Annotated in this window: 57 protein-coding genes (1 of these 57 cut by a window edge); 35 read left to right on the top strand and 22 right to left on the bottom strand. The window is 67.3% G+C overall.

Annotation, left to right across the window (positions count from 1 at the left end; genetic code table 11):
* Nucleotides 1-129 carry the 3' portion of a M81 family metallopeptidase gene (locus tag JNJ68_RS13490; protein WP_294982901.1) on the top strand. The gene continues 1,371 nt to the left of window position 1, outside the view, so 129 of the gene's 1,500 nt are visible here — the last part of the coding sequence; the start codon falls outside the window, past its left edge; it ends in the stop codon at nt 127-129.
* Nucleotides 130-132: 3 nt separating this feature from the next.
* On the opposite strand, the gene JNJ68_RS13485 is transcribed toward JNJ68_RS13490, so the two are convergent.
* From JNJ68_RS13485 to JNJ68_RS13470, 4 genes are read right to left on the bottom strand one after another with little or no spacing between them, the layout of a single operon-like run.
* A complete protein-coding gene (locus JNJ68_RS13485) occupies nt 133-1,281 on the bottom strand; it encodes an ABC transporter permease (RefSeq protein WP_294982900.1) in 1,149 nt (382 codons plus the stop codon).
* Nucleotides 1,278-2,198: an ABC transporter ATP-binding protein gene (locus tag JNJ68_RS13480; RefSeq protein WP_294982899.1), complete on the bottom strand. Its 921-nt coding sequence runs from the start codon at nt 2,196-2,198 to the stop codon at nt 1,278-1,280. The genes JNJ68_RS13485 and JNJ68_RS13480 overlap by 4 nt, the downstream gene beginning before the upstream one ends.
* Nucleotides 2,195-3,085: an HlyD family efflux transporter periplasmic adaptor subunit gene (locus JNJ68_RS13475; RefSeq protein ID WP_294982898.1), complete on the bottom strand. Its 891-nt coding sequence runs from the start codon at nt 3,083-3,085 to the stop codon at nt 2,195-2,197. The genes JNJ68_RS13480 and JNJ68_RS13475 overlap by 4 nt, the downstream gene beginning before the upstream one ends.
* Nucleotides 3,086-3,138: 53 nt before the next feature.
* Nucleotides 3,139-3,786: a CerR family C-terminal domain-containing protein gene (locus JNJ68_RS13470; protein WP_294982897.1), complete on the bottom strand. Its 648-nt coding sequence runs from the start codon at nt 3,784-3,786 to the stop codon at nt 3,139-3,141.
* Between the two features lie 136 nt (nt 3,787-3,922).
* On the opposite strand from JNJ68_RS13470, the gene JNJ68_RS13465 reads away from it, so the two are divergent.
* The 9 genes from JNJ68_RS13465 to JNJ68_RS13425 all read left to right on the top strand — a co-directional run bounded on the left by JNJ68_RS13465 (nt 3,923) and on the right by JNJ68_RS13425 (nt 14,628).
* Complete coding sequence (locus tag JNJ68_RS13465) at nt 3,923-6,358, top strand: heavy metal translocating P-type ATPase (RefSeq protein WP_294982896.1); 2,436 nt, start codon at nt 3,923-3,925, stop codon at nt 6,356-6,358.
* Nucleotides 6,358-6,801, top strand: a complete 444-nt coding sequence (gene cueR, locus JNJ68_RS13460) for a Cu(I)-responsive transcriptional regulator (protein WP_294982958.1) — start codon at nt 6,358-6,360, stop codon at nt 6,799-6,801. The genes JNJ68_RS13465 and cueR overlap by 1 nt, the downstream gene beginning before the upstream one ends.
* Nucleotides 6,802-6,890: 89 nt before the next feature.
* On the top strand, nt 6,891-7,940 hold the full coding sequence (locus JNJ68_RS13455) for a peptidase M29 (RefSeq protein WP_294982895.1): 1,050 nt from the start codon (nt 6,891-6,893) through the stop codon (nt 7,938-7,940).
* Complete coding sequence (locus tag JNJ68_RS13450; RefSeq protein ID WP_294982894.1) at nt 7,940-9,283, top strand: acyl-CoA dehydrogenase family protein; 1,344 nt, start codon at nt 7,940-7,942, stop codon at nt 9,281-9,283. Before JNJ68_RS13455 ends, JNJ68_RS13450 begins: the two co-directional genes overlap by 1 nt.
* A complete protein-coding gene (locus JNJ68_RS13445) occupies nt 9,283-10,566 on the top strand; it encodes an alpha/beta fold hydrolase (protein WP_294982893.1) in 1,284 nt (427 codons plus the stop codon). The genes JNJ68_RS13450 and JNJ68_RS13445 overlap by 1 nt, the downstream gene beginning before the upstream one ends.
* Nucleotides 10,563-11,234, top strand: a complete 672-nt coding sequence (locus JNJ68_RS13440; RefSeq protein ID WP_294982892.1) for a TetR/AcrR family transcriptional regulator — start codon at nt 10,563-10,565, stop codon at nt 11,232-11,234. Before JNJ68_RS13445 ends, JNJ68_RS13440 begins: the two co-directional genes overlap by 4 nt.
* The gene (locus tag JNJ68_RS13435) at nt 11,231-12,574 is read left to right on the top strand and encodes a glutamine synthetase family protein (protein WP_294982891.1); all 1,344 of its coding nucleotides are present in this window, start codon (nt 11,231-11,233) and stop codon (nt 12,572-12,574) included. Before JNJ68_RS13440 ends, JNJ68_RS13435 begins: the two co-directional genes overlap by 4 nt.
* Before the next feature lie 4 nt (nt 12,575-12,578).
* Nucleotides 12,579-13,097 (top strand): flavin reductase family protein, encoded by a 519-nt coding sequence (locus JNJ68_RS13430; RefSeq protein WP_294982890.1) that lies wholly within the window; start codon nt 12,579-12,581, stop codon nt 13,095-13,097.
* Nucleotides 13,098-13,179: 82 nt separating this feature from the next.
* A complete protein-coding gene (locus JNJ68_RS13425) occupies nt 13,180-14,628 on the top strand; it encodes an APC family permease (protein WP_294982889.1) in 1,449 nt (482 codons plus the stop codon).
* Between the two features lie 53 nt (nt 14,629-14,681).
* Here the strand turns inward: JNJ68_RS13425 and JNJ68_RS13420 are convergent, their stop codons facing one another.
* From JNJ68_RS13420 to carB, 5 genes are all read right to left on the bottom strand, one after another.
* A complete protein-coding gene (locus tag JNJ68_RS13420; RefSeq protein ID WP_294982888.1) occupies nt 14,682-15,278 on the bottom strand; it encodes a GNAT family N-acetyltransferase in 597 nt (198 codons plus the stop codon).
* A complete protein-coding gene (locus tag JNJ68_RS13415) occupies nt 15,275-15,685 on the bottom strand; it encodes a ketosteroid isomerase-related protein (protein WP_294982887.1) in 411 nt (136 codons plus the stop codon). The genes JNJ68_RS13420 and JNJ68_RS13415 overlap by 4 nt, the downstream gene beginning before the upstream one ends.
* A gap of 518 nt (nt 15,686-16,203) precedes the next feature.
* Nucleotides 16,204-16,539: a hypothetical protein gene (locus JNJ68_RS13410; RefSeq protein ID WP_294982886.1), complete on the bottom strand. Its 336-nt coding sequence runs from the start codon at nt 16,537-16,539 to the stop codon at nt 16,204-16,206.
* A gap of 2 nt (nt 16,540-16,541) precedes the next feature.
* Nucleotides 16,542-17,495 (bottom strand): DnaJ C-terminal domain-containing protein, encoded by a 954-nt coding sequence (locus JNJ68_RS13405; RefSeq protein WP_294982885.1) that lies wholly within the window; start codon nt 17,493-17,495, stop codon nt 16,542-16,544.
* Nucleotides 17,496-17,595: 100 nt separating this feature from the next.
* The gene (gene carB / locus JNJ68_RS13400) at nt 17,596-20,922 is read right to left on the bottom strand and encodes a carbamoyl-phosphate synthase large subunit (RefSeq protein ID WP_294982884.1); all 3,327 of its coding nucleotides are present in this window, start codon (nt 20,920-20,922) and stop codon (nt 17,596-17,598) included.
* A 218-nt stretch (nt 20,923-21,140) separates the two neighbouring features.
* Between carB and JNJ68_RS13395 the strand changes: the two genes are divergently transcribed.
* The 4 genes from JNJ68_RS13395 (at nt 21,141) to JNJ68_RS13380 (ending at nt 25,273) form a co-directional block, all read left to right on the top strand.
* The gene (locus JNJ68_RS13395; protein ID WP_294982883.1) at nt 21,141-22,274 is read left to right on the top strand and encodes an aminodeoxychorismate synthase component I; all 1,134 of its coding nucleotides are present in this window, start codon (nt 21,141-21,143) and stop codon (nt 22,272-22,274) included.
* On the top strand, nt 22,217-22,861 hold the full coding sequence (locus JNJ68_RS13390) for an aminotransferase class IV family protein (protein WP_294982882.1): 645 nt from the start codon (nt 22,217-22,219) through the stop codon (nt 22,859-22,861). The genes JNJ68_RS13395 and JNJ68_RS13390 overlap by 58 nt, the downstream gene beginning before the upstream one ends.
* Nucleotides 22,862-23,009: 148 nt before the next feature.
* Nucleotides 23,010-24,806 (top strand): aspartate--tRNA ligase, encoded by a 1,797-nt coding sequence (gene aspS, locus JNJ68_RS13385; protein ID WP_294982957.1) that lies wholly within the window; start codon nt 23,010-23,012, stop codon nt 24,804-24,806.
* Nucleotides 24,806-25,273, top strand: a complete 468-nt coding sequence (locus JNJ68_RS13380) for a DUF1993 family protein (protein ID WP_294982881.1) — start codon at nt 24,806-24,808, stop codon at nt 25,271-25,273. Before aspS ends, JNJ68_RS13380 begins: the two co-directional genes overlap by 1 nt.
* On the opposite strand, the gene JNJ68_RS13375 is transcribed toward JNJ68_RS13380, so the two are convergent.
* Entirely contained in the window at nt 25,274-25,951 is a 678-nt protein-coding gene (locus JNJ68_RS13375; protein ID WP_294982880.1) for a response regulator, read from the bottom strand. It abuts the gene before it with no gap.
* 134 nt (nt 25,952-26,085) lie between these two features.
* Between JNJ68_RS13375 and mce the strand changes: the two genes are divergently transcribed.
* A complete protein-coding gene (mce, locus tag JNJ68_RS13370) occupies nt 26,086-26,490 on the top strand; it encodes a methylmalonyl-CoA epimerase (RefSeq protein WP_294982879.1) in 405 nt (134 codons plus the stop codon).
* 7 nt (nt 26,491-26,497) lie between these two features.
* The gene (locus tag JNJ68_RS13365) at nt 26,498-26,767 is read left to right on the top strand and encodes a DUF1467 family protein (RefSeq protein WP_294982878.1); all 270 of its coding nucleotides are present in this window, start codon (nt 26,498-26,500) and stop codon (nt 26,765-26,767) included.
* A gap of 11 nt (nt 26,768-26,778) precedes the next feature.
* Here JNJ68_RS13365 and JNJ68_RS13360 read toward each other — a convergent pair whose 3' ends face one another.
* The gene (locus tag JNJ68_RS13360; RefSeq protein WP_294982956.1) at nt 26,779-27,471 is read right to left on the bottom strand and encodes an EI24 domain-containing protein; all 693 of its coding nucleotides are present in this window, start codon (nt 27,469-27,471) and stop codon (nt 26,779-26,781) included.
* Nucleotides 27,471-28,049 carry a nitroreductase family protein gene (locus tag JNJ68_RS13355; RefSeq protein WP_294982877.1) on the bottom strand — a complete coding sequence of 193 codons (579 nt, stop codon included), beginning with the start codon at nt 28,047-28,049 and terminating at the stop codon, nt 27,471-27,473. Before JNJ68_RS13355 ends, JNJ68_RS13360 begins: the two co-directional genes overlap by 1 nt.
* A 143-nt stretch (nt 28,050-28,192) precedes the next feature.
* On the opposite strand from JNJ68_RS13355, the gene JNJ68_RS13350 reads away from it, so the two are divergent.
* Nucleotides 28,193-29,038 (top strand): DNA/RNA non-specific endonuclease, encoded by an 846-nt coding sequence (locus JNJ68_RS13350; protein WP_294982876.1) that lies wholly within the window; start codon nt 28,193-28,195, stop codon nt 29,036-29,038.
* On the opposite strand, the gene JNJ68_RS13345 is transcribed toward JNJ68_RS13350, so the two are convergent.
* A complete protein-coding gene (locus tag JNJ68_RS13345; RefSeq protein WP_294982875.1) occupies nt 29,035-30,138 on the bottom strand; it encodes a class II histone deacetylase in 1,104 nt (367 codons plus the stop codon). The genes JNJ68_RS13350 and JNJ68_RS13345 overlap by 4 nt on opposite strands.
* A gap of 156 nt (nt 30,139-30,294) precedes the next feature.
* On the opposite strand from JNJ68_RS13345, the gene JNJ68_RS13340 reads away from it, so the two are divergent.
* Nucleotides 30,295-30,543: a DUF167 domain-containing protein gene (locus tag JNJ68_RS13340; protein ID WP_294982874.1), complete on the top strand. Its 249-nt coding sequence runs from the start codon at nt 30,295-30,297 to the stop codon at nt 30,541-30,543.
* On the opposite strand, the gene JNJ68_RS13335 is transcribed toward JNJ68_RS13340, so the two are convergent.
* On the bottom strand, nt 30,540-30,779 hold the full coding sequence (locus tag JNJ68_RS13335) for a hypothetical protein (RefSeq protein WP_294982873.1): 240 nt from the start codon (nt 30,777-30,779) through the stop codon (nt 30,540-30,542). The genes JNJ68_RS13340 and JNJ68_RS13335 overlap by 4 nt on opposite strands.
* A 123-nt stretch (nt 30,780-30,902) precedes the next feature.
* Here JNJ68_RS13335 and JNJ68_RS13330 point away from each other — a divergent pair, with 123 nt between their 5' ends.
* The 6 genes from JNJ68_RS13330 to JNJ68_RS13305 all read left to right on the top strand — a co-directional run bounded on the left by JNJ68_RS13330 (nt 30,903) and on the right by JNJ68_RS13305 (nt 33,722).
* Nucleotides 30,903-31,613 (top strand): M48 family metallopeptidase, encoded by a 711-nt coding sequence (locus tag JNJ68_RS13330; protein WP_294982872.1) that lies wholly within the window; start codon nt 30,903-30,905, stop codon nt 31,611-31,613.
* A gap of 79 nt (nt 31,614-31,692) precedes the next feature.
* Nucleotides 31,693-31,941, top strand: coding sequence for a DUF6455 family protein (locus JNJ68_RS13325; RefSeq protein ID WP_294982871.1), 249 nt, complete (start codon nt 31,693-31,695; stop codon nt 31,939-31,941).
* 40 nt (nt 31,942-31,981) lie between these two features.
* Nucleotides 31,982-32,344, top strand: coding sequence for a YigZ family protein (locus tag JNJ68_RS13320; RefSeq protein WP_294982870.1), 363 nt, complete (start codon nt 31,982-31,984; stop codon nt 32,342-32,344).
* Nucleotides 32,345-32,446: 102 nt separating this feature from the next.
* On the top strand, nt 32,447-32,821 hold the full coding sequence (locus tag JNJ68_RS13315; protein ID WP_294982869.1) for a hypothetical protein: 375 nt from the start codon (nt 32,447-32,449) through the stop codon (nt 32,819-32,821).
* Nucleotides 32,822-32,896: 75 nt separating this feature from the next.
* A complete protein-coding gene (locus JNJ68_RS13310; RefSeq protein ID WP_294982868.1) occupies nt 32,897-33,259 on the top strand; it encodes a diacylglycerol kinase in 363 nt (120 codons plus the stop codon).
* 133 nt (nt 33,260-33,392) lie between these two features.
* Nucleotides 33,393-33,722 carry a PRC-barrel domain-containing protein gene (locus JNJ68_RS13305; protein ID WP_294982955.1) on the top strand — a complete coding sequence of 110 codons (330 nt, stop codon included), beginning with the start codon at nt 33,393-33,395 and terminating at the stop codon, nt 33,720-33,722.
* A 17-nt stretch (nt 33,723-33,739) separates the two neighbouring features.
* Here JNJ68_RS13305 and rimO read toward each other — a convergent pair whose 3' ends face one another.
* Nucleotides 33,740-35,119: a 30S ribosomal protein S12 methylthiotransferase RimO gene (gene rimO, locus JNJ68_RS13300; protein WP_294982867.1), complete on the bottom strand. Its 1,380-nt coding sequence runs from the start codon at nt 35,117-35,119 to the stop codon at nt 33,740-33,742.
* 154 nt (nt 35,120-35,273) lie between these two features.
* Here rimO and JNJ68_RS13295 point away from each other — a divergent pair, with 154 nt between their 5' ends.
* Nucleotides 35,274-37,259 (top strand): AsmA family protein, encoded by a 1,986-nt coding sequence (locus JNJ68_RS13295; protein ID WP_294982866.1) that lies wholly within the window; start codon nt 35,274-35,276, stop codon nt 37,257-37,259.
* A 140-nt stretch (nt 37,260-37,399) separates the two neighbouring features.
* Here JNJ68_RS13295 and JNJ68_RS13290 read toward each other — a convergent pair whose 3' ends face one another.
* Both JNJ68_RS13290 and JNJ68_RS13285 read right to left on the bottom strand, forming a co-directional pair.
* A complete protein-coding gene (locus tag JNJ68_RS13290; RefSeq protein WP_294982865.1) occupies nt 37,400-37,999 on the bottom strand; it encodes a GcrA family cell cycle regulator in 600 nt (199 codons plus the stop codon).
* An 80-nt stretch (nt 38,000-38,079) separates the two neighbouring features.
* On the bottom strand, nt 38,080-39,012 hold the full coding sequence (locus tag JNJ68_RS13285; protein WP_294982864.1) for a Hint domain-containing protein: 933 nt from the start codon (nt 39,010-39,012) through the stop codon (nt 38,080-38,082).
* Between the two features lie 290 nt (nt 39,013-39,302).
* On the opposite strand from JNJ68_RS13285, the gene JNJ68_RS13280 reads away from it, so the two are divergent.
* From JNJ68_RS13280 to JNJ68_RS13260, 5 genes are all read left to right on the top strand, one after another.
* Nucleotides 39,303-40,493: an aspartate aminotransferase family protein gene (locus tag JNJ68_RS13280; RefSeq protein ID WP_294982863.1), complete on the top strand. Its 1,191-nt coding sequence runs from the start codon at nt 39,303-39,305 to the stop codon at nt 40,491-40,493.
* Between the two features lie 80 nt (nt 40,494-40,573).
* Nucleotides 40,574-41,500 (top strand): ornithine carbamoyltransferase, encoded by a 927-nt coding sequence (argF, locus tag JNJ68_RS13275; protein WP_294982862.1) that lies wholly within the window; start codon nt 40,574-40,576, stop codon nt 41,498-41,500.
* Nucleotides 41,501-41,602: 102 nt separating this feature from the next.
* On the top strand, nt 41,603-41,959 hold the full coding sequence (locus JNJ68_RS13270) for a metalloregulator ArsR/SmtB family transcription factor (protein ID WP_294982861.1): 357 nt from the start codon (nt 41,603-41,605) through the stop codon (nt 41,957-41,959).
* Nucleotides 41,952-42,383 (top strand): SRPBCC domain-containing protein, encoded by a 432-nt coding sequence (locus tag JNJ68_RS13265; RefSeq protein ID WP_294982860.1) that lies wholly within the window; start codon nt 41,952-41,954, stop codon nt 42,381-42,383. The genes JNJ68_RS13270 and JNJ68_RS13265 overlap by 8 nt, the downstream gene beginning before the upstream one ends.
* Nucleotides 42,384-42,469: 86 nt before the next feature.
* Nucleotides 42,470-42,964, top strand: a complete 495-nt coding sequence (locus tag JNJ68_RS13260) for a DUF1993 domain-containing protein (RefSeq protein WP_294982859.1) — start codon at nt 42,470-42,472, stop codon at nt 42,962-42,964.
* An 88-nt stretch (nt 42,965-43,052) separates the two neighbouring features.
* Here JNJ68_RS13260 and JNJ68_RS13255 read toward each other — a convergent pair whose 3' ends face one another.
* Nucleotides 43,053-44,252: an MFS transporter gene (locus JNJ68_RS13255; RefSeq protein WP_294982858.1), complete on the bottom strand. Its 1,200-nt coding sequence runs from the start codon at nt 44,250-44,252 to the stop codon at nt 43,053-43,055.
* A 157-nt stretch (nt 44,253-44,409) separates the two neighbouring features.
* Nucleotides 44,410-46,845, bottom strand: coding sequence for an ATP-dependent helicase HrpB (gene hrpB / locus JNJ68_RS13250; protein ID WP_294982857.1), 2,436 nt, complete (start codon nt 46,843-46,845; stop codon nt 44,410-44,412).
* Between the two features lie 189 nt (nt 46,846-47,034).
* Here hrpB and meaB point away from each other — a divergent pair, with 189 nt between their 5' ends.
* Complete coding sequence (gene meaB / locus JNJ68_RS13245; RefSeq protein ID WP_294982856.1) at nt 47,035-48,012, top strand: methylmalonyl Co-A mutase-associated GTPase MeaB; 978 nt, start codon at nt 47,035-47,037, stop codon at nt 48,010-48,012.
* A 4-nt stretch (nt 48,013-48,016) separates the two neighbouring features.
* Here meaB and JNJ68_RS13240 read toward each other — a convergent pair whose 3' ends face one another.
* Nucleotides 48,017-48,910: a DMT family transporter gene (locus JNJ68_RS13240; protein WP_294982855.1), complete on the bottom strand. Its 894-nt coding sequence runs from the start codon at nt 48,908-48,910 to the stop codon at nt 48,017-48,019.
* Nucleotides 48,911-49,052: 142 nt separating this feature from the next.
* Here JNJ68_RS13240 and JNJ68_RS13235 point away from each other — a divergent pair, with 142 nt between their 5' ends.
* On the top strand, nt 49,053-49,736 hold the full coding sequence (locus JNJ68_RS13235) for a helix-turn-helix transcriptional regulator (protein ID WP_294982854.1): 684 nt from the start codon (nt 49,053-49,055) through the stop codon (nt 49,734-49,736).
* 117 nt (nt 49,737-49,853) lie between these two features.
* On the top strand, nt 49,854-50,141 hold the full coding sequence (gene rpmB / locus JNJ68_RS13230) for a 50S ribosomal protein L28 (protein ID WP_294982853.1): 288 nt from the start codon (nt 49,854-49,856) through the stop codon (nt 50,139-50,141).
* A gap of 140 nt (nt 50,142-50,281) precedes the next feature.
* Here the strand turns inward: rpmB and JNJ68_RS13225 are convergent, their stop codons facing one another.
* Nucleotides 50,282-50,590, bottom strand: coding sequence for a hypothetical protein (locus JNJ68_RS13225; RefSeq protein ID WP_294982852.1), 309 nt, complete (start codon nt 50,588-50,590; stop codon nt 50,282-50,284).
* Between the two features lie 209 nt (nt 50,591-50,799).
* Here JNJ68_RS13225 and JNJ68_RS13220 point away from each other — a divergent pair, with 209 nt between their 5' ends.
* A complete protein-coding gene (locus JNJ68_RS13220; protein WP_294982851.1) occupies nt 50,800-51,414 on the top strand; it encodes a hypothetical protein in 615 nt (204 codons plus the stop codon).
* A 16-nt stretch (nt 51,415-51,430) separates the two neighbouring features.
* Nucleotides 51,431-53,230 carry a translation elongation factor 4 gene (gene lepA / locus JNJ68_RS13215; RefSeq protein ID WP_294982850.1) on the top strand — a complete coding sequence of 600 codons (1,800 nt, stop codon included), beginning with the start codon at nt 51,431-51,433 and terminating at the stop codon, nt 53,228-53,230.
* Between the two features lie 129 nt (nt 53,231-53,359).
* Here lepA and JNJ68_RS13210 read toward each other — a convergent pair.
* The coding region (locus JNJ68_RS13210; protein WP_294982849.1) for a hypothetical protein at nt 53,360-54,046 on the bottom strand (687 nt) is incomplete at its 5' end.

The raw sequence follows: 54,046 nt of genomic DNA, 5'->3' as shown, positions 1-54,046 counted from the left end.
GAGCCCATCGCGGGCAGGGTCATCGTCTGCGACACGGGCGCGCTGGCGACGCCGCAGGCGCATCTGCGGCCCTATACCCGTGTCCGTCGCCCGGTCTGGCCGCTGGACCGCGAGACGGTCTGGCCATGACGCTCAGTCGAGGGTGCGCCGGAACCGGCTGAGCGCAAGCACCGCGAAGACCAGCACGAAAAGCGCCAGCACAGCGAGATGCTGGCTGACGGCGGGCAGGTCCGCGCCCTTCAGCATGATGGCCCGGATGAAGCGGAGGAAATGCGTGAGCGGCAGGATCTCGCCCAGTGCCTGCGCCCAGCCGGGCATGCCCCGGAAGGGGAACATGAAGCCCGAGAGCAGGATCGAGGGCAGGAAGTAGAAGAAGGTCAGCTGCATCGCCTGCATCTGGGTGCGCGCGACAGTCGAGATCAGGTAGCCCAGGATCACCAGCGCCATGACGAAGAGCCCGACCCCCGCCAGAAGCAGGGGCAGGCTGCCGAGGAAGGGCACCCGGAACAGCAGACGGGCGACGCCGAGCACGACCAGCACCTGCACCGCGCCGACGGCGAAATAGGGCAGGACCTTGCCCAGCATGACCTCGGCGGGGGTGACGGGCATGGCGAGCAGGTTCTCCATCGTGCCGCGTTCGATTTCGCGGGTCAGCGCCATCGCCGTCATCATCACCATCGTCATTTGCAGGATGACGCCCAGGAGGCCGGGAACAATGTTGTACTGGGTGATGCCTTCCGGATTGTAGCGGCGGTGAACCACGACCGAGAGTTGGGTGGCGGCGCGGGCCCGGGCCTCGGCCTCGCCCCCGGTTTCCCGCAGGAGCGCGTCGGCGGCGACGGTGCCCAGCGTCGAGATCGCGCCGGAGGCCACGGCCGGGTCGGTCGCATCGGCCTCGATCAGGATCTGCGGATGGTCGCCGCGCTGGACACGATGGCCGAAGTCGGAGGGCACGGTGACGACGAAGCTGACATCCCCGCGCGAGATCAGGAATTCGGCCTCGGCGGCGGTCAGCCCGACATGGGTGAAGCGGTAGTAGCCGGTGGTTTCCAGCGCGCTGACCATGGCGCGGGTGAAGCGATCCTGGGTCGGCGCGACCAGCGCGGCGGGCAGGCCCTTCGGATCGTTGTTGATCGCGAAGCCGAAGAGCATCAGCTGCATCAGCGGCACGCCGATCATCATGGCGAAGGTGATCCGGTCGCGACGCATCTGGATCACCTCCTTGGTGATCAGCGTGCGCAGCCGACGCAGCGAGAAGAGACGGTCGAGCGCGGCTTTCATGCCGCGTTGTCCTGTGCCGCGCCCATCAGTTGTATGAACACATCTTCCAGGCTGGGTGCCGCTTCGGTCAGCGCGGTGGCGGTCTGGCGGGCGACAGCACCTGCCGAACGGCGCAGCGCCGCGCCGTCGCGACCGATGACGTGCAGCGAAGTGCCATAGGCCGCGACCTGGTCGACCCCCGGCATCCCGCGCAGAAGCCGCGCGGCCTCGGCCACATCGGTGCCTTCCAGAACAACCGTGGTGAGACCCGCATTCCGCACCATCTCGGCCACCGTGCCCTGCGCGACAAGCCTGCCATAGGCGATGTAGTTGATCCGGTGGCAGCGCTCTGCCTCGTCCATGTAATGCGTCGAGACGAGGACGGTCAGCCCCCCGGCGGCAAGCTGGTGGATTTCGTCCCAGAACTCGCGCCGGGCCTTGGGGTCGACCCCGGCGGTCGGCTCGTCCAGCATCAGCAGGCGCGGACGGTGCATGATGCAGGCGGCCAGCGCCAGCCGCTGCTTCCAGCCGCCCGAGAGCGAGCCGGCCAGCTGTCGTTTGCGCGACGTGAGGCCAAGGTCGGCCAGTGTGTCGGCCACCACCTTCCGCGCAGGGTCAAGCGCGTAAAGCCCGGCGACGAAGTTCAGGTTCTCCTCGATCGTGAGGTCCTCGTAGAACGAGAAGCGCTGGGTCATGTAGCCGACCTCGCGCTTGATCGCGGCCCCGTCGCGGCGGATGTCATGGCCCAGCACCTGCCCCTCGCCCGCATCGGGGGTAAGAAGGCCGCACATCATCCGGATCGTCGTGGTCTTGCCCGAGCCGTTCGGGCCAAGGAAGCCCGCGATCTCGCCGGTCTGGACCGTCATCGAGACATTGTCGACCACCGTCCGGCCGCCGAAGCGCTTGACCAGCCCGCGGACCTCGATGGCCGGGGTCATGGCGCGCCCTCCGGCAGGTCGACGTCGACGATCTGGCCGGGCTTGAGGCTGGAGCCGTCGGCGGGGGTCGCCTCGACGAGGTAGACGAGCTTCTGGCGGCTGTCGACCGAGTAGATCACCGGCGGGGTGAATTCGGGGCCGTCGGCGATGTAGCTGATCGTTGCGGACAGATTAGGCGGGCAGCTGTCACAGCTCAAGGCAAGCCGGTCGCCGGGCGCGATGCGGGCGATGTCGGCTTCGGGGACATAGAGCCGCAGGCGGATGGCGCCGTCGGGTAGCAGCGCCAGCACGGGCTGGCCCGCCACCGCGATCTCGCCGGGGCGGCGGATGATGTCGGTCACCATGCCATCAGAGGGGGCGGTCAGGGCGCGCTTGTCCAGTTGCCAGCGCGCATGGTCGCGGGCGGCGGTGGCCTCGCGCAGCGCGGCCTCCGAGGCGGCGATCTCGTCCGGTCGCGCGGGCAGGCGGGCCACGGCGAGATTGGCCTCGATCTCGGTCACGCGGGCTTCGGCCACGGCGGCGGCGGTCGCGGCATCGTCGCGCTGGGTTTCGGTCGCGACCCCGCGCCCGGCGAGACCGAGCAGCCTGTCGGCGGTGCGGCGCGCCTCTTCGGCCTGGGCACGGGCCGAGGCGAGCGAGGCCTCGATCACCCGGATTTCCTCGGGCCGCTTGCCCTGGCGCAGGTCGGCGAGCTGGCTTTCCGCCCGCGACAGCGCAGCCTCGGCCTGCGCCAGCGCGATTTCCGCATCGCGCCTTTCCAACTCGACAAGCGTCTGCCCGCTGGCCACCCGGTCGCCGGAGGCCACCGGCAGCGCAAGGATCTGCGCGGTCGCCACCGGGGCGATCTCGACATAATTGCCTTCGACATAGCCCGTCGCGAAGGGCATCGGCGGCTCGCAGGCGGCGAACAGCCACGACACGAGCGGAATGGCGCATTGAATCACGGCACGGTCCCCCTGTCGGCGTCGAGCATGGCGTCGAGGTTGCGGATGATGCGGTCGGCGATCTGCCCGGTCTCGGCGGCGCCGATGCTGGCCCAGCCCATGCGCCGGGCGACGACGGGCTGGCCGATGCGGAAATACATGAGCTGCCCGACCAGTGTGAAGACGGCCAGGCGGGTGGCTTCGTCTTCCGGATCGGTGCCGGCGGCAAGGCCCCAGAGCGCGCAGAGTCTGCGGTGGGTCGGCTCGGCGAAGCCGGTGTAGACCGCCTCGATCCCCGGCCCGCTGTCGGCCAGTTCGCGCAGCATGAAGGGGACGACTTCGCTGGCGCCCCCGTCGCCGAGCAGGAAGCCCGCCATGCCGCGGACCAGCCGGTGCAGTTCCGCCCGCGCCTCCGCTGCCGTGGCGGTGGTGGTGCCCGAGGCTGCGGTCATCGCCGCGCCCAGACGCCGCCCGAATTCCCCGGCGCATGCCAGACGCAACCCGTCCTTGCTGCCGAAGTGATAGGCGATGGCAGCGATGTTCGCCCCGGCTTCGGTTGCGAGCTGGCGGACCGAGGTGGCGGCGAAGCCCTGCTGGCCGAAAAGCCGCAGCCCTGCCTCGATCAGCGCGCGCCGGGTGCCTTCGGGGGGAGGGATGTCATTCATGCGAGCACCGTAATCAAACGTTTGATTGAAAGCAAGATCAAAGACCGGGAGGCCGGAAAAGTGATTGCGGGGGCCTTGACCTTCCCATCATGGGAAGCCTCATATGGGGGTGGTCCCCGCAAAGGAAGGATCAACCATGACCGCGCCCCTCGCCGAAGCCACCCTGTCGCTGCCGATCACAGGCATGAGCTGCGCATCCTGCGCGGGCCGTGTCGAACGCGCCTTGAAGGCGGTTCCCGGGGTCTCGGCGGCCAGCGTGAACCTGGCGATCGAGCGTGCCGAGGTGCGGGGGATCGCCTCGCCGGAAACCTTGGTCGAGACGGTTCGGAAGGCCGGATACGATGTGCAGGTCGCAGCACAGGAACTGGTGATCGAGGGGATGACCTGCGCCTCCTGTGTCGCGCGGGTGGAGCGGGCGTTGCAGGCGGTGCCGGGGGTGGTGCTGGCGCATGTGAACCTCGCCACGGAAAGCGCGCGGGTCGAGGGGCTGGCCGAGACTGGCGCCCTGATCGGCGCGGTCAAGGCGGCGGGCTATGTGGCGCGCGTGGCCTCGGCTGCGGTCGAGACCCCGACCGTGCGCCGCGAACGCGAGGCGAAGGGGCTGACCCGCGACCTGATCCTTGCGGCGGCGCTGACGCTGCCGGTCTTCGTGCTGGAGATGGGCGGGCACATGATCCCGTCCTTTCACCACTGGGTGATGATGACCATCGGGCAGGGGACGAGCTGGCTGATCCAGTTCGCGCTGACCACGCTGGTGCTGGCCGGGCCGGGCCGGCGGTTCTTCGTCAAGGGCATCCCGGCGCTTTTGAAGGGCGCGCCGGATATGTCGTCGCTGGTGGCGGTGGGGTCGGGCGCGGCCTGGGCCTACTCCACGCTGGCGACCTTCGTGCCGCGGCTGCTCCCCCCCGGCTCGGTCGCGGTTTATTTCGAGGCAGCGGCGATGATCGTGACGCTGATCCTTCTCGGGCGGCTTCTGGAGGCGCGAGCCAAGGGGCGGTCGTCGCGGGCCATCGAGCGGCTGGTCGGATTGCAGCCCGCCGTGGCGCATGTCCGGCGCGATGGAGCTGTGAGGGATGTTGCGGTGGCCGAGCTGCGACCGGGCGACCTTCTGGAACTGCGGCCGGGTGAGAGGGTGCCGGTGGACGGGGTGGTGACAGAGGGGGCCAGCTGGATCGACGAGAGCATGGTCACGGGCGAGCCCTTGCCGGTCGAGAAACGCGCGGGCGACCGGGTGATCGGCGGCACGGTCAACCAGACCGGCGCGCTGGTGCTGGAGGCGGTGGCGGTCGGCGCGGATACCATGCTCGCGCGGATCATCCGCATGGTCGAGGCGGCGCAGGGCGGGAAGCTGCCGATCCAGGCGCTGGTTGACAAGGTGACGCTCTGGTTCGTGCCCGCGGTGATGGCGGTGGCGGCGCTGACCTTCCTGGTCTGGCTGGCCTTCGGCCCTGCACCTTCGTTGCCGATGGCGCTGGTGAACGGCGTGGCGGTGCTGATCATCGCCTGCCCCTGCGCGATGGGCCTGGCGACCCCGGTGTCGATCCTGGTCGGCACCGGGCGGGGGGCCGAACTGGGGGTCCTCTTCCGAAAGGGCGAGGCCTTGCAGGCGCTGCAAGGAATTGAGGTGGTGGCCTTCGACAAGACCGGCACGCTGACGGAAGGCAAGCCCGTGCTGACCAGCTTCCAGCCTGCCGAGGGCGAGACGAAAGAGGCGCTGCTGCCGGTGCTGGCTGCGGTCGAGGCGCAGTCGGAGCATCCCGTGGCCCGCGCCATCGTGGCGGCGGCGGAGGGTCTGACGCTTCCATTGGCGGAGGGCTTCCTCGCCAAGCCCGGCCACGGCGTTTCCGCGCGGGTCGGGGGCGCGGAGATTGCACTCGGCTCGGCGCGCGAGATGGGCAAGCGGCGCGTGGACATCGCGGGCTTCGCGGCCGAGGCCGAGCGGCTGGCTGACCGGGGCGAGAGCCCGATCTATGCCGCGCGCGACGGCAGGGCGGTGGCGCTTTTGGCGGTGGCCGACCGGGTGAAGCCCACGACCCCCGCAGCGATTGCGGCGCTCAAGGCGCTGGGGCTGAAGCTGGCAATGATCTCGGGCGACAATGCCCGGACGGCGCGGGCCATCGCGCGGGATCTCGGCATCGACGAAGTGGTGGCCGAGGTCACGCCCGAGGGCAAGGTCGAGGCGTTGCACAAGCTGAAGGCGCAGGGCGCGCTGGCCTTCGCCGGCGACGGGATCAACGACGCCCCGGCGCTGGCCGAGGCGGATGTGGGGATCGCGATGGGCACCGGCACCGACATCGCCATCGAGGCGGCGGATGTGGTGCTGGTTTCGGGCCGCCTGCCCGCTCTGGCCGACGCCATCGGGCTGAGCCGCGCGACGATGCGGAATATCAAGCAGAACCTGTTCTGGGCCTTCGCCTACAATGCCGCGCTGATCCCTGTGGCGGCGGGGGTACTGTATCCGGCCTTCGGCATCCTGTTGTCGCCCGTGCTGGCGGCGGGGGCGATGGCGATGTCATCGGTCTTCGTCCTGACCAACGCCCTGCGGCTGAAACGCTATGGAGCCCGCGCATGATGAACATCGGGGAAGCCGCCCGCGAAAGCGGCGTGTCGGCGAAGATGATCCGCTATTACGAGGAGACGGGGCTGATCCCGCCCGCCGGGCGCACCGGGTCGGGCTATCGCACCTATGGACCGAAGGAGGTGCAGGTCCTGCGCTTCGTCCGCCGGGCGCGCGACCTGGGCTTTCCGATGGAAAAGGTCGCCGATCTTCTGGCGCTCTGGCGGGATCGCAGCCGGGCAAGCGCGGACGTCCGGCAACTGGCCGAGGCCCAGGTCGAGGCGCTCGAATCGCGCATCCGCGAGATGCGGGAAATGAAGGCGACGCTGGAGAATTTGGTCCACGCCTGCGCCGGTGACGACCGGCCGGACTGCCCGATTCTGGATGATCTGGGGGGACAGCGTTCGGCAACCCATTGTGCCACAAAGACAAACGAACCTGCCAACGAAAATCGTTGACAGATCACACATCCGCAGAAAACTATACTGACCAGTAAAGCATTTTGCAGGTGGACGAATCGTCGCACCTGGGGTCGGGGAGGACGCGGATGCTGCAGGAACGGGTCGAGGGGAAGTGGCTTGCCGCCTTCCGCCGCGTCTTTGCGCTGAACGGGATCGGCAAGGGTACGAAGATCGCGATCATCAGCGAAACCCAGTCGCGGCCGGTTCTGGTGCATCTGTGCGAGCTTGCGGCCTATGACCTCGGCGCAGAGAGTTTCCACATCCAGATGCCGACGCCCGCGCAGACGGCCCCGGTTCCGGTCAAGTCCACCGGGACGAGTTGGGCGATTGCGGGCAACCGCGCGGTGGTCGAGGCGCTGAAGCTGGTCGAGGTGATCGTGGACTGCACGGTCGAGGGGCTGATCCACGCGCCGGAATGGCCGGAGATCGAGGACGCCGGGCGTACCCGGCTTCTGGTCATTACCAACGAGCACCCGGAAATCCTGGAGCGGACCGAGCCGAAGGCTGAAGACGACATCAAGCTCCAGATCGGCATCCAGATGCTGCGCGAGGCGTCGGAGATGCGGGTCACCTCGGCCATCGGCACCGACCTCACGGTCGACCTGCGCGGCGCGCCCTGTGGCGGCACGGCGGGGTTCGGGACGAAACCGGGCGCGGTGGCGCATTGGCCCGCCGGGCTGTGCCTGGCCTTCCCCGGCAAGGATGCGGTGAACGGCCGCGTGGTGATGGACGTGGGTGACATGAACCTGACGTTCAAGACCTTCCTGACCAGCCGCATCGACTTTACCATCGAGAACGACTTCGTCACCGCCATCAAGGGCGACGGCATCGACGCGCTGCACCTGCGCGAATACATGGCGGCGTGGGGCGACCGCAACGCCTTCGGCCTCAGCCATGTCGGCTGGGGCATGAACCACGGCGCGAAATGGGTCAGTGCCGCCATGTACGACAAGCGCGACATGCAGGCGGTGGAGTTCCGGGCGATTGCCGGGAGCTTCCTCTGGTCCACCGGGGCCAACCAGTATGCCGGGCGCTACACGCTTGGCCATTTCGACCTTCCGATGCGCAACTGCACCATCGCCCTCGACGGGCGCGTCGTCGTCAAGGACGGCGTTCTGCAAGGAGAGCTTGCCTGATGACCGACCAGTCCCCGATCCCCGCCGTGATGCCGATGAGCGCCCCTGCGGACTATTACGACATGACTCGCGTCCGCCCCGAGGTGGCCGAGGCGATGCGCAAGATCAACGAGCTGGGCCCGGTCTTTGCCGCGCGCGCCAAGGCTGTGGACGACGATGCCTCGTTTCCGACCGAAAACTACAAGGACCTCGCTGACGCGGGCTTCCTGGGTCTTTCGATCCCGCAGGAATTCGGCGGCTGGGGCTTCTCGATGGGCGAATATGCCATGGTCGGGGCCGAGATCGCCAAGTACTGCGGCGCGACGGCGCTGACCTTCAACATGCACAACTCCTCGATGGCCTGGTCGCGGTTCATGTATGACATGCCGAACCTGTCCGAGGCCGAAAAGGCGGCCTTTGCGCCGTTGCGGGCGAAGCAGTTCACCCGGGCGATGAAGGAACGCGCGATCTTCTCGCAGCCGATTTCGGAAGGCGGGCAGAACTGGACCTCGAAGCCGAACCAGACCCAGGCGCGGCCTGTGGAGGGCGGCTGGAAGATCAGCGGGTTCAAGAAATTCGCCTCGCTGGCCGGCTATTGCGACTACTACACCATCGTCTGCACGGAAGTGTTCGAGGGTCAGGAGCCGCGGCATGAGGACACGATGCTGTTCGTCGTCCACAAGGACGCGCCGGGCCTGACCGTCAAGGGCGACTGGGACCCGCTGGGGATGCGGGGGACGAACAGCCGCGACCTGATCCTGAAAGACGTTTTCGTCACGGAAGACGACCTCCTCATGCCGAAGGGCATCTTCGGCAAGACGCTGCCGAACTGGCCGCACATGATGGCCACCCTCAGCCCCACCTACATGGGGGTGGCGCAGGGGGCCTTTGACTTCACGCTTGCCTATCTGCAAGGCCGCGTCCCCGGCCAGCCGCCGATCGACCGGCGGATGTATGCGACCAAGCGGGTGGCGGTATCGAAGATGTATGCCCGCCTCGCGAACATGCGGGCGCTCTGGTGGCAGGCCTTTTCGGAAGCCAAGGGGATGCCGTCGAAAGCCGAAGTGCTGCGGATGTATGCCGCGCAGTACAACGTGATGGAAGGCGTGCAGGAGATCACGGCGCTGGCGATCCGCACCTGTGGTGGGCAGTCGATGCTGAAGTCGCTGCCGCTGGAGCGCATGTACCGCGACAGCCGCTGCGGGGCGCTGATGCTCCCCTATACCAGCGAGATCATGGAGGACTACATCGGGGTCCTTGCGCTTTACGAGATGGACGAGCTGGATAAGGCGCCAGGTGACGAGGGCGGCGCGCGGAACTCGCTCTGGCGTGGGGATTCGGGCGCCTTGCGGATGCTGCGCTGATGGGGCGCGAGGTGGTGCAGGTCAGGGGCCTCGTGCCGCTTGCACCAGAGGCGGTCTGGTCGGTCGTCCGCGATTTCTGCGGGGCGTGGCATCCGTGGGTCGAGACGATCCGGGAGGAGCAGGGAGAGCAGGGGGCCTTGGTCCGGGCCTTCACGGTGCAGGGCGAGGATACGCGTTACCGCGAGCAGCTGACCTACCTCTCCGACAGCGACCGGGTGCTGGGCTACACCCATCTGGAGGGGATCAAGGACTGCGAGGCCTATGACGCCCGGATCACCGTGACCCCAGCCGAGGCGGGCGGGTCGGTGGTCGGCTGGACCGCCACCGTCCGGGCCCCGGCCTCGCGGCTGACGGCGATCTGCGAAGGCACGAAGGCCGTGTTCGAGGCGGGGATCGCGGCGCTGGCGGCGGCCACCGAGCAGGCCTCGGCGACACCGCGGCCGTCCCCTCCTGTCTCTTTCGAGACCCTGATCTTCGACGACCTGCCGCGCCTGGCACTTTCGGTGACACCCGGGATCGGCGATGACCGGCTCTGCCTCTTCCTGCATGGGATCGGCGGGGGACGCACGAACTGGACGCCTCAGGTGCAAGCGGTTGGCGCCACCATGCGCGCGGCTGCGCTGGACCTGCGCGGCTATGGCGACAGCACGCTCGGGCCGCGCCAGTCCACCGTGGACGATTACTGCGCCGACATCCTGCGGGTCGCGGAGAAGCTTGGTGCAAGGCGGCTGGTGCTGGTCGGCCTCTCCTACGGCTCCTGGATCGCCACCTCCTTCGCCATGCGCCATCCGGAGATGCTGGATGGTCTCGTCCTCTCCGGCGGCTGCACCGGCATGTCCGAGGCCGGCCCGGATGAGCGCGAGGCCTTCCGCGTCTCCCGCGAGGTGCCGATGGATGCGGGCCAGGTGCCAGCCGACTTCGCCCCCGCGGTGGTGAAGGTGCTGGCCGGGCCCGACGCCAGCGAGGACACCCGGCAGCGCCTCTTCGACAGCATGGCCGCGATCCCGGCAGCGACCTACCGCGATGCGCTGAACTGCTTCACCAACCCCCTGGAGCGCTTCGACTTCGCCAAGCTCACCATGCCCGTCCTGCTGATGACCGGCGAACATGACCGCCTGGCCCCGCCCGCCGAAATCCGCGGCATCGCGGGCCGCATCTGGGACGCCGCCCCCCGCCCCGACGTGCGCTTCGAGGTGATCGCCGGTGCGGGCCATGTCTGCAACGTGGAACAGCCCGATCTCTACAACCGCCATCTTTCGACCTTCCTGAACCGGCTGACATGACCGCTCTCCCGCGCCGCCAGCAGAACCGCCTGACCCGCGAGCGCCAGATTCTCGACGCCGCGCTGACCGTCTTTGCGGCCAGCGGCTATTCCGGCACCACGATGGATGCGGTGGCGGCCGAGGCCGGGGTGACGAAACCAACGCTCTATTCCTACTTCCCGTCGAAGGAATCGCTCTTCCAGGCGATGATGCTGGGCAAGCGCGACCTGATGCTGGATGTCTTCGACCACCCCTCGCACAACGGCATGGTCGCGGACCTCATCACCTTCGCCTGGGCCTATGCCGACACCGTGATGCGGCCCGACCTGTTGTCGCTGGCGCGCCTGATCATCGGCGAGGTCAGCCGTTTCCCCGAGATCGGTCGCGCCTACCAGGCCTCTGGTCCGGACCACCTTCTGCGCGGGATCATGCGCTATCTCGAGAACCAGCGCGAGGCAGGGCGGCTGGTGTTCGACGACGCCGAACTTGCGGCGCAGGACCTCTGGGGCCTGATCCTGTCGGCCCCCCGGACCCAGGCGCTCTACATGCCTGACGCGGTGCCGGACCGGGCGACGCTCGACCGCTACATCACCAACGGCCTTCGCGTCTTCCTCAAGGCCTATTCCACCACCCCCGCGCAGGACCAGGAGACACTGGCCGCGCTTACCAGCCCGACAGGTGACAGATGACGATGCTTGACGACTTCCTCGCCGATCCTGCCAGCCGCTTCGCGACGGTGGCGATGGCCGATACCAACGGCCTCCTGCGCGGGCAGATGGTCTCGGCCCAGAGCATGAAGGGCATCGCGAAGAACGGCATGGGCATGGCCCCGGCACAGCTCGCGCTCGACCCCACGGATGTCCATCTGAACCTGCCCGGCGTGAACGACGATTCCGGCGACTTCCACGATGACCCGCTGCGGATCGACCCTGCCAGCGCGCGCCGCCTGCCCTGGTCGAAGCCCGGCCATGACCTGCTGGTCCTGTCGAACTTTACCGGCGCCTCCGCCGAACTCTGCCCGCGCTCGATCCTGACCCGGGTGCTGGCCCGCGCCGCCGAGGCCGACCTTTTCCCGAAATACGGCATGGAACTGGAATACACGCTCTTCGACGAAACCCCCGACAGCGCGCGCGCCAAGGGCTACCGCAATCTCCAGACCGCCACCCCCCATGCCAGCCATGACCTGATCATCTACCAGGCGTTGCAGACCGAATGGTACGAGGCGCTCGCCGGCATCTGCGAGCCGCTGAAGATCGACCTCGCGAAGATGCACGAGGAGATCGGCGGCGGTTTCATGGAATGTTGCATCGCCGCCGGGCAGGGGCTTGATCCCGCCGACCAGCTGGTGCTTCTGAAGAATTTCCTGCGCGCCCTTGCGTTGCGCCAGGGCCGGTCCGTCACCTTCATGCCGCGGTGGAACGAGGCCGCCGACAGCCAGTCGATCCACCTGCACATCAGCCTGAAGGACAAGGCGGGAAAGCCGCTCTTCTGGGACGAGAGCCAGAAGAACGGCGTCAGCCAGACCTTCCGGCACTTCCTCGGCGGGTTGCAGGCTTACATCGGCGACATGACCCTGATCTTCCAGCCGACGGTGAACAGCTACCGCCGCTTCGCCCCCGGCACCTTCGCGCCCCCCGGCCTGACCTGGGGCTACGAGAACCGCACCACCTGCTTCCGGCTGGTCGGCCACGACCCGGGGTCATTGCGCGTGGAAAACCGCCTGCCCGGCGCCGACACCAATCCCTATCTTACCGCGGCCGCGACGATCGCCGCCGGGGTTGCTGGCATCCTGAACCAGGTCGAGCCCGAGCCCGAGGTCATCGGCTCCGGCTATGCGCAGGAGCCCGCCCGCGACTTCGCGCGGTCGATGCCCGAGGCGATCCAGCGCCTGCGCGCCTCGGACTTTGCGCGCGACTGGCTCGGCACACGTTTCGTTGACGGATTCACCGCCACGCGCGAAGCTCAGCACAACGAATTCCGCCGCAAGGTGCCGGACGTAGAGCTGCAACGCTTCTTTGATCTTGGGTGAGCTGATGACCAACGCCGCCGATCCGCGCGCCGCCTTTCTAGAGGGCATGAGCCGCGCCGCCACATTTGTCGCCGTTGCCACCACCGATGGCGAGGGCGGGCGGGCCGGGGTCACCGTGTCGTCGCTGACCTCGGTCTCGGCGGATGGTGAGCATCCGTCGCTTCTCCTCTGCATCCACCACCAGTCGCCTGCGGCAAGCGCGATCATGAAAAACCGTGCCTTCTGCGCCAATCTGCTGGCCGAGGACCAGCAAGAGGTATCGAACCTCTTTGCCGGGCGCAGCGCGTCCGAACGGGCTGAACGATTCGACCGCGTCGCCTGGGAGAAGGGCGCTATCGGCCAGCCCTTCCTGTCCGGCGCGACCGCTGCCTTCGAATGCCGCCTGGCCACCGCACTCTTGTGGGAAACGCACCACATCATCGTCGGTCGCGTCGCTTCGGTGCGGCTGTCCGACAATCCGTCGGCGCTGCTCTACGGCCAGAGGGCCTACAGAAGGGCTATACATCTCACCGGAGATAGTTAAACTGTTAAGTAATCTTCGGGAATCCGCAGTATCCGCTGACCCAGGCGCTCAAGACCCGGGCGGCGCACAACAAGGAGGGAACATGTCTGAATTCACCGAAATCGGGCCAAACCGGCTGCGACGCAATTCGCTGGGGCTGGTCGCCGTCACCTTCATGGTGATCTCGGCCGCCGCCCCGCTGACCGGGGTGGCCGGGGCCATGCCTCTGGCTTTCCTTCTTGGCAATGGCACCGGCATCCCGCTGACCTTCATCCTGCTCACGCTGGTCATGCTGGCTTTCGCGGCCGGCTATGTCGCGATGAGCCGCCATGTCATCAACGCCGGCGCCTTCTACGCCTATGCCGCGCGGGGGTTGGGCGGCAGCTGGGGTGGCGCAGTGTCGATCATGGCGCTGGTCGCCTACAACACCATGCAATTCGGCCTGATCGGTCTGTTGGGCGGCGTCTCGGCCGGGGTGTTCGGCGGTTTCGGCATCAACCTGCCCTGGTGGGTCTACAGCCTGATCGCCATCGCGCTGGTTGGCATCCTGGGCTACCGGCAGGTTGACCTGTCGGCCAAGGTGATGGTTGTCCTCGTGGGCCTTGAATACCTGATCGTCCTGATCGTCGACTTCGCCATCCTGGGCGCGGGCGGGGCGGAAGGGACCGGGCTTTCGGTCAACATCCTCGACTTCTCCGCCCTGACCTCGGGCTCGCTCACCGCTGCGATCCTGTTCTGCCTCGGCTCGTTCATCGGGATCGAGGCCACCACGATCTACGGCGAGGAAGCCAAGGACCCGGAGAAGACCATCCCGCGCGCGACCTATCTGTCGATCCTGATGATCGGCATCTTCTTCGTTTTCACCACCTGGCTGATGATTGCCGGAACGGGGGCCGACAAGCTTCTGGAAACCATCGGCGGGTTGCCCGATCCGACGGCGCATTTCTTCATCCTGGCCGAAACCTACACCAACCCGACGATCTCGATGATTGCCGGACTCCTGCTGGTCTCCAGCCTTTTCGCGGCGCTTTCAGCCTTCCACAACTACATCGCCCGCTATTCCTATGTCGCGGGCCGTGACGGGCTGCTGCCGGAGGCTTTCGGCCGCACCCATGACGCTCACCAGAGCCCGCATATCGGCTCGGTCGTGCAGACTATCGGCGCGCTGATCGTGCTGGCGATCTTCGCGGGGCTGGGGCTGGACCCGATCCTGAACATGTTCACCTGGATCAGCCAGATCGGCACCCTGGGGGTGATCGGGATGATGGCCATCACCTCGCTGTCGGTGATCGCCTTCTTCGGCAAGCAGGGCGGCGGCTCGCCCCTGTCGACCAAGATCCTGCCGGCCATCGCCGGCCTGATCATGGCGGCGCTGTTCGTCTACGTCTTCGTCAACTACGGCGATCTGACCGGGACCACTGGCGGCAGCCTCAGTTGGCTTCTGCCCGCGCTGATCCCGGCAGGGGGTGTTATCGGCTTCCTCTTGGCGCAGCGGCTGAAGTCGTCGGACCCGGCGCGCTTTGCCCGGATGGGGACGAACCTGGCCGACTGACCGAGGCTGTTGGAAAAGGGCCGGTCCGGGGCAGCCGGGCCGGCCTTTCTCATTCACAACTCACGCATCCAGAACTGCAGCGGCTTTTCGGTTTCCACCGTATCGCCCAGATCCTTCCAGCTGAACCGGGCCACCACGCCCGGCAAGGTCCGATAGCCCCGGCCGCGCCAGAAGGCGTCATTGGTCCGGTGGACGGCGGGCCGGGCAGGGTGGTCTTCGGGCCGGATCACCGAGCAGAAGGCGACATGCGTCCGCCCCAGGGCGCGGGCATGGGCCTCGCGCAGGTCGATGAAGCGGTGGCCGAGGCCGAGGCCGCGATAGGGGCGGAGGAGGACCGACTCCGCCCCGTAGAGGATCTTCTCCGGCGCGATGCCGAGGTCGCGGAAGGGGGCGGCAAATTCGGGCGCGTGGTCCTCCATCGGCGTGGAGGTCGAGGCGCCGATCAGCTGTCCGTCGTGGAACGCCCCCACCAAGAGCGCGCCGGGATTGTCGCGGTAGGTGGCGAGGTATTCCCGTTCGTATTTCAGCGAGCCGTCGTAAAGGTAGGGCCAGTCCCGGAACACGGTGATCCGCAACTGGGCGACGCCGTCGAGCGAGGCCTCCAGGTCGGGGCCTTTCAGGGCCCGGACGTCGATGTCCTCGATGTTCATCGGGAAACCTGCGCGACCCAGTCGTTCAAGTTGTAGAAGGTGGTGATGCGGGAGATGAGGCCGTCCCTGACCTCGAAGAACCCCCCGGCGGGGAGGATGTAGGTCTGGCCCTTCGCCTCCGGCAGGCCGGGGTCGGTCTTCAGGTACTCCCCGTGGACCACGAACTCCGCCGCCCCCCGGCTGCCGTCGTCGGTCGCGAAGATCGTGAGGTCCTTCAGTTGCTCCCGGTAGCTGACCCCCATGTGGCCGCAGAACTCCCGGAACTTCGCCTTGCCGATCCGGTGGCCGCCCTCGTTCACCCGGTGCTCGATGTCCTCGGTCAGGCAGGCGAGCATCCCCTCGGGGTCGCCCGCGTTGAAGGCGTCGTAGTAGCGGCGGATCAGGGCAAGGGTCTCGGCGCGGGGCATGGGGGTCTCCTTTTCGGACGGGAGAGTAGCGGGCCGGGGAACGGTTTCCAAGTCGGAGGGGACGGGTTGGCGGCGGAAAGCGACCTTGGCGGCAGAGGTGTCCACGGTGGACAAATCGGGGAATGTGAGGAATTTCAGAGGGTTGGTCGCGGGCGTTAGGGGTTTGTTAAGGGGATGGTTAATGAAGCGTGTCGGGGCTGGCCCCGACCTGCGATGCAGCATTCGGCGCCTCGTCCCGCTGTCGTCTCCGCTTGCGCGGAGTGGCAGACAAAAGTGGGGGACCAGAGGGACAGAAAGGCAGGTCTCCAGTGGATGCCCGCCCGGCCCGATTGCCTGGAGGTGCGAGCCGGAAGGCAAGGGGTGCTCCACATGCCCAGACCGCTTTGCCGCGGGACAGATCGCGTGATGTTACTGAATGCGGGCACCCACGCTCAACCTTGGTGCTCCGCGATGGCGATCGCAACGCGCCCAGAACGGTCAAGGCGTATTGCTTGTCCTGTCCTCTTCGCCGCCCCCGCCTACCCCCGCAGCACACGGATGCTGCTGTGGATGCGGCTGCGAACCTCGTCGGGTTCGGAGGCCACGGCGCGCATCAGGGCGCGCATGTCGCCGCGCATTGCATTCAGCTGGTCGATCAAGCCCATCACCATCTTCAAGGACTCTTCCGGCAGCGTGTAGTTTTCGTCGAGATCGCAGAGGAGTTGCAGCCGCGCGACGTCAGTTTCGCGGAAGCCGGGGCCGTCGGGGGTTGCCACCGGCTCGACGATGCTGGCGCGGAGGTAGGCGGTCAGGCGGGGTTCGGTCAGGTCGTCGATCAGCGCAACGACTTCGGTCGAACTGTAGTAACGGGTCATCATCAACTCCCGTATTTCATGCCGATGCGCGGGTCGTAGTCATGCGACTTGCGCCAGCTTTCCATGAAGGCCTCAAGCTCGGGGTCCACCTTCGGTGGCATCACGATCTTCAACTCGACCTGCTGGTCGCCGCCATTCACCCCGCGGCCACGCAGGCGCAGTTTCTGGCCGGTGGTCGCGCCCTTCGGGATGGTCAGGTTGACCGGGCCGTCGATGGTGGGGGTGGCGACCTTGCCGCCAAGAACCGCCTCGGCAAGCGTGATCGGCAGCGTCAGGAAGATGTCGTCGCCCTCGCGGCGAAACTGGGGGTCGGGCGCGACGGTCAGCGTCAGATAGGCGTCGCCCGGCCCGCCCTTGCCAAGGCCAGCCCCGCCCTTTTCCTTCAGCCGGATGGTCTGGCCGTCTTGCGCGCCCTTGGGGATCGTCACCTCAAGGTCGTTCCCATCGGGCAGGGTGATCCGGGTCTTGCCGCCCTTCGCGGCGGTCATGAAATCCACCTGCAGGGTGAAGCGGTGATCCTGGCCCCGCATGTGGAAATCGCGCTGCTGGCCGCTTTGAGCGAAGCCCTCGAAGCCGCGCCCCTCTGCGCCAGCCCTCCCGGCGGCACCACGGCGGCCGAAAAGATCGGAGAAGACATCGCCCATGTCGGCGTCATTCTCGAAGCCGTAGCTGCGGGCATAGGGGTTGTCGGCGGCCTCGGCATGGTCGCGGTAATAGCGGCGCTGCGGGCGTTCCTGACCCTGATCGTCGATCTCGCCCGCGTCGAAGCGGCGGCGCTGTTCGGGGTCTTTCAGAAGATCATAGGCAGCCGCCGCCGCCTTGAAGCGTTCCGCCGCCGCCGGATCGGGGTTCAGATCAGGGTGATCGGCCTTGGCGATCTTGCGATAGGCGGCCTTCACTTCGGCCTCGGTGGCCGTCTTCTTTACCCCAAGCGCGGCATAGGGATCGCCCGCCATTCACATACTCCGCCCGTTCAACGCCATCCGCCCATGAAGATAGCCGACAAGGTGGCGTCCACAAGGGTGCATGGCCGCGACGGGCACGACAGGGCCCGCATCACCCCTGCAACGTCCGAACCCCGTACCCCTCGTCCCGCGCCTTCATCGCGGCCACGGCGGCCACTGACGCCGCAGCCGTCGTGAAATACGGGATCTTGTCCATCAGCGCGACGCGGCGGATGTCGCGGCTGTCGCTGACGGCCTGCGTGCCCTCGGTGGTGTTCATCACGATGGCGATCTCGTCGTTCTTCAGCCGGTCGACGATGTTCGGGCGGCCTTCGTAGACCTTGGCGACGGGTTCGGCGGCCACTCCGTTCGCGGCGAGCCACGACGCCGTGCCCTTGGTTGCCACGATGGTGAAGCCCATCGCAACAAGGTCCTTCGCGGCGGTGGCAAGCGCCGGGGTCTTGTCCATGTCCTTGACGGACAGGAAGACGCGGCCCTCGGTGGGCAGGATCGTCCCGGCACCCATCTGGGCCTTGAGGAAGGCGAGCGCGAAGGTGCGGTCCCAGCCCATCACCTCGCCCGTGGAGCGCATTTCGGGGCCGAGCATCGGGTCGACGCCGGGAAAGCGGGCGAAGGGGAGGACGGCTTCCTTGACGCTGAACCAGGGGGTGTTCGGGTCGGCCAGCGTCAGCGGGTCGGCGAGCGGCAGGGGGCTGTCGGGGCCGACGCCCTGCGGATAGGGGGCGCGGGCGGGGAAGGTGGAGAGGGGCTCTCCGGCCATAAGACGGGCGGCGATGGAGGCGATGGCACTATCGGTGGCCTTGGCGACGAAGGGCACGGTGCGGGAGGCGCGGGGGTTCACTTCCAGGACGTAGATCGTGCCGTCCTTGATGGCGAATTGGACGTTCATCAGGCCGACGACGTTGAGGGCCAGTGCCATCTGGACGGTCTGGCGTTTCAGTTCCTCGACCGTCTCGGCGGACAGTTGGTGCGGCGGCAGGCAGCAGGCCGAGTCGCCGGAGTGGACACCGGCCTCTTCGATATGCTCCATGATTCCAGCGACATGGACCGATTTACCATCGCTTAACGCATCGACGTCAACCTCGACCGCACCGGAGAGGTATGAGTCGAGGAGGACGGGGGAGGTGCCGGAGACCTGGACGGCGGTGGTGATGTAGCGGTCAAGCTGGGCGTCGTCGCGGATGATCTCCATCGCGCGGCCGCCAAGGACGAAGGAGGGGCGGATGACGAGGGGGTAGCCGACATCCTTGGCGACGGCGAAGGCTTCGTCGCGGCTGCGGGCGGTGCCGTTGTGCGGCTGCTTGAGGCCAAGCTTGTGGAGAAGCTGCTGGAACCGCTCGCGGTCTTCGGCGAGGTCGATGGCGTCGGGCGTGGTGCCGAGGATCGGGATGCCTTCGGCGTGGAGGGCATTGGCGAGTTTCAGCGGCGTCTGGCCGCCGAACTGGACGATGACACCGTGCAGCGTGCCGTTTTCCTGCTCCACCCGCAGGATTTCGAGGACGTGTTCCAGGGTCAGCGGCTCGAAATAGAGACGGTCGGAGGTGTCGTAATCCGTCGAGACGGTTTCCGGGTTGCAGTTGACCATGATTGTTTCGTAACCGCGCTCGGTCAGCGAGAAGCAGGCGTGGCAGCAGCAGTAGTCGAACTCGATCCCCTGGCCGATGCGGTTCGGGCCGCCGCCGAGGATGACGACCTTTTTCGCCGCCGTGGGGCGGGATTCGCATTCCACATCGCCCATCGCGGGGGCCTCGTAGGTGGAATACATATAGGGGGTCTGGGCCTCGAACTCGGCGGCGCAGGTGTCGATGCGCTTGAAGACGGCCTTGACCCCGAGGCGCTGGCGGGCGCGGCGGACCTGGGCCTCGTCGCGGCCGGTGAGTTTGGCGAGGCGGGCGTCGGTGAAGCCCATCATCTTCAGCTTGCGCAGGCCTTCGGCGGAGAGGGGCAGGCCGTCCTTGCGGATCTGCGCCTCGGTCTCGACGATCTCGCGGATGCGGGCGAGGAACCATGGGTCGAAGGCGGTGATGCCTCCGATGTCGTCGTCCGAGAAGCCTTCGCGCATGGCCTGGGCAATGACGCGGAGGCGGTCGGGGGTGACTTCGGAGAGCTTCTTCGAAACGGCGGCGCGGTCAGGGGCACCGGGGATCGCGATCTCGTCAAAGCCGGTGAGGCCGGTCTCAAGCGAGGCCAGGGCCTTTTGCAGGCTTTCGTGGATGGTGCGGCCGATGGCCATCGCCTCGCCCACCGATTTCATCGCGGTGGTGAGGTTGGGTTCGGAGCCGGGGAATTTCTCGAAGGCGAAGCGGGGGATCTTGGTGACGACATAGTCGATGGAGGGCTCGAACGACGCGGGCGTGACACGGGTGATGTCATTGTCCAGCTCGTCCAGAGTGTAGCCGATGGCGAGCTTGGCGGCGATCTTCGCGATGGGGAAGCCGGTGGCTTTCGACGCCAGGGCGGACGACCGCGAGACGCGGGGGTTCATCTCGATCACGACCATGCGGCCGTCGGCGGGGTTGATCGCCCATTGGACGTTGGAGCCGCCGGTTTCGACGCCGATCTCGCGCAGGACGGCGATGCTGCCGTTCCGCATGATCTGGTATTCCTTGTCGGTGAGCGTCAGGGCGGGGGCGACGGTGATCGAGTCGCCGGTGTGGACGCCCATCGGATCGACGTTCTCGATGGAGCAGACGATGATGGCGTTGTCGGCGCGGTCGCGCACCACCTCCATCTCGTATTCCTTCCAGCCGAGGAGGGATTCGTCGACCAGCACCTGCGCGACGGGAGAGGCTTCGAGGCCGGATTTCACGATGGCCTCGTAGTCGTCGCGGTTATAGGCGACGCCGCCGCCGGTGCCGCCAAGGGTGAAGGCGGGGCGGATGATGGCGGGGAGGCCGACATATTCCAGCGCCTCCATCGCCTGCTTGACGCCCGCCGCGATGTCGTATTTGCCGTTGACCTTGGGCGCGGCGACGATGGTGGCCTTGGGGTTTTCGAGGCCGATCCGGTCCATCGCCTCGCGGAAGAGCTTGCGATCTTCTGCCATTTCGATGGCGTCGCGCTTGGCGCCGATCAGTTCTACCTTGTACTTTTCCAACACGCCCATGTCGGCCAGCGCCAGTGCGGTGTTGAGGCCGGTCTGGCCGCCCATGGTGGGCAGCAGGGCGTCGGGGCGTTCCTTCTCGATGATCTTGGCGACGACTTCGGGGGTGATCGGCTCGATATAGGTGGCATCCGCAAGTCCCGGGTCGGTCATGATCGTCGCGGGGTTGGAGTTGACCAGGATCACCCGGTAGCCTTCCTCGCGGAGCGCCTTGCAGGCCTGGGCGCCAGAGTAGTCGAATTCGCAGGCCTGGCCGATGACGATGGGGCCCGCGCCGATGATCATGATCGACTTGATATCGGTCCGCTTCGGCATGTCTGCCCCCATCCTTTGCGCAAATTGTCGGGGGGTATAGAGAGAATCCGGGGGGGCGCAAGGGGCAAACGGGTGTGCTTTCCGACATCCGCGCCCCAACGGTATTCGGGCCGGGAGGAAGGGGACGAGCTGTCGCAATCCGGGCGGTGCCGGTCGGGAAAGGCTCTGGCGCGCGGGGCGGGGGCGGCGTAATGCGAAGGCAGGAACGGGGGCGCTGAGTGATCCTTTTGGAGCATGGACCGGGGGACCGAGCGGCGCTGTTTTCGGCGCCGCGCGAAGTCATTGCCGCCCATGAGCCGCGCGAAGTGGCCCAGGCGCTGGCCAAGGCCGAAGCGGCGCGCGCGGCGGGGGCCTGGATCGCGGGCTATGTCGCCTATGAGGCAGGCTATGCGCTGGAGCCGAAGCTGCGCCGGTTGTTGCCACGCAAACGGCCGGGGCCGCTTCTGGCGCTGGGGGTGTTCGACGGGCCGCGCGACGCCGGGCTGGTGCTGGAGCGGGCGGCGGCGGAGGGGCACCTGACCCGGATGACCGCGCCCGAGCCGATGATCGGCAGGCGCGCCTATGGCAATGCGGCGCGCAGGGTCTTCGACTATATCGCGGCGGGGGATTGCTATCAGGTGAACCTGACCTTCCCGATGACCGCCACGCTGCAGGGCACGGCCCTTGGGCTTTACGGCGCGTTCCGGCGCACGGGGGCGGTGGGGCACGGGGCCTATGTCGACCTCGGCGTCGGGCCGGTGGTGGTGTCGCGCTCGCCCGAGCTGTTCTTCCGGCTGGAGGGCGGGCGCATCGTCACCCGCCCGATGAAGGGCACCCGGCCCAGGGGGCGGGATGCGGCGGAGGATCGGGCGATCATCGCCGAGCTGGCAGCGTCGGGCAAGGACCGGGCCGAGAACCTGATGATCGTGGACCTGTTGCGCAACGATATCTCGCGGCTGTCGCGGGTGGGATCGGTGAAGGTGCCGGCGCTGTTCGCCATCGAGACCTATGCGACGGTGCACCAGATGACCTCGACGGTGGAGGGGGTGCTTAGCGGCCCGCCGACGCTGCCGGGGCTGATGGCGGCACTGTTTCCCTGCGGCTCGGTCACCGGGGCGCCGAAGATCCGGGCGATGGAGATCATCCGCGAGTTGGAGCGCCACCCGCGCGGGGTCTATTGCGGCGCGGTGGGCTGGATGTCGCCCGGGGGCGAGGCGGATTTCTCGGTGGCGATCCGCACTCTGTCGGTCTGGGGCGACCGGATCGTGATGAATGTGGGCGGCGGGCTGACGCATGGCTCGACCGTCGAGGGCGAATGGGAGGAGGCGCTGTGGAAGGCGCGCTTCGTGAAGGCGGCGGTGAGCCGGGACTGAAGCTGATCGAGACGGTGCTGTGGGACGGGGAGAGATTTCCCCGTATCATGGGGCATCTTGACCGGCTCAATAGATCGCGCGCGCTTCTGGGCTGGGCGCGGCCGGGGGTGGGGTTCTTCTGGAAATGCGACCTGACCCTGCCGAAGGAACCCGCGCGGGTCAGATTGACGGTTGATGCCTCCGGCAAGGCCGAATGGCAGATGGCCGCCTTGCCGCCCCCCAAGGCGGAGTGGCGGGTGGGGCTGGCTGCGGAGCGGCTGCGGTCGGACGACCCCTGGCTGCGGGTCAAGTCCACCCGGCGCGAAGCCTATGACCGGGCGCGGGCGGCGCTGCCCGAGAGGCTGGACGAGGTTTTGTTCCTCAACGAGCGCGGCGAGGTCTGCGAGGGCACGATCACCAATGTCTTCTTCGACCGGGGGCAGGGTCTGCGGACGCCGCCCCTGTCCTGCGGCCTGCTGCCGGGCGTTTTGCGCGCCGATCTGGCCTGCCCGGAAGAGGTGCTGATGGCCGATGACCTGCCGAAGGTGCGGCTCTGGGTCGGCAATGCGCTGCGCGGGTTGATCCCGGCGGTTTTCATACTGGGCTAAGTATCCCCGCCGGAGGCTCCTGCGGCTGGTGTCGAATGCCTCCGGCGGGGATATTTGCGCCAGTATGAAAGGGGGCGGGGTTGACTTCGGGCAGGGGGCAAGGTGTATCGGCCCGGATGACCTTGAGGCCCTGGGAAGGGGAACGATGATGCATGCCTACCGCAGCCATACCTGTGCCGCGCTGAACAAGACCCATGTGGGCGAGACCGTCCGGCTGTCGGGCTGGGTCCATCGGGTGCGCGACCATGGCGGGGTGCTCTTCATCGACCTGCGCGACCATTACGGGATCACCCAGGTGCTGTGCGATGGCGACTCGCCTGCCTTCGCCGCGCTGGAGAAGGTGCGCGCGGAATGGGTGATCCGGGTCGACGGGCGGGTGAAGGCGCGGGATGCCTCGCTGGTCAACGCCAAGATCCCGACCGGCGAGGTCGAGGTCTATGCGACCGGGGTCGAGGTTCTGGGCGCGGCGGAGGAGCTGCCGCTGCCGGTCTTCGGTGACGCGGAATACCCCGAGGAGACGCGGCTGACCTACCGCTTCCTCGACCTGCGGCGCGAGACGATGCACCAGAACATGATGCTGCGGTCGAACGTGGTGCGCTGGCTGCGGAACGCGATGTGGGACCAGGGCTTCACCGAGTTCCAGACGCCGATCATCACGGCCTCCTCGCCGGAGGGGGCCCGGGATTTCCTGGTGCCGTCGCGCCTGCATCCGGGCAAGTTCTATGCGCTGCCGCAGGCGCCGCAGCAGTTCAAGCAGCTGATCCAGGTGGCGGGCTTCGACCGCTATTTCCAGATCGCCCCCTGCTTCCGGGATGAGGACCCGCGGGCGGACCGCTCGCCGACGGACTTCTACCAGCTTGATGTCGAGATGTCTTTCGTGACGCAGGACGACGTCTTCGCGGCGGTCCAGCCGGTGTTGCAGGGGTTGTTCGAGGAGTTCGGCAAGGGCCGGACGGTGCATTCCGACTGGCCGCGCATTGCCTACCGGGACTCGTTGAAGTGGTACGGGTCGGACAAGCCCGACCTTCGCAACCCGATCCGGATGCAGGAGGTGTCGGAGCATTTCCGCGGCTCGGGTTTCGCAATCTTCGCCAAGCTGCTGGAAACCGAGGGCAACGAGATCCGCGCGATTCCCGCGCCGAAGGGGCCGTCTGGCGAGCCGGTGGGGCGGAAGTTCTGCGACCGGATGAATGGCTATGCACAAAGCCAGGGCCTGCCGGGGATGGGCTATATCTTCTGGCGTGAGGCTGAGGATGGGTCGGGGATGGAGGCGGCAGGCCCGCTGGCGAAGAACATCGGGCCGGAGCGGACCGAGGCGATCCGGGTGCAGCTGGGCCTGGACAAGGGCGACGCGGCCTTCTTCCTGGGCGGCAAGCCCGAGGCCTTCGAAGGCATCGCGGGCAAGGCGCGGAACGTGATCGGCGAGGAGTTGGGGCTGACCGACAAGGACAGCTTCCGCTTTGCCTGGATCGTCGATTTCCCGATGTACGAGAAGACCGACGAGGGGAAGATCGACTTCAGCCACAACCCGTTCTCGATGCCGCAGGGCGGGCTTGAGGCGCTGTCGGGCGATCCGCTGGAGGTTTACGCCTACCAGTATGACCTGGCCTGCAACGGCTATGAGGTGATTTCGGGCGGCATCCGCAACCACAAGCCGGAGATCATGTACAAGGCCTTCGAGCTGGCGGGCTATCCGAACAGCGAGGTCGACAAGCGGTTTGGCGGCATGGTCAAGGCGTTCAAATATGGCGCGCCGCCCCACGGCGGTTGCGCGGCGGGGATCGACCGGCTGGTCATGCTGCTGGCCGATACCCAGAACATCCGCGAGGTCATCATGTTCCCGATGAACCAGCGCGCCGAGGACCTGTTGATGAACGCGCCCTCGGACCCGACCTTGCAGCAGTTGCGGGAGTTGTCCTTGCGCGTGGTGCCGAAGGACAGCTGATGTACCAGGCCTCGGTCCCCGTCTTCCGCCACTACCTATCGCGCATCAGCGACATCGTGGCGGTGGCGGGGCCGGATGCGCTGGATGCGCGTATCGCCGATGCCTTCCCGGCCCGCCAGCAGTTCGCCACCGCGGCGGGCTTTGCCTTGCGCGTCACCTGTCCGCTGGCCGGGCGCGAGGTGCCCGATCTGCCGCAGGGGCTGGGGCCAAGGCTGGCGGTGGCCCGCGCGATGCTGGGGGCGATGACCCCGGCCGAGTTCGAAGGAGCCGAGAGCCGCATCATCCGCCACCGCGCGGGCTTCGCCGAATTGGAGCAGACGGCGGCGGAGTTCCTGCACCTGTATGGGATACCGAATTTCTTCTTTCACCTGACGATGGGCTATGCCGCCCTGCGCGCGGCCGGGGTGCCGCTGGGCAAGGCGGATTTCGACGGGTTCCATTCCTATCCGGCGGATTTCCGGTTCTGATCAGGCAAGGCTGCCCAACGAGGTCACCCGTTCCTCGATCATCCGGGCTAGTTTCGCGCGGTCGAAGGCGGTGCGGATGTCCTGCGCCGCCGCTTCCAGCGCGCTGTCGCCAGCGGCCCGGGCCAGGCTGCGCAGGAAGGATTGCGCATAGTGCTGGTCGCCCGACCTGGTGATCAGCCCGGCGGCGCGGACCAGATCGTCGCGCAGCGCAAGCGGGTCGGCCGGGGGCGGTGCGGTATCCTGCCCGCGCTCCAGCGGGCCCGCGCCGGTGGCGAGCTGGCGAATCAGGCGGACCAGCGCGGCGGCGGAACCGATGGGCTTTTCGATGAAGCCCGCCGCCCCGGCATCCATCGCGGCGTCGCGTCCCTCGGGGTCGCCGGAGAGGCCCAACACGGGCAGGCCTTCGGCGGAAAGCTCGGCAATCAGGTCCTCGCCCCGGCCATCGGGCAGGCCAAGGTCGACGATCGCCAGGTCCGGCCGGTGGAACGCCCTGTGCAGCCGAGCGATTTCAAGGCTTTCCGCCCGGCGCAGCCGTGCCCCGGCACGGTGCAGGATCAGGCGCAGCGCATCGCAGGTGAAGCGGCTGTCGTCGACGACCAGGAGGGCGAGGCCCTGCAACGGCAGGCGGTCCCGGCCTTGCGCGGCCTGCGGCACCGGGGCGTCGGGGGGAAAGGGCATGGCAAACCTCGTCTGTCTGGGGCGCGAGTGTCGCCAAGGCCCGTAAAGCCCGGGTTAACGCCTGCGACCCTTCTGCGCTTGCATGGCCCGTCCCCGGGCCGCATAAGCGGGCGCGAGAGACTGACGAGGACCCCATGATCGGACGCCTGAACCATGTTGCCATCGCCGTGCCCGACCTGGAGGCCGCGGCAGCGCAGTATCGCTCGACCCTCGGGGCCAAGGTGGGTGCGCCGCAGCCCGAGCCGGATCATGGCGTGACGGTCGTCTTCATCGAGCTGCCGAACACCAAGATCGAGCTGTTGCATCCGCTGGGGGAAGGTTCACCCATCGTGGGATTCCTGGAGAAGAACCCGGCGGGCGGCATCCACCACATCTGCTATGAGGTCGACGACATCCTTGCCGCGCGCGACCGCCTCAAGGCCTCGGGCGCACGGGTGCTGGGAAGCGGAGAGCCGAAGATCGGCGCGCATGGCAAGCCGGTTCTCTTCCTGCATCCGAAGGATTTCAACGGCTGCCTGGTCGAACTGGAACAGGCATGAGCCTCACATGAGCATCACCGGCGCCATCGTCCTTTATGCGACCACCTGGTTCATGACGCTGTTCTGCGTGCTGCCCTGGCGCACGGTGTCGCAGGACGAGGCCCAGGACATCGTGCCGGGGACGCCGCCGGGGGCTCCGGCGGGCGAGGTGATGAAGCGCAAGGCCTGGATCACAACGCTGATCGCGACGCCGATCTGGGCGGTGATCGTCGCGGTGATCCTGTCGGGCTGGATCACCATCGAGGACCTGGACTGGTTCGGGCGCATCCGGCACTGACGGGTCGGATCTCAGCGCCCGTCGCGGGCAAGCTGATGGTAGATGTGGGTGAAGGTCGCCACGCCCAGGACCGGGATCATCAGGTTCAGGATCGGCACCGTCAGGGGCGCGGCCATCAGCGTGCCCGCAGCCCAGAGCGTCCAGCGGTTGCGCCGCCGCATCGCCTTGACTTCGGCGGGCGGCAGGCGGCGGAGCGCGACGAGGCTGAAGTATTCGCGACCCAGAAGGAACCCGTTCATGGCCCAGAACAGGATGGGGATGCCGGGGCCGAGAAAGGGGTAGAGGAAGAGCGCGCCGAGGTTCACCGCGACCACCAATCCGAGGAAGTTGACCGACTGGCGCAGCCCCTCGCCCAGGCTGAGGGGCGTTGCGGGCGGCAGCTGCGGGTAGTGCCGGTCCTCGACCGCATCGGCCACGTCTTCCAGGAATATCCCGGTGAAGGCCGAGGCGACGGGGATCATCAGGAAGACCGAAAGCCCGATCATGAACAGCACCGAAGTCCAGCCCAAGAGCGTGTGCATCCCGGTGACGGGGCCGATGACGGGCAGGTTGATCTGGTCGGGCGACAGCCACCAGATCAGCTGGAGAAAGAGGGCGTAGGTGCCGAAGAGAAGGGCCAGCGCCAGAAGCACGCCCAGCAAGACCACGCGCCGGAAGCGGCGGTCGCCCAGCTGGCCCAGTGCCTTGAAGAAGGCGGTGAAGATCACGCCTTTGCCCAGGTGACGAGCTTCGACAGGTCCGGGCGCGGGCGGTCGGGGAAATCCTCGGGCGGGGTGCCGATGTGGATGATGCCGGCCACCGTCTCGCCGCCCTGGCAGCCGAAGGCGCGGGCGGCGAAACTGGCGTCATGTGCGGGCCAGCCCGTGAGCCAGTTGGCGCCCCATCCCGCCGCCTGCGCTGCGGCGAGGATGCCGAAGCAGAGCGCGCCCGCGGACATGAGCTGCTCGACCGCCGGGATTTTCGGCGATGGCTTGGGTGAGGCGATCACCACCACCGCGAGTTGGCCCAGGTCATACTGCCCGCGCCCCTTGGCCGCCATCTCGGCATCGCCGCCCAGTTCTTGCGCCCGCGCTTCGGCCAGGTCGGCCAGCCGCTTGAAGGCCGCGCCTTCTACAACCACCAACCGCCAGGGCTCCAGCTTGCCATGGTCGGGGACGCGGGTGGCGGCGGTCAGGATTTCGGTGAGCTGGTCGCGGGTCGGCACAGGAAGGGAGAAGAGCTTGGCCGGGCGCGAGTGGCGGGTGGCGAGGAAGGCGAGGGCAGCGTCGTTGCGAGCGGGCATGGGAGACCTGAGTTTTTCGTCGCGGGCAGCTTACGGGCAATGCGGGGGCAGCGCCAGTCGCCGGGGGTTCAGGATTGTCACACCCGAAACACGGGTTCTGTGCTAGGCTGACGGCATTTCCAGGTTCCATTTCCGGTGACGCCATGTCCGACAATTCCAGCCTGCTGCCCGTTTCGGCCCCCATCGCGCATTTCCTGGAATTCTTCTGCCTCTTCGGCACACCCGCCAATGCGCAGTCCAACCCGCCGGTGCAGATCATCGTCAACCACGGCTATGCGCTGGGCTTCTGCCCCGACCGGGGCCAGCCGCTCTGGGCGGCCTATCAGGTGGCCGCGGCGGTGCGGGACCTGGATTTCGAGCGACCCGAGTTCTTCTACGACGATCCCCGCCTGCCCGAAGCCTGGCGGATCGGCACGCAGGGCTATGCAAGGGTCGCGGGCAAGACCTATGACCGGGGTCACATGGTGCCGAATTTCGCGGTCAACACCCAGTTCGGCCGGGTGGCACAGTTCGAGACCTTCCTGATGTCGAACATCGTGCCGCAGCGCAGCCCGATGAATCGGGGCATCTGGAAGAACCTTGAGCATGGCATCGTCAAATCCTATGCGCCGATGCGCAAGCATGTCTGGGTGATGGCGGGCCCGGTCTTCGGGGCGAACCCGGCGATGGTGCAGCGCAGGTCCGGCAAGCTGATCCCGGTGCCCGAGGCGCTGTTCCTGATCATCGCCGAGCCGGAGCGCTATCCTTATGACAGCCCCGGCAACCTGAACATCCTGGCGCTGATGGTCCCGCAGGAGCATGCCTCGACCCGGCCCGAGACGGCGCCGATCTCGTCCCTGCCCGAGATAGAGGCACGGACCGGGCTGACCTTCTTCCCGCGCCTTTCGCCGCGGGACAAGGCGAAGCTGGTGACGCATACCAGCCCGACCGTCTGGCCCTTCGAGGCGATTACCCCCGGCAACAGCGACGTGCCACCGCCCGAGGACTAGAGGCCGAGCGCCCCCGCCGCCTCGTCGATCCATCGCTGCACGAAGATGTCGAAACGGGCGTCGGGCTGGCGTTTGGCCAGCGTCGCCGCGAGGGGATCGGGGGCGTTGACCGGGGCGGCGGAAAGCTCCTCCAGCACGGCATGGCCGCAGAAGGGGACGTAGACCTCGGAATAGCCGCCCTCGTGGACAAGGGTCAGGCGGCCGCCGCACAGGCGGTCGGCGGCCTGCATCACCATGCGGGTTAGGCTGCGGAAGGTCTCGGCGGTGCAGAGCATCCGGCCCAGCGGATCAACGGCGGCGGCGTCGAAGCCGCAGGCGACGATGATCGCCTCGGGGCGGAAGCGGTCGAGTGCGGGCAGGACCACCCGCTTCATCGCGTGGAGATAGCCCGCGTGGCCGGTGCCGGGAGGGAGCGGCAGGTTCAGATTGGTGCCTGTCCCGGCGCCCGCACCCTGAGCCTCGACGCCGCCGGTATCCAGGGGATAGTTCCGCTCCTGATGCAGGCTGATCGTCAGGACGTCGGGGTCTTCCCAGAAGATCGCCTCGGTTCCGTTGCCGTGATGGACATCCCAGTCGATCACCGCGACGCGACGGACCAGGCCCTGTCCTTGCGCGGCGCGGATCGCCACGGCGATGTTGTTCAGCAGGCAAAAGCCGTTGGGAAAATCGGCGGTGCAATGGTGCCCCGGCGGGCGGGAAAGCGAATAGGCATTCCGGGCCTCGCCGGTCAGAACGGCGTGGAAGGCTGCCTTCGCCAGACCGGCTGAGAGGGCCGCGATTTCATACCCGCCCGCGCCGAAGGGGGTGCGCAAGCCCAGTTCGCCCCCTCCGGCGTCGGAGGCGGCTTTGAAGGCGGAAAGATAGCTTTCGGGATGGACGCGGAGGAGGTCTTCCGTGCTGGCCGGCTTGGCCCCGCGCATCGAGAGGTGCCGGGTCAGGCCTGTCACTTCGATCAGGTTGCGCAGGCGGCGCTTGGTCTCGGGGTTCTCGGGCAAGCCGCCGGGGGTGGGCTGCACCAGCCCCGCGACGGGAAGCGTGAAGGCGTAGTTGCCGCCACCGTGCCAGAAGCAGCGTTCGTCGGAGAAGAAGGCGGTGGTCATGCGGGCTCTCCCTTTGCGGTGGAAACTAGGGATGGCGAGTGAGTTTGGCCAGACGGCCGGATCAGTGCCAGGTCCTTCAAGCAAGGGATTTGACAAATTTCTTGCTCAAGAAATTCGGGCTCTTGCCATAATTCTCTCGCCCGGCTTTCAAGGGATATGACCAGCCTTTCCCACCTCGCCCGGCCCGGCGCGATGATTGCCATCCGCGTCACCCCGAACGCCCGTCGTCCGGGGGTGGAACTGGTGGAGGGGCAAATCCGCATTGCAGTCACCGAGACACCCGAGGGCGGCAAGGCGACCGAGGCCGCCCGCGCGGCGCTGGCCAAGGCGATGGGGGTGGCGAAGACGCGGCTTACCCTGATCCGCGGCGCGACGGCGCGGGACAAGCTGTTCCGGCTGGATTAGCCCTTCCGCTCCAGCCGGTAGCTGCCCTCGGGCAGGTTCAGCGCGGCGGCGAGGTCGCGGAGCTGCGTCGTCGAAAGCGTGATGCGCAGCACCTCGTCGGTCTGGGGATCGACCTGCTCGACCGTCACGCAATCCTCGAAGGCGTTGATGACGATGTCTTCCAGAAGCGGTCCGTCCTCGCCCTCATCGACCAGGGTGATCACGGTGGCGTCGAATTCGTGCTCGATGGTGAACATGCCGCAAGGCTAGCGGTTGCGGCAGATGGCGGCAATGGATTCGCAGCGCTGACAGCTTCGTGAGCCCGCCTTTCCCCCGGCCATGGATTTGCTACCCTGCGGCCAGTCCGTTCGGGGTTTTCCATGCGCCTGCTTTCGTCTTGCCTGCTGTCTCTTGCGCTTGCGGGCTGCGTTGCCACCTATCCGGTGCCCTCGGCCCCGCCGGTGGTCGCCCCGGCGGCAGGGGTGCCATCCGCGCGCGTGGCGGCGCAGACCTTCGTCGCGGTTGTTTCTCGGGTGGAGCCAGTGGCGGAGCGCTACTGCCGGGAGCGTGGCGTGGCGCGGAACTGCGATTTCCGGATTGTTGTCGATGACCGGCCGGGCCAGCCGCCGAACGCCTTCCAGACGATCGATTCCTTCAACCGTCCGGTGATCGGCTTCACGCTGGCGCTGATCGCCGATGCCCGCAACGCCGACGAACTGGCGTTCGTGCTGGGCCATGAGGCGGCGCATCATGTCGAGGGGCATATCCCGAAGCGGCAGGATCAGGCCATGTCCGGGGCGCTGATGGCCGGAATCCTGGCCCAGGCCAGCGGCCTCACGCCGGAAGAGGTGAAACAGGCGCAGGATCTGGGGGCCGAGGTGGCGGCGCGCAGCTATTCCAAGGACTTCGAGCTTCAGGCCGATGCGCTGGGCGCCGAGATCGCGCTGGTGGCGGGCTTCGATCCGGTGCGCGGCACCGCCTTTTTCGACCGGCTGCCCGATCCCGGCGACCGGTTCCTTGGCAGCCATCCGCCGAATGCGGCGCGCAAGGCGGTGGTCGCGGCCACCGTCCGGCGACTGACCGGCTCTTGATCTGGGTCAATGCGGACTGGCGCGGCCTTGGGCAGCATGGCCGCGATGGCCAGAGGGATCGGACAATGGGGGGTGGACAATGATCGGATATCCCGAGGCGCCGAGAGCCTGGTGGCTGACCCGCGGGATGGCGCGGATTTCCGGCGTGAACCTGCCGCGCGCGGTGGTTGAGGGATGGTTGCAGCGCGACGAGCTTGAGGATCTGGTTGCCCGTTGCGCCGCCTGCGGGCGAAGTGCGGAATGTGAGCGCTGGCTGGTTGCTTCCGGCGGGGCGGATGCCATGCCGGATTTCTGTCCGAACAAGGCCGGGATCGAGGCACTTGGCTGAGCGTCTGGCCCTGCGCCGCCGGATTGCGTAACATGGCGCCATGATCGTGCTGGAAGACCTGGTCCGCGACCGCGGGTCGCGCTATGCGGCTGCGGCTGGCACGGTATCCAGCCGGGCCGCCATCGACGCCTTCGTTGCCGCCTTGCGCCGTCGCCGCAAGTTCGACAAGGCGACGCATCATTCCTGGGCTGCGCTTCTGTCCGACGGCGGCCCGCTGAAGAACGACGATGGCGAGTCCGGTGCCGGGGCGGTGATCCTGAAGATGCTGGAGCGCGAGGGTGTGGCCGACCGCATCGTGGTCGTCACCCGCTGGTATGGCGGCGTGCATCTGGGCGGCGACCGTTTCTCCCATATCGTGACCTGTACCCGCGCCGCGCTGGCAGCCCTGCGCGAGGTGCCTTGATACGTATTCGCATCCATGCATGAAATTCTTGGTGATGCGGGCCGGACCTGCTACATCCTGTCGCACCGGGCCGTAAGAGCCCTGGAGCAACGGGGAACAGTCATGTCCATATCTCGCGGTTTCATCGTGATGGGTGCGGTATATCTTGTGGTTGGCATCCTGTTTGGGGCCTATATGGGGGGCAGCGGCGATCACACGCTGGCGCCGGTCCACGCGCATATCAACCTGCTCGGCTTCACGCTGATGACGGTCTTCGGCATCGGCTACCGGGTGGTTCCCGGCCTGGCCGAGGGAACCCTGCCCCGGCTGCATTTCTGGCTGCACCAGGTGGGGGCGCTGCTTCTGCTGCTGGGCCTCTTCCTGATGATGACGGGCCGGGTCGCCGAAGCCACCATCGGCCCGGTCTTCCCGGTGCTGGAAGGGGCGATCCTTCTCGGGGCGGTGCTTTGGCTGGTCGCTGTCCTGCGCCACGCCTGAGGTACGGTCGCGGACGGCTCGACGCGCGGGGCATCCGCGACTAACCTTCCGGCCGGGGCAGGGAGGGAGAGAAGGATGCGCGAGATGCTTGCGGCCGAGGCACGGCGCTTCGCCAATACGGTGATCTGGTCCTGGGAGGGCTTCCGTGCCGCCTGGGCCACGGAAAAGACGTTGCGGCAGTGGACCCTGGCCAATGTCCTGTCCGCCGCGCTGGCGTTTTCGCTGCAGCTGAGCCCGGCCGAGCGTGCGCTGATCCTGGCGCTGGGGCTTCTGGTGCTGGCGGCCGAGCTGATCAACACCGCCATCGAGGAAGTGGTGGACCACATCTCGCCCGGCCATGACCCGCGCGCGAAGAAGGCCAAGGACTGCGGATCGGCCTGCGTCGCGCTGGCGGCGATCGCGGCAGGGGTGGCCTGGGTGGTGGTGCTGGTGGGGTAGGGCGCCGGGAACAAGTGGCGGCCCTCCGGGTTCATGGGATGTATCCCGAGAACAGGAGGTTTTCATGCAAGACGCCCCCTTTGCCGACCGTGCCGCAGCGTCCGACGGCAGCGATGGCCGCAGTCCATCGTCCATGGTCTCCAGCGCCGACGTCAACGGCACCGAGGTCTACAGCCCCACCGGGGACCATCTGGGCGAGATCGACCATCTGATGATCGACAAGCAGTCGGGGCAGATCGCCTATGCGGTGATGCGCTTTGGCGGCTTCCTTGGCCTGGGCGCCGCCGAGCATCCGGTGCCTTGGAAGAAGCTGCGCTATGACACCGGCATGGGCGGCTTCGTGACGGATATCACCCACGAACAGCTGACCGGCGCGCCGTCGTGGACCGAAAGCTGGTTCGACGACCCGGACTATCGCCGGCGCAGCTATGACTATTACGGCGTTTCGCCCTATTGGCTGTGATCTGAAGGGGCCGGAACTCAGGCCAACCGGCCCCAAAGGTCATATTCCCCGGCCTCGTCCACCTCGACCCGGACGATGTCGCCGGGGGCCAGCCCCTCGAAGCCTTCGTCGATGAAGAGGTTGCCGTCGATTTCAGGCGCGTCGGCCTTCGTGCGGCAGGTCGCGCCGTCCTCATCGACCGCATCGACGATCACTTCTAGCACTTTTCCAACCTTGGCAGCCAATTTCGCCTCGGAAATCGCTTGGGCTTTTTCCATAAAGCGATCCCAGCGGTCCTGCTTCACCTCGGGCGCCACATGGTCCGGCAGATCGTTGGACCGGGCGCCGGCGACGTTTTCGTACTGGAAGCAACCGACCCGATCCAGCTGCGCCTCGTCCAGCCAGTCGAGGAGCGTATGGAACTCGGCCTCGGTCTCGCCGGGGTAGCCGACGATGAAGGTCGACCGCAGCGTCAGGTCGGGGCAGACCGCGCGCCAGGCGGCGATCTCGTCCAGGGTTTTCGCCGCCGCCGCCGGGCGGGCCATGCGGCGCAGGGTGTCGGGGTGGGCGTGCTGGAAGGGGATGTCGAGGTAGGGCAGCACCAGGCCCTCCGCCATCAGCGGGATCAGGTCGCGGACATGGGGGTAGGGGTAGACGTAGTGCAGCCGCACCCAGGCCCCGAGCTTCCCCATTTCCCGGGCAAGATCAGTGATATGCGCCCGCACCTCGCCGCCTTTCCAGGGCGAGAGGTCATGCTTGCGATCGACCCCGTAGGCGGAGGTGTCCTGGGAGATCACCAGCAACTCCTTCACCCCGGCTTCGACCAGCTTTTCCGCCTCGCGCAGGACGGCATGGGCGGGGCGGCTGACCAGTTTCCCGCGCATGTCGGGGATGATGCAGAATTTGCAGTGGTGATTGCAGCCTTCGGAAATCTTCAGGTAGCTGTAGTGCCGTGGAGTCAGCGAAACGCCCGTGGCGGGCAGAAGGTCGATGAACGGGTCGGGCGCGGGGGGCACGGCACCGTGGACGGCATCCAATACCGCTTCGTACTGATGCGGGCCGGTCACCGCCAGCACCTTCGGATGCGCGCCGGTGATATAGTCGGGCTCGGCCCCGAGGCAGCCGGTCACGATCACCCGGCCGTTTTCCTGCAAGGCCTCGCCGATGGCCTCCAGGCTTTCCGCCTTGGCCGAATCCAGAAAGCCGCAGGTGTTCACGATCACCGCATCCGCGCCCTTGTAGTCGGGGCTGATCGCATAGCCCTCGGCCCGGAGCCGGGTCAGGATGCGCTCGCTGTCGACCAGTGCCTTCGGGCAGCCGAGCGAAACCATACCGATGGTCGGCTGGCCCTCGCGCCGCAGGTCGGGGACAAGGGCACGGGCAAGGTCGGGGCGAAGGATCGGCGGGTTTTCGGACATGCGCCGCCCTATACTCCGGGCGGGGCGTTCTGGAAAGCCCAGGCCTGGGGGCCTGCCTCTCGGCTATTTGATGCCAGTCCGGCCCCCCCGACTTGGCATCCCGCCGCCGGGGGGCATAGACTTCCGCAAAACAAGAAAATCCGAGGAGGTGAGCATGCGCTGGATCGTCAGGGTCGGGGTTGCGCTGGCGGGGATCGTGCTGGTGGCCGTCGGGCTGATCGCGATGGTCCCGTCCGAGCGGATCGCCCAGGCGGTTTCGGCGCAATTCGAGGCGATGACGGGGCGCAAGATGGCGCTGACCGGCGAGGTCAAGCCGCGGCTCTGGCCCTCGCTCGGGGTGACGACCGGGCCGGTCAGCATCGCCAATGCGGATTGGGCGGAAAGCGATCAGCCGCTTCTGCGGGCCGAAAGCCTGTCGATCGACGTCAACCTCGGCGCGCTGATGGGGGGCGAGGTGAAGATCCTCGGCCTTTCCGCCGACCAGCCGCAGATCAACCTGGAGCGCGACAAGGACGGTCAGGCGAACTGGGTCTTCGCGGCGAGCACTGCCGGGGCTGACGGCGGCGTGCCTGCCGCAGCGACCGGATTCACGCTGGACCGGGGCGAAGTCACCGGCGGTTCCATCCGGTTCAACGACCGGCAGGCGGGCCGGGTGATCGCGCTGGACGATGTCGATGCGGCACTCTCGATCCCCGATTTCTCCGGCCCCTTCACGCTGACCGCAACCGCGCTTTCCGGTGGGCAAAGCGTGGCGCTGGACCTCAAGGGCGGGGTCTTTTCCGCTTTTGCAATGGGGCGCGTGGTTCCGCTGACCGCAAGCCTGACCGCAGGAGGCTCGACCATCGGTTTCGACGGGCGCGGCGGTTATGCCCCGGTCGCTGCCGAAGGCGCGTTGAGCGCGAACCTGTCGGACCTTCCGGCGCTGGGCGCGCTCATGGGGTCGGACCTCGCGCGGCCCAACCCGGGCCTCGGCCGGGACAAGTTGCAGATCACCGGCACGCTTGTCATGGACGGCACCGGCGCCGCCTTCCTGCGCGGGGCCGGGATCGTGGCGGACCAGAACGAGGTCAAGGGCGATCTCGACCTGCTGCCGGGCGAGGCGCGCTACAAGCTGAAGGGCGAGTTGGCCGCCGGGCCGATCACCATCGGCACCGGGCCCGAGGGCGAGATGGGCGGTGGCCAGGCGGGCGGGATGGAGGCCGAGGGTTGGCCTGTGGGCGAAATCGACGTCTCCGCCTTGGCTGCACTGGATGCCGAGGTCGCCATTGCCGCCCCCGCCGTCGATCTGGGTGTCCTCAAGCTGGGCCAGACCCGTGCGCTGGTAACGGTCGAGCGCGCCCGCGCGGTGATCGACATCCGCGAGATGCAGGCCTACGAGGGCCAGATCACCGGCGATTTCGTCGTCAACGGGCGTGGTGGGCTGTCGGTCGGCGGGCGGCTCAATTTCGCGGGCCTGAAAATGCAACCCCTGCTGATGGACCTTGCGGGCTGGGACCGACTGGTGTCGACCGGCGATTTCGATCTGGAGTTCCTTGGGGTCGGCAATTCCGTCGATGCGATCATGAAAAGCCTGAAGGGCAAGGGGTCGCTGGAACTGGGGCAGGGCGAGTTGCGGGGCCTCGACATCGCCGGGATGCTGAAGACCCTGGACCTGAACTATGTGGGCGAGGGGCAGAAGACCATCTTCGACGGGCTGGCAGGGACCTACACCATCACGGGCGGGGTCTTGTCGAACAGCGACCTGAAGCTGGTCGCCCCCTATGTCACCGCCTCGGGTGTGGGCGAGATCGGTTTGGGCGAGCGGACGCTGGACTACCGCCTGCGGCCCACCGCACTGGCGGCCGAGGACGGGACGGGCGGGGTGATGGTACCCCTCCTGATCACCGGGACCTGGGCCGATCCGAAGTTCCGGCTCGACCTGGAAAGCATTGCGCGCGAGAAGATGGAGACGGAAGCCAAGGCCGCTGCCGCCAGGCTGGAAGAGGAAGCCAAGGCCGAACTGGAACAGCGGCTCAAGGAAGAACTTGGGGTGGAGGTCGCTCCTGACGAATCGCTCGGCGACGCGACGCAACGCGGGGTGCAGGATGCGCTGGAAGACCAGGCCCGCAAGGCGCTGGAGGAAATCCTGAACGGGAATTGAACCCCGTTGCTTCAGCGCCGCAGGATGTTCGCGTCTCCAGGAAGCCCCAATCTGGCATGCAGCGCCATCCGGGAGACAGAAGCGGAAACGCGCGGCCGGGGGTGGCTGCGCGTTTTTTGGTGTTCATAGAGTTTGACCGACTACCGCCGACGGTCGCGCCGCGCGCTCATCGGCTGGAAGGCGACGCCGACATGCGCCTCGCAATAGGGCTTGCCGGGCAGGCTGGGCAGGCCGCAGAACCAGAAGTCATCCGTCGCCGGGTCGCCGATCGGCCATTTGCAGGTCCGCTCGGTCAGTTCCATCAGCGTCAGCTTCCGCGCGCGCTTTTCCACCTCGCGGACCGAGGCCAGCGCCTCGGGGTTGATCTCGTTCAGGCTGGGCTGCGGTGGCAGGGGCTGGCCGGCCGGGATGATCGCCTTGCGGACCGGCAGCGGCGTCACGTTGGATGCCGGCGCAGGGGCCGCAGCCGCAGGCGCTGCCGGGCGCACAGGCTCGGCGCGGGGGGCCGGCTCCGGCCGGGGCGCGGGTTCTGGCTTGGCAGCCGTTACCGGAGCGGGTACGGACGCGCCCTCTTCCTCGTCTTCCTTGCCGCCCACCCGGTTCGACAGGCCCAGGCGATGGACTTTGCCGATCACCGCGTTGCGGGTGACCCCGCCCAGTTCCTTGGCGATCTGGCTGGCCGACTGGCCCTCGTTCCACATGCGCTTGAGCGTCTCGACGCGCTCGTCCGTCCAGGACATCCCGATCTCCGCCTGTCTGTGCTACCCGGGCATTCTATCCGTCCGGGGCAGGGGGCCGCAAGGGTGGCTCTTGCAAGGGGTCAGGGGTGCAGCCGGAGCGCCCGCGCCTCTGCGTTGCGCACGATGGGAAAGGCTGCCCGGCGGCGCAGCAGATCGGGCTCGGGACAGACTGCGGTCAGCCGCGCCCGGTCCTCGGGGAGAAGCGCGGCGAGGCCTGTCTCGCCCGGATGGAAGCTCTCCGACAGCGCGCCTTCGGCCAAAAGCACCTCATGCCGGTCGCAGAGCAGCATCACATAGTCGATGCCGCCCGCCGGCAACATCACCCGCGCGGCCTGATCATCGACCAGCGCCTGAGCTGCGACCAGCACCCGATCCTCGCCGAAATAGACTGCGGCGCGCCAGTCGTCGATCAGCAGCCGCTGCTGCGGCGAGACGAGCAAATCCCGCGCATTGCCCAGGATGCCGGGTTCGAAGGCCACGGGACGAAGGCCGGGATGCGCCAGCATCTCCACCGCCTCCACCCGCCGCCGCCCGACCCAGCGCAGCGGGCGCGAGCCGTTTCCGAGGGTCGTCACCACCTCTCCCGCGACCAGCGTCTCGACCGCGCGCGGTCCGTCGGGCGTGTCGATCAGTGTGCCCGCTGCAAAACCCGCCAGCGCCTCGGGCAGCGTCACGCCGTGAAGGGACGGCTCACTTCCGGGATTCCAGGGCAGGGCGCTGGAAAGCCCGGCCGCCTTGCCGCCGATGCGGAGCAGGAAAAACCCCGGCCGCCCTGCGACCGGCTCGACGGCGACGGCGCTTCCGGCCGGATGCTCCAGCCCAAGCGGGGCGTCTTCGGTCAGCACCAGCCCTTCCGGCCCCTCGGACAGGTGGATCGGAACCGGCACTGCACCGTCCGTCAGCACCGGCAGCGCCTCGGCCAGCCGAGCGGCCCAGCCCTTCGCCCCTGCCGGTTTCGGCAGGATCACCCGGTCGAGCGCATAGACGCCGACAGTGATGCGCTCAGCAACCATGCCTGTCCAGAACCCCTGACCTTCCCGTCCCCCGATCCTGCCTTGCCAGCGTTTACAGGTCATTGCCAGCGAAAAACCCTGCGCATCGGAAACCGCTTTACCGCGCGCCCCATTCCCGCTACTGACGCGGCATGACCGCAGGATCCGCCCATATCCCCGCCTCGCGCCGACGCCGTCGCGTCTGACGCCTGTCCCGCCGTCATCGGCGCAATCGCGCCTGTCCTCTCCCCAAGTTGACTCCCAGCCAGCCCTCGGGCACCCATTGGCTTTCACCTGAAGGACCCCGTTCCATGATCCCCTCCGTCCTGCCGACCTACAACCGCGCGCCCTTGTCCTTCGTGAAGGGCGAGGGCAGCTGGCTGATCGCCGAGGACGGGCGCCGATACCTCGACCTCGGCTCGGGCATCGCGGTCAATGCGCTGGGGCATGCCCATCCTGCGCTGGTGCAGGTGCTGACCGAACAGGCGCAGAAGCTGTGGCATGTCTCGAATGTCTACACGATCCCGGAACAGGAGCGGCTGGCGCGGCTTCTGACTGACACCACCTTCGCCGACACCGTGTTCTTCACCAATTCGGGGACGGAAACCGCTGAGCTGGCGATCAAGATGGCGCGCAAGTTCCATCATGACGCGGGCCAGCCCGAGCGCACGCAGATCGTCGCCTTCGAAGGCGCCTTCCACGGCCGCTCCACCGGCGCCATCGCGGCGGCGGGGTCCGAGAAGATGGTCAAGGGCTTCGGCCCGCTGATGCCCGGCTTCACCCATCTGCAATGGCCCGTGACGGATGCCGACCACGCCGCGATCCGCGCGGCGATCACCGACAAGACCTGCGCCGTGATCATCGAACCGATCCAGGGCGAGGGCGGCATCCGCGTGGTCCCCGACCAGTGCCTGAAGGGCCTGCGCGACCTGTGCGATGCCACCGGCACGCTCCTCATCTTCGACGAGGTGCAATGCGGCATGGGCCGGACGGGACGGCTTTTCGCGCATGAATGGGCGGGGGTGACGCCCGACATCATGATGGTGGCGAAAGGCATCGGCGGAGGCTTCCCGCTGGGCGCGGTGCTGGCGAGCGAACGCGCCGCTTCGGGCATGACGGCGGGCACCCACGGCTCCACCTACGGCGGCAACCCGCTCGGCTGTGCCGTGGGGGCGAAAGTCACCGAGATCATCGCCGATTCCGCCTTCCTGGCCGAGGTTGCCCGCAAGGGGGCGCTGTTCCGGCAGGGCCTCGAAAGCCTCGTCGCCCGCCATCCGACAGTCTTCGAGGCTGTCCGGGGTGAGGGGCTGATGCTCGGCCTGAAATGCAGGCCCGCCCCGGCGGACGTGGTGAAGGCGGGCTACGACGCCGGCATCCTGACCGTTGCCGCCGCCGACAACGTGCTGCGGCTGCTCCCTGCGCTCAACATCCCCGACGCCGACATCGCCGAGGCGCTGCGACGGCTCGACCAGACCGCCACAGCCATGGCGAAGGCCGCCTGAACATTTTCTGTCCCCAAATATCCCACGGGGGTCCGGGGGTGTGAAACCCCCGGCTCCACGGGTCCCAAAAGCGAAACGACATGAACCACTTCCTCGACATCCACAAGACCGACCCCCGCGACCTCAGGGCCATGATCGACAATGCCCAGGCGATGAAGACCGCCCGCAACGGCCGCCCGAAGGGTTCGCCCGACGACGAGACCCCGCTCAAGGGCCGCATGGTCGCGCTGATCTTCGAGAAACCCTCGACCCGCACCCGGGTGTCCTTCGACGTCGGCGTCCGCCAGATGGGCGGCGAGACGATGGTGCTATCGGGCAAGGAGATGCAGCTCGGCCATGGCGAGACCATCGCCGACACTGCCCGCGTCCTGTCGCGCTATGTCGACCTGATCATGATCCGCACCTTCGAGGAGGCGACGCTGCTGGAGATGGCGGAACATGCCACCGTTCCGGTGATCAACGGCCTTACGAACCGCACCCATCCCTGTCAGATCATGGCCGATGTCATGACCTACGAGGAACACCGTGGCCCCATCGCGGGCAAGAAGGTGGTCTGGTGCGGCGACGGCAACAACGTCGCGGCCTCGTTCCTGCACGCCGCCGGGCAGTTCGGCTTCGACTTCACCTTTACTGGCCCGGAGACACTGGACCCAGAAGACAAGTTCGTCGCCTTCGCCCGCGAGAAGGGGTCGAAGATCACCATCCAGCGTGATCCCTTCACGGCGGTCGAGGGGGCCGACCTGGTGGTGACGGACACCTGGGTCTCGATGCACGACCCGGAATCCGCCAAGGAACGCCGCCACAACCAGCTGCGGCCCTATCAGGTGAACGAACAGCTGATGAGCCGCGCGAAGCCCGACAGCCTGTTCATGCATTGCCTGCCCGCGCATCGCAACGACGAGGCGACAAGCGCGGTGATGGACGGCCCGCATTCGGTGATCTTCGACGAGGCCGAGAACCGCCTTCACGCCCAGAAGGCGGTGATGCGCTGGTGCCTCGGCGTCTGAGCCGGTCCCCGCCGCGCCCGTCTCCGACCGGCGCGGCTTTCTTTTGCCTTTTCGTTCATCCATATGGTTGACTCATGGCGTGAGCTGACGTAATTCATCCATATGGTTGAACGAATCGACTCCGATCCCGCACCCGACCCGCTGTCCCTGACCCTCAAGGCGGCTGGCGATCCGACGCGGCGCGCCATCCTGACGCACCTGGCGCAGGAAGGCCCCGCTCGCGTCACCGACATCGCTGCGCGCTTCGACACGAGCCTCAACGCGGTGTCGAAGCACATCATGGTGCTGGAACGGGCCGGTCTCGTCAGCCGCCGGACCCGGTGGCGCGAGCATCTGATCGAGGTGAACCTCGTGCCGCTGCAACAGGCCTTCCGCTGGTTCCAGGACCTGCGGTCGGTCTGGGAGCTCCGGCTCGACGCATTGGAAGCCCATTTCGCAAAGGACCAGACCGATGACTGATCTCACCCTTTCCCTCAGCCGCACGATCAAGGCCAGCCCCGAAGCCGTCTATGCCGCCTGGCTCGACCCCGACACCATCAGCCGCTTCATGGCAGGCGGGGCCGACCAGCGCGTGACCGAGGCCCGCACCGACCCCCGCGTCGGCGGCGTCTTCCGCATCGTGATGACCTCGGACAAGGACATCGCCCATCAGGGCATCTACCGAGAGCTCATCCCGTACAGCCTCATCCGCTTCACCTGGGAATCGCCGTATTCCCCCGCCGACAGCGAAGTCACCATCCGCCTCGCCCCGGTGACAGAGGGTACTGAGCTGACGCTGTCGCAGGTCAGGTTCCTGTCCGAAGGCGCGCGCGACGGACACAGGGGCGGCTGGAAGCTCATCCTCGAACGCCTTGCCGCCACGCTGGAGGCCGCTCGCGCCTGAGCCTGCCGGGGGGCGCCCTGAAAACCGCCCCCTTGGCAATCCGTGCGGCATCCGCCACCTTGGATGAAACCCCAAGGGAGGCCGCCATGCACCGCCGTTCCGTCGCCGTCTTCGACCGCTTTCTTTCCGCCCTCGCCGTGATCCTCGACAAGGCCCAAGCGCATTGCGAGGCGAAGAAGATCAAGCCCGAGGTGATCCTCGCCGCCCGGCTGTTCCCCGATATGTTCCCCTTTGCCCGCCAGGTGCAGCTTGCCTGCGACTTCGCGGCGCGCGGCACGGCCCGGCTGGCGGGGCAGGAGCCGAAGAGCTTCCCGGACACCGAGACAAGCTTTGCGGAACTGAAGGACCGGATCGCGGCGGCGCGGGGCTACATGGGCAGTTTCCAGGCCGCCGACTTCGCCCATGCCGATGCCCGCGAGGTGCATTTCAAGGCCGGGGGCCGCGACATGGTGCTGAAGGGCGACGAGTTCCTGTCCTTCTACTCCCTGCCGCAGTTCTTCTTCCACCTCACCACCGCCTACGACATCCTGCGGGCGAACGGCGTGGAACTGGGCAAGCGCGACTACATGGGCGCGCCTTGAAATCTGTCCACGCGGGACAGGCAGGGTGAGTCATGTAAAATCAATGGCTTGATCGTGGGCATTCAGGGTTTATTTACCCCTGCCCGCCTCATGCGGGCGCGGCGGCCGAAGGCGGCAGGCTGCGCCTGGCATCGGCATCCGCCGCCCGCGCGGCGAGGAGCGCCACCACCACCAGGATCAGCGCAAGCCCGGCATAGGTGGGCCGGAACCCGGCGTGTTCGGCCAGGAACCCGATCGTCGAGGGGGCGACCAGGATGCCGCAGTATCCCACCATGGTCACGATCGAGATCGCGCTGGCCGAGGGCAGGTTCGGGTGATTGCCCGCCGCCGAGAACAGGATCGGAACCATGTTCGCCACCCCCAGCCCCGCCGCCGCGAAGCTGACGATCACCATCCAGTCTTGGGGTGCGAGCGCGCCACCCATCAAACCCGCCGCCCCCAGCCAGCCGGAAATGCGCAGCGTCTGGACCGCACCGAAGCGATTGCGCACCGTGTCGCCCAGAAAACGCATCACCGCCATCGCCCCTGCAAAGAAGGCGAAGGCGAGGCCGGAGACGAAGACATCCGACCCCATCTCCTTCTGCAAATAGATTGCCGCCCAGTCCAGCACCGCCCCCTCGGGTACCATCGAGAAGAGCGCGAGGAACCCCAGCAACCAGATGTGGAAGTCCTTAGGAAAGAGCTTCGTCTTCGGTACCGCCACTGCCTTGGTCGCCGGACCGTGAGGGGCATCGGGCAAGAGGAAGGGCATCGCTGCCAGCACGACCCCGGCCACAACTCCGGCGGTCATGAGCGATTGCACCTCGGATCCCCACTGCGCGATCACCCAGGCCCCGGCCGAGCCGCCGATGAAGCCGCCGAGGCTCCAGAACCCGTGGGAGGAGGACATGATCGCCTTGTGCAGCCGCCGCTCGATCTCGACCGCCTGGGAGTTCATCGCCACATCCATGCAGCCCGCCATCGCGCCGAAGACCGCCATGAAAAGCGCGAGAACCCAGAGGTTCGGCGAAAAAACCACCATCGGCAGCACCGGAATCAGCGCGAGCGAGAAGAGCGACAGCACCCGCCGACCGCCGTAAAGGCTGATCAGCCGTCCGGCGAAGAGCATGGCCGAGACCGCCCCCAGGCCGAGCACAAGGATCAGGAGACCGAGCATGGATTCCGTCACGCCGTGGCGCGGCATCAGCAGCGGAATCTGCGGCGCCCATGCCCCCATGACAAAGCCGTTGGCGAGAAACATCGCCGCCACCGCCCACCGCGCGCGCCGCGCCCGAACATCACCCTGCATCGTCCGCCTCTTCACTGTTAGCGCCGGTCATAATCCGCGCGTCGGGCAGGGGGAAGGGCGCCCCGATCAATCCGTGTTGCAAGGCTGAAAGGAAATCGACCGGGCGCCGTCGGTCCCGCTTCCGGCTTCCTGCGGCCCAAATCCGCGTCCTGCAACGTCAGGCCCCCCGAGGCTTGGCCCGCAGCGTCGGCTCGGCCCGGGTCGGGTCCTCGGGCCAGGGATGGCGCGGATAGGCGCCGCGCATGTCCTTGCGCACATCCGCGTAGGAGGTCGCCCAGAAACGAGGCAGGTCGGTGGTCACCTGCACCGGGGCTCGCGCCGGGGACAGAAGCGTGATCCGGACCGGCAGCCGCGCCGCGCCGACCACGGGATGCACCGTCACCCCGAACATTTCCTGCAACCTGACCTCGATCGCGGGGATTTCGCCCTCGTAGTCGATCGGGATCTTCCGGCCCAGCGGGGTCTCGAAGCTGGCTGGCACCAGCCGGTCCATCTCGGCCAGCCGGTCCCAGCCGAAGAGGCCCTGAAGCGCGGGCACGAGGTCGAGGCCCCGGATGTCGGCCTCGGTCCGCACTCCGGAGAGATGCGGCAGGAGCCAGTCACCGGCGCTGGCCATCAGATCGGCATCCTCCACGCCCGGCCAGCCCTCGCCGCGCGCCAGCCGGGCCCGCGCCCGCAGCCGCCGCGCCGCCGGGGACCAGGGCAGGCCGATGAGCCGCACCCCCTGGAGCGCCGCTTGCGCCACCGCTTCGGGCGGCGCGTCCCAGTGCCGGTCGTCCAGCACCAGCGCGCCCAGCCGCTCTTGATTGCGCGAGGTGACGCGACCCTCGCGCTTGGACCAGTCGCAAACCTCGACCCAGCGGATGCGGTCGGCGTAGAGCCTGCGGACTTCGGCCTCGCTGATCGCCACCGCCTGCCGCACCGTTGCCTCGCGGGCGTCGCCATCGAGGTTGGTCGCCACGATCAGCCGTGCCCCGGAGAGGGGCAGACCGGCGGGCATCGCCGCCCCCTTGCCCCCGGACAGCACCCAGCGCGGCGCCTCGCCCTTCCGTCGCAGGCCGATCCGGTCGGGGTAGGCCAGCGCGGCCATCTCGGCGAGGCTGTATGCCGGGGAGCCCCCCGCCTGATCGCCAGCGTGGCCGACCAGCCCACGCGCCGCCGCTGCCAGCCGCTTCGCCTCGGCCCGGATGCGCTCCACCACGCCCCGGTCCGCCTCGGCTCCCGGACGCGCCACCGCCTGCATCCGCAGGACAAGGTCGGGCGGCGCGCCGCGCAACGGGTCGCGTTCCGCGAGCAGGGCCGCCAGAGTCGCCGCCTCTGGTCCGGCCACCGCCAGCATGTGCCCGAGCCTCGGGTGCAGCGGCAGTCCTGCCAGCGTCCGACCATGCGCGGTGATGTGCCCGCGCGCGTCCAGCGCCCCCAGCCCCTGCAACAGGCTGCGGGCCTCGGCCAGGGGACCCGGCGGGGGCGGCGTCAGGAAGGGCAGGTCCGTGCCGCCCCAGAGCGCCAGTTCCAGCGCCAGTCCGGCGAGGTCGGCGACCTCGATTTCGGCGGGCGGCCAGGGGGCGAGGCCGCCTTCCTCGCCCTTGGTCCAGAGCCGGTAACACAGGCCCTCGGCGACCCGACCGGCCCGGCCCCGGCGCTGCTCGGCCTCGGCCTTCGTGACCCGCTCCGTCACCAGCCGCGACATGCCGGAGTTCGGGTCGAACCGCGCCCGCCGTGCCCGGCCGGCGTCCACGACGACGCGGATGTCGGGCAGGGTCAGCGAGGTCTCGGCGATGGAGGTGGCCAGCACGACCTTCCGCGCTGCTGCCGGGGCCAGCGCCGCCCGCTGCGCCGCAAAGTCCATCGCGCCGAAGAGGGGCCGCAGCGTGACGTTCGGGAGGCTGGACAGCATAGCCTCCACCCGGCGGATTTCGCCTTCGCCCGGCAGGAAGACCAGCATCCCGCCTTCCGTCTCCTCCAGCGCGGCCTTCACCGCGCCCGCCACCACCGCCTCCAGCCGCAGCGAGGGGTCGGGGGGCCGGGGCAGCCAGCGCGTCTCGACCGGGAAGGCGCGGCCCTCGGACGTGACCACCGGGGCGCCGCCCATCAGAGCCGCCACCGGGGCAGCGTCCAGCGTCGCTGACATCACCAGAAGCTTCAGGTCTTCGCGCAGGGCGCCGCGCACCTCCAGGCAGAGGGCCAGCCCGAGGTCGGCGTTCAGGCTGCGTTCGTGGAATTCGTCGAAGATCACCAGTCCGACGCCGGTCAGTTCCGGGTCGGACTGGATCATCCGGGTCAGGATGCCTTCCGTCACCACCTCGATCCGGGTGGCGGCGGAGGTCTTCGCCTCGCCCCGGATGCGGTAGCCCACGGTTCGCCCCACCGGCTCGCCCAGGGTCTCCGCCATCCGTTCGGCCGAGGCGCGCGCCGCCAGACGGCGGGGTTCGAGCATCAGGATGCGGCCCGCCACCACGGCCCGCGCCAGCAGGTCCAGCGGCACGACGGTTGTCTTCCCGGCGCCCGGCGGGGCCTGCAACACGGCCATCCCGCACGACGCGAGGGCATCGGCAAGTTCGGGCAGGACAGAGGTGACGGGCAGGTCGGCCATGCCCCGCTTATGGCCTGCCTGCCACGACCTGACCAGACCCGCCCGCCCGGGCACCGTCTTTCATCTTTGCCCAAGTATCCTCGCTGAAGGCAAACCGCTGTCCCTCACGCGACGGTTCAAGGCGGGCGCGACCATGCCCTCTCGCCAAGCCCGCCCGCATCCGGCAGAAAGACGGAAACGAGAGGGACCATGGACACCACCGAACGCGCCCGACTGATCCGATCCGGCGACCGCCGCGCCCTTGCCCGCGCCATCACCTTGGTGGAAAGCGCGCGGCCCGATCACCGCGCCGAGGCGCTGGCCCTGATCGACGCGCTGCGCCAGGGGGCACAGGCGCTCCGCATCGGCCTGTCGGGCACGCCCGGAGTCGGCAAGTCCACTTTCATCGAGGCCTTCGGCCTGATGCTGACCGGGCAGGGGCTCAAGGTGGCGGTGCTGGCGGTCGATCCGTCCTCCGCCCGTTCCGGCGGCTCGATCCTTGGCGACAAGACCCGGATGGAGCGGCTGTCGCGCGACCCCCTCGCCTTCATCCGCCCCTCGCCCAGCCAGTCGCAGCTTGGCGGTGTCGCCCGCCGCACCCGCGAGGCGGTGGCGCTGTGCGAGGCGGCGGGCTTCGATGTGGTGCTGATCGAGACGGTCGGCGTCGGGCAGTCCGAAACCGTGGTGGCCGAGCTTTCCGATCTGTTCCTCCTCCTCCTCGCCCCCGCAGGCGGCGACGAGTTGCAGGGCGTGAAGCGCGGGATCATGGAGATGGCCGACCTCATCCTCGTCAACAAGGCCGACGGCGAGCTGAAACCCGCAGCGCTGCGCACCGTCGCCGACTATGCCGGGGCACTTCACCTGTTGCGCCGCCGCCCGCAGGATCCGGCGGGATTTCCCAAGGCCCTGCCGGTGTCTGCGCTGGAAGCCGAAGGCCTGGCCCAGGCCTGGGCGGATATGCAGAGCCTGGTTCAATGGCGGAAAGAACAGGGCCACTGGACCCGCGCCCGCGCCGCGCAGTCCCGCCACTGGTTCGAGGCCGAGGTCCGCGAGGGTCTTCTCGCCGCCCTCTCCCGGGAGCCGCAGAAGGGCCTGATGGCCAGTCTCGGTGCCCGTGTGGCCAGCGGCGATCTCTCGCCCGAGGCCGCCGCCGCCGAGATGCTGCGCCTTCTCGGCCGCCCGGCCTGACCTTCTACCGCGTGAAGATCAGCGCCAGCCCCGCGACCGCGAGGGCCGCCCCCGCCCAACTGGTCAGTGACGGCCTTTGCCCGGTCCGCAGCCAAAGGAGCGGCAGGATGATGACGGGTGACGTTGCCGACAGTGTCGCGATGATCCCGGTCTGCGACCCCTGAAGGGCGTAAAGGAACAGCGTCATGCCCAGAAGCAGCCCGATCAGCGCCGTCAGCGCGGTCAGAAACAGCAGCTTGCCGGACACCTGCCGCGGCCGGGGCGGGGCGAAGGGCAGGGCGGCCAGTATCCCCATCGCCAGCCCGGATGCCCCAACCCGGATCAGGGAGCCGACATAGGGATCAAGGCCCCCGGCCATGTAGGGCCGCGCGATCAGCGCTCCCGCCGCCTGTCCCAGTGCCGCCCCGAGGCCGAACAGGACACCGACCCCGATCCCGCCCCAGACCTGCTCCAGCCGGTGCGCGCCGGAGGCCGGGCGGCCCAGGATCGCCAGCGCCACCCCGGCGACCGTCGCCGCGATCCCGGCCCAGGCCTGAAGCCCCAGCCGTTCGTCCAGCACCAGCCAGCCCAGCACTGCCGCCATCGGCGCGTTCAGTGCGAAGACCGCCCCTGCCCGCCGCGGCCCCAGCCGCCCCACGGCGGCAAAGTTCAGCGTGTCGCCGAGAAGGATGCCGACCACCCCGGACACGGCCAGAATCGCCACCGCCTGCCACCCCGGCAAGGCGAGAGCCCCCGAGGCCAGCACGACCGCCGCAAGGATCAGCGTCACGAAGACCTGCCGGATCAGGTTGAAATGGAACGCCCCCAGCGCCCGGATCGCATCCGAGGCGATGATTCCCGTCGTCGCCCAGCAGGTCGCGGTCGCCAGCGCCGCGAGTTCGTGGATCGGAAAGGCCATCATGTCTCCCTTTTGTGGCCATCGGTGGCACGCGCCAAACGTCACCGCAAGCCAGCCTGTCCGATCTCGCCTGCACCATGGTTCGGCCTTTCCCGAACCATTCCCACTGGACGCTGCCTTGCCGCCGCACCATGCTGGACGCATGACCGAAAGCCCGAGCATCGCCAATCTCGCCGCCCCCCTTGCCGATCCGGCCCGGGCGCAGATGGTTTCGCTCTTGATGGATGGTCGCGCCCGGACCGTGACCGAGCTTGGCGCCGCCACTGGCCTTGGCAAGGCCAGCGCCTCGGAACATGCGGCAAGGCTTTTCGACGCGGGTTTCCTCAAGGCCCATCGCCAGGGGCGCCACAAATACCTGTCCCTTGCCAGCCCCGAGGTCGCCCGCCTGATCGAGGCGATGATGGCGCTTGCCGGCCAGGTGCCTTCGCGCACGTCGCGGACCGGCCCCCGCGACCCTGCCCTGCGCGAGGCGCGGCTTTGCTACAACCATCTCGCGGGCGCGCTGGGTGTCCGGCTGTACCGCAGCCTTTCCACGCGTGGCTTCCTTGCCCATACCCCCGGCGGGCTCGACCTGACGTCCCAAGGCCGCGCTTTCTTTCGGGGGCTCGGTCTTGACGAGGCCGACCTCGCTCCTGCCCGCACACCGCTTTGCCGCGACTGTCTCGACTGGACCGAACGGCAAAGCCATCTTGCCGGGCGGCTTGGCCGGCTGCTTCTGTCGCGGATGGAGGCCGAGGGTTGGCTTCGCCGCCGCGAGGGCAGCCGCGCCCTGACTGTCACCGCGAAAGGCCGGTCCGGCTTTGACCGGGCCTATCCCCCGGCCTGACGACGGTCCCTGACCGCTTGACGCCGCCGGGGATTCCCCTTACACGCCCCCAATCGCATTCGAGGGTCGGGGATTCCCCGCCTTCTCCCGCTTTTGACGAATCGAAGGAACACCGCAATGTCGCGCGTCTGCGAACTCACCGGCAAGGGGCCGATGTCGGGCAACACGATCAGCCATGCCAACAACAAGAGCCGTCGCCGGTTCCTGCCGAACCTGAACGAGGTCACGCTGATCTCGGACGTGCTGGGCCAGTCGTTCAAGTTTCGCGTCACCGCTGCGGCGCTGCGCTCGGTCGACCATCGCGGCGGGCTGGACGCCTATCTCGCCAAGGCCAAGGACGAAGAACTGTCGGCCAATGCGCTGAAGATCAAGAAGGACATCGCCAAGGCGCAAGCCTCGGCCTGACCCGGCTCACTTCATCGAAAAGGCCCCGCCTTCGCAGGGAAGGTGGGGCCTTTCTCGTTTCAACCGGGCGGTGGGCTGGCACCCACCCTAGCAAAGGTTCCGGCGCGTAGCGTGGGTGCCAACCCACCGCTTCCGCTGCTTCACCCGGCGCAATAGGCCTCGGCCGTCTGGCCAAAGCTCTTGTAGCGCTCCCAGAACGCATCATCCGACTTCGACTGCGAGACCCAGGTTGCGTGGGCCGCTTCCGGGTCCTTGAAGAACTTCGCCGCCCGTTTCTGATCGCCGCCCGACAGCGTCATGTCCGCCGCCTGCTGGATGCAGCCGCAGAGCGAGCGGTTGCCGCCGCGATCCGAGGCCATGCAGGCCCGTTCGATCGGGCCGGCCATCGCAACACCGGACATCACCGGGAAAAAGGCCGCAGCGGCGGCCACAAGCACGTAGGGTTTCATTCGCTTCTGCCTCATTCGCCGGGCATGGCCAGGCACGTCACCCATCCCACCGCCGGTCATATTGTAGAAGCGATCATGCCAAGTCCACGCCAATTTTTCAAGCCCTTACAGTGGGTTGGCCGGAATTGGCGGGAATCCGCAACCCCTCGCGGGCTTCTGCCACCGCTGCTACAAGATGAAGTGGCCGACCCAGGAATCGAGTGCCTTCCATGACCGACCCTCCCGTCGCGAAGCCTTGGGCCGAAATGGCCTATATGCCGAAAAGCCCGCCAGTCTTCGCCGGCGACATTCAGCACGACTTTCGCGACCACATGCTTGCCAAGCGCCTGGGCACGCTGTCCGACTGGGTGGGAGAGGCAAGCCATGTCTACCTGCGCGCCGCGGACATCCTGCGGCGTCGTCAGACCGATGCCCTTGCCGTGGCACTGGACAGCGATGATCAATTCGATGCCCGGACGCTCTGGGTCGCGCATGATCACATGGCGGCCCACTGGCGGAACGGCCAGATGCGCGAGGTCATGAAGAGAGACGGTCTCATGTGGGGTCCGGGAAAGCTGGTCAGCATGGTGAACTCTTATGCCGAGCTGCTGGCGCTGTTTCGGCAATGGCTGCGCTGGCAGGTTACGGTTTGGGCTGATCGCAAGCCTGACCTCCTGGAGCTGTTCCTGCTTGCCGTTGTCGGCGAGCATACCCGGACAGGACAGTCGGTCGAGGCGGAACTGTTCTTCACCCTGGCGCAACTTTACCCCGTCCCCGGTATCCGGGTGCCCGAACCCCTTGAGACGCCAGCCTCCCGCAACCCCTTCCCGCCCCCCGCGCGCTAAGCTATACGCCCTGCCCATGATCACGCTCGACCGCATCCGCAACTTCTCCATCGTGGCGCATATCGACCACGGCAAATCCACGCTGGCCGACCGGCTGATCCAGTCGACGGGCACGGTCGCCGAGCGCGACATGCAGGCCCAGCTTCTCGACTCGATGGATATCGAGCGGGAGCGGGGGATCACGATCAAGGCCAACACGGTCCGGATCGAATATCCGGCCAGGGACGGCCAGACCTATATCCTGAACCTGATCGACACCCCCGGCCACGTCGACTTCGCCTATGAGGTCAGCCGCTCCATGCGCGCCGTCGAGGGCTCGCTGCTGGTCGTGGACGCCTCGCAGGGCGTGGAAGCCCAGACGCTCGCCAACGTCTACCAGGCGCTGGATGCGGGGCACGAGATCGTGCCGGTGCTGAACAAGATCGACCTCCCCGCGGCCGAGCCGGAGCGGGTGAAACAGAACATCGAGGATGTGATCGGCCTCGACGCCAGTGACGCCATCCCGATCAGCGCCAAGACCGGCCTCGGCATCCCCGACGTGCTGGAGGCCATCGTCCACCGCCTGCCGCCCCCCAAGGGCGACCGCAACGCGCCCCTCAAGGCCATGCTCGTCGACAGCTGGTATGACGCCTATCTCGGCGTCGTCGTCATGATCCGCATCATCGACGGCGTGGTGAAGAAGGGCGACCGCATCAAGATGATGCAGACCGGGGCGGTCTACGGCATCGACAAGCTGGCGGTGCTGAAACCGCAGATGCAGGACATCGCCGAACTGGGGCCGGGCGAGATCGGTGTCTTCACCGCCTCGATCAAGCAGGTCCGCGATACCAAAGTGGGCGACACGATCACCCACGAACGCAAGCCCTGCGACGCGCCGCTCCCCGGCTTCAAACCCTCGGTCCCCGTGGTCTTCTGCGGCCTCTTTCCGGTGGACGCCGCTGATTTCGAGGCGCTGCGCGACGCCATCGAGAAGCTCGCCCTGAACGACGCCTCCTTCACCTACGAGATGGAGACCAGCGCGGCCTTGGGCTTCGGCTTCCGCATGGGCTTCCTCGGCCTCCTCCATCTGGAGGTCGTTCGTGACCGCCTGGAACGCGAATACGACCTCGACTTGATCACCACCGCGCCTTCCGTGGTCTTCAAGCTGCACATGAAGGACGGCGAGGTCCGCGATCTGCACAACCCCGCCGACATGCCCGACCTGACCTATGTCGACCATATCGAGGAGCCGCGGATCAAGGCCACGATCATGGTCCCCGACGACTACCTCGGCGACATCCTGAAGCTTTGCCAGGACCGCCGCGGCATCCAGCTGAACCTCACCTACGCCGGGTCGCGGGCGATGGTCGAATACGACCTGCCTTTGGCCGAAGTGGTGTTCGACTTCTACGACCGGCTGAAATCGGTGACCAAGGGCTATGCCAGCTTCGACTACCAGATCAGCGAATACCGCGAGGACAACCTGGTGAAGATGTCGATCCTGGTGAACGACGAACCTGTCGACGCGCTGAGCATGATGGTCCACCGTGACCGCGCCGAAGCCCGCGGCCGGTCGATGGTCGAGAAGCTGAAGGACCTGATCCCCCGTCACATGTTCAAGATCCCGATCCAGGCGGCCATCGGCGGTCGCGTGATCGCCCGCGAGACGTTGAGCGCCATGCGCAAGGACGTGACCGCCAAGTGCTACGGCGGCGACGCGACCCGGAAGAAGAAACTTCTGGAGAAGCAGAAAGCCGGCAAGAAGAAGATGCGCCAGTTCGGGAAGGTCGAGATCCCGCAGGAAGCGTTCATCGCGGCGTTGAAGATGGATGGGTAAGTTGCCAAGGTACATCAATTCCGGTACGACCAAGCGCTATAGAAAGCGCCCTACTGGAACGATTGGTCCTATATCCTCGATCCTGAAATCAATCTATGCCATAGTATCCTTGCTTGGAATATACTCGGTCTACTTATTTGGCCTAACTTCGAACTTTGGGTTTGGCATCAGGGGGTTGGTTGATTCAAGGTTTGTGTTCAATGCTTGTTTTTCCCTAACGGTATTTTTGATTGGAACCGCTGCATTCTTACGAGTGAGTTTCTTAGCGACACCATTGATTACTCGTTGGATCGAAAGGAAGAGGGGGCTTAGGCGCGGAAAGCCGTTCTCAAAAGTGAATAGGTTTCGGACACATAGATACACTCGATTGCTTCTGTCTTCCTTACTTGTTTTGATGATGGTAATTTGTCTTGCTGCATTATTCTGCATAGTTTTCTTCACGTTCCTCGATTTGCGATCCTCAATCGCCTTCTTGCTCTCGGTTGTACTTATTGGTTTTATTTCGTTCGGTGCCATCGTGGGAGTAAATGGCTCAAAATTCTGGGAGGCCTTGCAAAGCATTCGTAGTAGTCGATCGTTTTCGTTCCGCGAGGTGCTTGCATCTCTCTTTGTCTTAAATAGTGTCGTGCCTGTTATGGTCGCATTTTTACTGGGGAACTCACTTCTTCTTGGCACGCTAGGGTCAGGACCCATTGATCTTCCACTTTCGGCGTGATTCAGGCTCTGCGAGGAGACTGACCGATGAGCAACCTTTTCTGGCTGACCGAAGCGCAGATGGCGCGGCTGCAACCCTTCTTTCCCAAGAGCCATGGCAAG

Origin of the sequence: Tabrizicola sp., from assembly GCF_016793705.1 — a bacterium.
Classification (GTDB): domain Bacteria; phylum Pseudomonadota; class Alphaproteobacteria; order Rhodobacterales; family Rhodobacteraceae; genus Tabrizicola.
The sequence above is the reverse complement of the archived record's forward strand: the minus strand, read 5'-3'. Positions and strand labels throughout refer to the sequence as shown.

Bases quoted from the DNA above. Each gene is read 5' to 3' on its own strand.
- JNJ68_RS13485 (WP_294982900.1), bottom strand. From the start codon at position 1,281: ATGAAAGCCGCGCTCGACCGTCTCTTCTCGCTGCGTCGGCTGCGCACG.
- JNJ68_RS13480 (WP_294982899.1), bottom strand. From the start codon at position 2,198: ATGACCCCGGCCATCGAGGTCCGCGGGCTGGTCAAGCGCTTCGGCGGC.
- JNJ68_RS13475 (WP_294982898.1), bottom strand. From the start codon at position 3,085: ATGCCCTTCGCGACGGGCTATGTCGAAGGCAATTATGTCGAGATCGCC.
- JNJ68_RS13470 (WP_294982897.1), bottom strand. From the start codon at position 3,786: ATGAATGACATCCCTCCCCCCGAAGGCACCCGGCGCGCGCTGATCGAG.
- JNJ68_RS13465 (WP_294982896.1), top strand. From the start codon at position 3,923: ATGACCGCGCCCCTCGCCGAAGCCACCCTGTCGCTGCCGATCACAGGC.
- cueR (WP_294982958.1), top strand. From the start codon at position 6,358: ATGAACATCGGGGAAGCCGCCCGCGAAAGCGGCGTGTCGGCGAAGATG.
- JNJ68_RS13455 (WP_294982895.1), top strand. From the start codon at position 6,891: ATGCTGCAGGAACGGGTCGAGGGGAAGTGGCTTGCCGCCTTCCGCCGC.
- JNJ68_RS13450 (WP_294982894.1), top strand. From the start codon at position 7,940: ATGACCGACCAGTCCCCGATCCCCGCCGTGATGCCGATGAGCGCCCCT.
- JNJ68_RS13445 (WP_294982893.1), top strand. From the start codon at position 9,283: ATGGGGCGCGAGGTGGTGCAGGTCAGGGGCCTCGTGCCGCTTGCACCA.
- JNJ68_RS13440 (WP_294982892.1), top strand. From the start codon at position 10,563: ATGACCGCTCTCCCGCGCCGCCAGCAGAACCGCCTGACCCGCGAGCGC.
- JNJ68_RS13435 (WP_294982891.1), top strand. From the start codon at position 11,231: ATGACGATGCTTGACGACTTCCTCGCCGATCCTGCCAGCCGCTTCGCG.
- JNJ68_RS13430 (WP_294982890.1), top strand. From the start codon at position 12,579: ATGACCAACGCCGCCGATCCGCGCGCCGCCTTTCTAGAGGGCATGAGC.
- JNJ68_RS13425 (WP_294982889.1), top strand. From the start codon at position 13,180: ATGTCTGAATTCACCGAAATCGGGCCAAACCGGCTGCGACGCAATTCG.
- JNJ68_RS13420 (WP_294982888.1), bottom strand. From the start codon at position 15,278: ATGAACATCGAGGACATCGACGTCCGGGCCCTGAAAGGCCCCGACCTG.
- JNJ68_RS13415 (WP_294982887.1), bottom strand. From the start codon at position 15,685: ATGCCCCGCGCCGAGACCCTTGCCCTGATCCGCCGCTACTACGACGCC.
- JNJ68_RS13410 (WP_294982886.1), bottom strand. From the start codon at position 16,539: ATGACCCGTTACTACAGTTCGACCGAAGTCGTTGCGCTGATCGACGAC.
- JNJ68_RS13405 (WP_294982885.1), bottom strand. From the start codon at position 17,495: ATGGCGGGCGATCCCTATGCCGCGCTTGGGGTAAAGAAGACGGCCACC.
- carB (WP_294982884.1), bottom strand. From the start codon at position 20,922: ATGCCGAAGCGGACCGATATCAAGTCGATCATGATCATCGGCGCGGGC.
- JNJ68_RS13390 (WP_294982882.1), top strand. From the start codon at position 22,217: ATGGGAGGAGGCGCTGTGGAAGGCGCGCTTCGTGAAGGCGGCGGTGAG.
- aspS (WP_294982957.1), top strand. From the start codon at position 23,010: ATGCATGCCTACCGCAGCCATACCTGTGCCGCGCTGAACAAGACCCAT.
- JNJ68_RS13380 (WP_294982881.1), top strand. From the start codon at position 24,806: ATGTACCAGGCCTCGGTCCCCGTCTTCCGCCACTACCTATCGCGCATC.
- JNJ68_RS13375 (WP_294982880.1), bottom strand. From the start codon at position 25,951: ATGCCCTTTCCCCCCGACGCCCCGGTGCCGCAGGCCGCGCAAGGCCGG.
- mce (WP_294982879.1), top strand. From the start codon at position 26,086: ATGATCGGACGCCTGAACCATGTTGCCATCGCCGTGCCCGACCTGGAG.
- JNJ68_RS13365 (WP_294982878.1), top strand. From the start codon at position 26,498: ATGAGCATCACCGGCGCCATCGTCCTTTATGCGACCACCTGGTTCATG.
- JNJ68_RS13355 (WP_294982877.1), bottom strand. From the start codon at position 28,049: ATGCCCGCTCGCAACGACGCTGCCCTCGCCTTCCTCGCCACCCGCCAC.
- JNJ68_RS13350 (WP_294982876.1), top strand. From the start codon at position 28,193: ATGTCCGACAATTCCAGCCTGCTGCCCGTTTCGGCCCCCATCGCGCAT.
- JNJ68_RS13345 (WP_294982875.1), bottom strand. From the start codon at position 30,138: ATGACCACCGCCTTCTTCTCCGACGAACGCTGCTTCTGGCACGGTGGC.
- JNJ68_RS13340 (WP_294982874.1), top strand. From the start codon at position 30,295: ATGACCAGCCTTTCCCACCTCGCCCGGCCCGGCGCGATGATTGCCATC.
- JNJ68_RS13335 (WP_294982873.1), bottom strand. From the start codon at position 30,779: ATGTTCACCATCGAGCACGAATTCGACGCCACCGTGATCACCCTGGTC.
- JNJ68_RS13330 (WP_294982872.1), top strand. From the start codon at position 30,903: ATGCGCCTGCTTTCGTCTTGCCTGCTGTCTCTTGCGCTTGCGGGCTGC.
- JNJ68_RS13325 (WP_294982871.1), top strand. From the start codon at position 31,693: ATGATCGGATATCCCGAGGCGCCGAGAGCCTGGTGGCTGACCCGCGGG.
- JNJ68_RS13320 (WP_294982870.1), top strand. From the start codon at position 31,982: ATGATCGTGCTGGAAGACCTGGTCCGCGACCGCGGGTCGCGCTATGCG.
- JNJ68_RS13315 (WP_294982869.1), top strand. From the start codon at position 32,447: ATGTCCATATCTCGCGGTTTCATCGTGATGGGTGCGGTATATCTTGTG.
- JNJ68_RS13310 (WP_294982868.1), top strand. From the start codon at position 32,897: ATGCGCGAGATGCTTGCGGCCGAGGCACGGCGCTTCGCCAATACGGTG.
- JNJ68_RS13305 (WP_294982955.1), top strand. From the start codon at position 33,393: ATGGTCTCCAGCGCCGACGTCAACGGCACCGAGGTCTACAGCCCCACC.
- rimO (WP_294982867.1), bottom strand. From the start codon at position 35,119: ATGTCCGAAAACCCGCCGATCCTTCGCCCCGACCTTGCCCGTGCCCTT.
- JNJ68_RS13295 (WP_294982866.1), top strand. From the start codon at position 35,274: ATGCGCTGGATCGTCAGGGTCGGGGTTGCGCTGGCGGGGATCGTGCTG.
- JNJ68_RS13290 (WP_294982865.1), bottom strand. From the start codon at position 37,999: ATGTCCTGGACGGACGAGCGCGTCGAGACGCTCAAGCGCATGTGGAAC.
- JNJ68_RS13285 (WP_294982864.1), bottom strand. From the start codon at position 39,012: ATGGTTGCTGAGCGCATCACTGTCGGCGTCTATGCGCTCGACCGGGTG.
- JNJ68_RS13280 (WP_294982863.1), top strand. From the start codon at position 39,303: ATGATCCCCTCCGTCCTGCCGACCTACAACCGCGCGCCCTTGTCCTTC.
- argF (WP_294982862.1), top strand. From the start codon at position 40,574: ATGAACCACTTCCTCGACATCCACAAGACCGACCCCCGCGACCTCAGG.
- JNJ68_RS13270 (WP_294982861.1), top strand. From the start codon at position 41,603: ATGGTTGAACGAATCGACTCCGATCCCGCACCCGACCCGCTGTCCCTG.
- JNJ68_RS13265 (WP_294982860.1), top strand. From the start codon at position 41,952: ATGACTGATCTCACCCTTTCCCTCAGCCGCACGATCAAGGCCAGCCCC.
- JNJ68_RS13260 (WP_294982859.1), top strand. From the start codon at position 42,470: ATGCACCGCCGTTCCGTCGCCGTCTTCGACCGCTTTCTTTCCGCCCTC.
- JNJ68_RS13255 (WP_294982858.1), bottom strand. From the start codon at position 44,252: ATGCAGGGTGATGTTCGGGCGCGGCGCGCGCGGTGGGCGGTGGCGGCG.
- hrpB (WP_294982857.1), bottom strand. From the start codon at position 46,845: ATGGCCGACCTGCCCGTCACCTCTGTCCTGCCCGAACTTGCCGATGCC.
- meaB (WP_294982856.1), top strand. From the start codon at position 47,035: ATGGACACCACCGAACGCGCCCGACTGATCCGATCCGGCGACCGCCGC.
- JNJ68_RS13240 (WP_294982855.1), bottom strand. From the start codon at position 48,910: ATGGCCTTTCCGATCCACGAACTCGCGGCGCTGGCGACCGCGACCTGC.
- JNJ68_RS13235 (WP_294982854.1), top strand. From the start codon at position 49,053: ATGACCGAAAGCCCGAGCATCGCCAATCTCGCCGCCCCCCTTGCCGAT.
- rpmB (WP_294982853.1), top strand. From the start codon at position 49,854: ATGTCGCGCGTCTGCGAACTCACCGGCAAGGGGCCGATGTCGGGCAAC.
- JNJ68_RS13225 (WP_294982852.1), bottom strand. From the start codon at position 50,590: ATGAAACCCTACGTGCTTGTGGCCGCCGCTGCGGCCTTTTTCCCGGTG.
- JNJ68_RS13220 (WP_294982851.1), top strand. From the start codon at position 50,800: ATGACCGACCCTCCCGTCGCGAAGCCTTGGGCCGAAATGGCCTATATG.
- lepA (WP_294982850.1), top strand. From the start codon at position 51,431: ATGATCACGCTCGACCGCATCCGCAACTTCTCCATCGTGGCGCATATC.